Raw genomic sequence first — 57671 nt, 5'->3', positions numbered from 1 at the left:
CGCCGCTGTTTCCCGCAGCCGGTGCAGGTCTCCTGCGGTGCGCGGCGGGCGCGGCATGCCCGGCATTCGCCTCGGTCCAGGGAGTGGTTCCAGCGCAGGTTCTTCACCCGTCCGCAGCGGAAACAGGCGCCGTGGACGATCGTGCTCGCCATCCCGGCCGGTCAGTCCCCGGCAGGCTTGATCACAGCACGGGTCGGACGGCTCTTGCTCGGCTTCGGCGGCGTAGTGCCGGTGGTGCCCGTCTTGCGACCACGCCGCGAGCTGGTGGCGACGTAGGGCTCGATCAGGTCGTTCGGGGTGACATCGAAGATGTCGCAGAGCGCCGCGAGCAGCCGCATGTTCAACCGCTCGGGCTCACCGGTGACGATCCGGTAGACCTGAGTGGAGGTCATCACCACGCCCCGCTCGGCCAACAGCGGCACCAGGTCAGTGGTCGCGTTGATGCCGTGCTCGTTCATCACCTTGCGCAGGTGCCAGTGGTAGGCGACGGTCTTCGTCATCAGGATCAGCCTTCCTCGATAGCGGGCGGGACGAACGCCGCGTCCAGGGCGCGACGCAGGGTGCGGTTGCGGTAGTCACCGGACACGCCGGTGTAGAGGGCGGTGGTCGAGCCCCAGCGGTGCCCGACCTGCTGCTGGACGAACAGCGGGTCGAAGCCGTCCTCGATCAGATGCGTCACATACGAGTGCCGCAGACAGTGCGGGTGCAGCGCGGCGTCGAAGCCGAGGTCATCGCGGTACTCGGCGAACCGCATCCCGATGTAGCTGCCCGTGATCCGTGACTGCCGTTCGGTCGGCCAGAGCATCGCGGCATCAGCGACGTCGAACAGCGGCAGCACGTCGGTGACGTACTCCTCGATCACCGGCCGGGTCCAGTCGAACACCGCCAGAACCGCCCGCCGCCGAGGCTGGGAACCGCGACTGGCCTTGGCCCAGCGGACGTTGCAGACCCCGAACCGGCCGAACTCGGTCGCGGTCGGGTTGCGGGTGAAGTCGTGCAGGTCGAGCATCCCGACCTCGCGACGGCGCAACCCGAAGGCGGTGATCTTCTTGAACAGCGTCGCGTCACGGAACACCGACTTCCAGCCCTTCTTGCCCCGCGTGCGGGCCTGGTCGACGCGATCATCGGCATAGTCGAAGAAGGTCTGCACCTCACTCCGCGACAAGGGCCGCACCGCCGGGCGCGCCTCGTGATCACCGGTGTGGATCGCGGTGTTCCACTCATGGCAAACCTGCACCGGGTGCGTGCCGAACAGCTCCTCGCACCGCTCGATCCACCCGTAGCGGCGGTCGGTGAGGAAGTCGCAGAACAACGCCATCGCGTTCTGATAGGAGCGGATCGTGCCGTGCGCGCACGGCTTGTCGCCGGAGACAAGCTCGGTCGTCCACTCCTCGACGTCCGCCGGTGTCCACTCCCACGGCAGGCTCCCGCAGAACCCGGCGAACCGGCGCACCTGCGCCAACCGTGCCTGGATCGTCTTCGGGTTCAGCATCCGCGACGACTGCTGCGCCGACCACCCGGTGAGCATGTCATCGAAGACCTGCTCCGCTGGGCGCAGCAACGCCACGTTGCCCGGCCGCAGCGCTGTCACCGATCCAGGTCGGGTCCCGTCCTCGAAGTCCACGCCGACAGTCTTACATCTAATGTAAGAAAAGTACATCTAATGTAATCGGTGCCGCGTTCCCCTGGCCAGGAGCCGCTTCGGCGGCTCTGGTCGCGGTCCGCTGATACCCTTACCTGACCAGGGATCCGCGTGATCCCGGCCACCAACGCTTACATCTAATGCAATAATTGCTAGTTCTCCCGCACCGAGACGTGGACGTGGTCGTAGTGCCCGCCGGTGGCGTCGTCGGGGTCGTACGCCCCACCGCCGTCGTAGGGCGCCCAGCCGAGCTCCGGGTGTCCTGACTGCCAGATGCGGCCCTGCCAGATCACGTAGTGGACGTGCAGCGCGTCGGCGTTGACCCGCAGCCACTGCGCGGCGGTCCATCCGGCGAGGAGGTCCGGACCGGAGGCGAACTCGCCGGCGGTGCCGTAGAAGAGGTCGCAGCCACGGCCGTCCGGATGGTCGGAGTCGGGATTCCACGAGTGCTCGGACCAGCAGGTGATCGGGGCGTCGCCGAACGCGGGCCGGAGCTGCTCGATCAGCCACGCCGTCGCCGGGGTGACGCAGCCCTCGCTGCCCGTCGGGTCCGGCACCGTGCATCCCCCGCCGCCACCGGGCCATGGCTCCGGCGGCGGGGGAAGCTCCACCCAGGGGCCGACGTCGTGGGTGACCGTGTACGGCGGGGGACCGTTGAGCGCGTCCACGGTGGCCGCCGTCGCGACCAGCAGCAGAAGCACGACCGTGAGGCGCATGAGCCGGACCCGGCGGCGCACCGCGCGCCGCTGCGCGGGTGAACGCCCCCCTCCTCGCCCTGACGTGCCCACGCCGCTACTGAAGCACGACGACGGGCCTGCGTGCCGTCGTCGACGCCCGATGGACGGCTCGACGGCTCGGCGGCGCGGGACGGCATGCTGGATCGGTGCGTCACGCCTTCGCCCGTCGCGCGCCCGGTCTCGCGCTCACCGTCACCGTCGCCGTCGCGGCGCTGGTGGTGAACCGCGTGGTGCCGCTGGTCTCGGCACTCCTCGTGGCAATCGTCCTCGGCGCCCTGCTGCGGAACCTCGGGCTCGTCCCCCCGCGCGCCGAGGAAGGCCTGCGCTTCTCCGCCCGGTCGGTCCTGCGGCTGGGTGTCGTCCTCCTCGGCCTGCAGCTGTCCGTCGTCGAGGTCCTCGACCTCGGATGGGGCGCCATCGCCGTCATCGTGCTGACCGTGGCCGGAACCTGGATCCTCACGCTGCTGGTCGGCAGACTGATGCGGGTGCCGCGCACCCTCCGGCTGCTGCTCGCGACGGGCACCGCGGTGTGCGGCGCCTCCGCCGTCGCCGCCATGGCGGCCGTGGCCTCGGGGGAAGAGGGCCGCGACCGCGAGGATGTCCAGGCCGACGCCGCGACCGCCGTCGCCGCCGTGACCATCTTCGGGACGCTCGCCATGCTGGTGCTGCCTCCCCTCGCGGGGGCGCTTGCCCTTGACGCGCACGCGAGCGGGGTCTGGCTCGGTGCCGGTATCCACGAGGTGGGGCAGGTGGTAGCGGCGGGGGGACTGGTCGGGGAGGCAGCACTGGCGACGGCGGTGGTCACCAAGCTCGGCAGGGTCGTGCTGCTGGCACCGCTCGTGGCCGCGGTCGGGTACGCCGCGGCGCGGCGTGCTCGCCGGGAGCTGGACCGGCGGGCGGCCGTGGAGTCCGCCGACGCGGTGCTCGACGGCCAGGCCTCGTCCCCGAGGGTCGCCGGGCCTGCACTCGTGCCCGCGTTCGTGCTCGGGTTCCTCGCACTCGTCGTCGTCCGGTCGTTCGTGCCGCTCCCGGGCCCTGTGCTCGACGGCGCAGCGACCGCCTCGACGGTGCTGCTCACCGTCGCGATGGTCGGTCTGGGGTCCGGTGTGAACGTCGCGGCCCTGGTGCGCCGCGGCGGTCCGGCGCTGCTGCTCGGGCTGGTCGCGTCCGTGGTGGCGGCCGGGCTGGCCCTCGGTGGGGTCCTGCTGCTGGTGTGACGTCTGGTGGTGCCGGGAGCCCGTGCCACCGGTTGTGGGACCGGCGTGGAGCCATACGATCGGGCTATGGCAATGTCGCCGCAGCGCAGGCGGCTGCTCGAGCGCGTGGCGAGGGGGTTGGCCGAGCGCGCCGCTCAGGCTCAGATCCTGCGCGTCGCGATCGACGGGCCCGACGCCGCAGGCAAGACGAAGTTCTCCTGGGATCTCGACGGGCTGCTCCACCCGCTGCTGCGGGAAGGTGCCGAGCTGCGCCGGTTCAGTGCTGACGATCTGCTCCTTCCTCCGGTGCTGCGCCGCGCACCGGACCCGCGCTGGGTGTACGAGCACGCCTACCCGATCGGCCGACTCCGACAGATCATCGTCGGCGACCCGCAGCACGAGAGGCCGGGCACCGTGTTGCTGGTGGACGGCATGAGTCTGCTGCGTCCCGAGCTCGAAGAACTCTGGGACGTCACCGTCTACCTCTCGGTCTCCGAGTCCGTGACGATGGAGCGGGTGCTCGCCCGGGTCGACGAGGACGACGACCGCGACGAGGTCGAGGCACGCTACCGAGAGCGCTACCTGCCGGCACTCGAGCTTTACCGCAAGATCGCCGACCCGCTGGGCCGCGCCGACATCGTCATCGACATGACCGACGTCCTGGACCCACGCATCGAGCGCTGGAGCGGTCTGTAGCCCGCGCCGTTCAGATTCTCCTCACCTGGCGGACACCACGAGGCGTCACCCTTGCCACGTCACCGATCCTTGGAGCTGCTCCGCCGTGCCCAGACACACCTCCCGCCTCGCTCGTCCCGCCCTGCTGGCGCTGCTGGCCCCGAGCCTGCTCGCCGTACCGCTGCTGGTCCCGCCCGCCGCCGCGCAACCCGACACCCGCGACGACATGGACCTGGTGGCCGACGGTGTGTTCGCCAGCGCGGAGACGGACCGGGTGGCACCCGGGCTGGACGTCACGCGGTTCTCGCGCCTGGAGGACGAGGGCTGGACCGCGGGTGCGGTCCTGCACGCCGACCTCTCGGTCGGCAGCCTCGAGGCCGACGTCGTCAACTCGGGGACCGTCACCGAGCCGGTGCCGGTCTCCGAGCACGTGGCCCGCTCCGGCGCGGTCGTTGGAGTGAACGGTGACTTCTTCGACATCAACTACTCCAACGCCGCCCGCGGCACCGCGTTCGGCTCCGGCGGCGTCCTCAACGGCACCTCCACGCCCTACCCGGCGCTCGCCGTCTCGGAGGGCGTGGCGAGCATCGGCGAGCTGACGACCGAGGCGACCTTCACCGTCGACGGCGTCGAGCACGCGGTCGCCGGGGTCAACACGCCGCACCTGCCCGAGGACGGTGTCGGTCTGTACACCTCCGGATGGGGCAGCCACACGTTGACGCGTCCGGTCGGCGGGCCGGAGCAAGTTTCCGGGCAGATCGCGGTGGCCGTCGTGGACGACGGCGAGGTCAGCGAGGTCATCGAGGACCCGGGTGCCGGTGTGCTCGACGCGCCGGAGATCGCTGGCGGGCAGGAGCTGCTGCTCGGCCGTGAGGATGGCGCCGAGCTCCTGGCAGACCTGGAGGCCGGGGACCCGGTCGAGGTCGCCGTCGAGGCGTCGATGCCCGCGGACGTCGCCGTCACCGGCAGTGACGTGCTGCTCGCCGACGGCGCCGTCGTGGCCGACGACGGAGCGGTGCACCCGCGCACCGCGGTCGGCGTAGGACCGGACGGCACCGAGCTGTTCGTCGTCGCCCTGGACGGGCGGGCGCACTTCGGCCGCGGCATGTCGCTGGCCGAGCTGGCCCAGCTGCTGCTGGACATGGGTGCCACGGACGCCGTCAACCTCGACGGCGGCGGTTCGACGACGATGGTCGCCCGCAGGGCAGGCGCGACAGCCGCGGAGGTGATGAACCGACCCTCCGACGGTTCCGAGCGGCCCGTGCCGAACGCGCTGGTGTTCCGCAGCACCGCCGAGAGCGGCGCGCTGCAGGACGTGGCGGTCTCGCCGAGCAGCGACCGCGACGGGGCGGCCCACGTGGTGCCCGGTCTGCACCGCACGCTGCGTGGCACCGGCCTGGACGGGAACCTGGCGCCGGTGAGCGCGGACGGCGAGTTCACCGCGGCGTCGAGCGCCGTCAGCGTGGCCGAGTCCGACGGTGCGACCGCCGTCGTGCGCGGCGAGCACCGGGGCACGGCAAGCGTGCGGTACGCGGTCGGGGACCTGACTGCCAGCACGCAGCTGGAGGTGCTCGGCGAGCTGGATCACGTGGGCGCCTCGCAGAACGTGGTCGCGCTCGAGGCCGCCGGGAGCTCCGCCGTCGTCGAGGTGACCGGGTACGACGCCGACGGGCACGCCGCACCGATCGAGGTCCGTGACCTGGTGATCGACGCACCGGAGGGGTTCACGGTCGAGCCCGAAGGTCTGGACGCCCTTCGCATCACCGCACAGTCGGGCGACGGCGCCGGGACGGTGTGCCTCTCGGTCGCCGGTCATCAGATCGAGATCGCGGTGACCGCCGGGTCGGAGGAGCTCCAGGTGGCCGACATGTCGGCCGCGGCGGACTGGAGCTTCGCCTCCGCCAGAGCGACCGGAGAGGTCGCGCCGGCACCCGGGCCCGACGGCGCTGACGGCCTGCGCATGAGCTACGACTTCACCCGGGCCACTGCCACGCGCGGCGGTTACGCGGTCGCCCCCGAACCCCTGGAGCTGCCGGGTCAGCCCCGCGCGGTGACCATGTGGATGCACGGCTCCGGCAACGGCGAGTGGCCGCGGCTGCAGGTGAGCACGGGCGACGGCGTGGTCACGAACCTCGACGGACCGATGGTCACGTGGGAGGGGTGGCAGCAGGTCACGTTCCCGGTCCCGGCCGGGACGGCGTACCCGCTGACCCTGGAGCGGGTCCGCATGATGGAGACGCGTCCGCAGGCCCAGTATCAGGGCGAGGTCGTCATCGGTCCGATCTCCGTGATCGTGTCCGCCCAGGTCGACCCACCGGTGCAGGAGCCGGTGCACGACCCGGTGATCGTCACGGACGGCACCGTCGCCGACCGGCCGTTGCAGGTCGCCGTCATGTCGGACGCCCAGTTCGTCGCACGCAACCCGGACAGCGACCTCGTCCAGGCCGCGCGCCGCACGCTGCGGGAGATCGTCGCCGCCGAGCCGGATCTCCTCGTCATCAACGGCGATCTCGTGGACGAGGCCACCCCGGCGGACTTCGCGCTCGCGCGGACCGTGCTGACCGAAGAGGTGGGCGACGCCGTGCCCTGGGTCTACGTCCCCGGCAACCACGAGATCATGGGCGGCGCGATCGCGAACTTCGTCGAGGAGTTCGGGCCGACGCACCAGTCCCTGACTCTCGACCGGACCCGCGTCATCACGCTGGACTCGTCCACCGGCACCCTCAGCGGGGGTGGGATGGACCAGCTCCGGATGCTCGAGCAGGAGCTCGACTCGGCGGCGAACGACCCCGGCGTGTCGGGCGTCATGGTCTTCGCCCACCACCCGACCCAGGACCCGCTGCCCGACGACGCCAGCCAGCTCGGCGACCGGGTGGAGGCCGCGGCGCTGGAGGAGAAGCTCGCGGACTTCCGGGAGAACTCCGGCAAGTCGGCCGCCTACATCGCCGGCCACGTGGGCGTCTTCCACGCCAGCAGCTCCGAGGGCGTCAGCTACGTCATCTCCGGGAACTCCGGGAAGAACCCGAGCTCGACGCCCGACAACGGTGGCTTCACCGGCTGGATGATGCTGGGCGTCAACCCTGCCGCCGGGGACGTGGGTCGCGTGCCGGACGTCCCCGGCGCCCGGCTGGCGTGGATGCGCGCCCAGGTGAACGCGCACGTCGACGACCTCTGGATCACCGGACCGGAGGCCATGGAGGTCGGTGACCAGGCAGCCGTCGGTGCGACGATCCTGCAGGGTGGCCGTGAGGTCCCCGTCGGCTGGCCGGTCTCCGGCGACTGGACGGGCCAGGGCGTCACGATCGACGACGGTCACACGGCTCGGGCGGGTGACGCGATGGTCCTCGAGGCCTCGGGCGCTGCGCTTCGCTACAACCCCGCCACGGGCACCCTCACGGCGGTCAGCCCCGGGGAGGCCGTCCTGACGGTGGCGGTGAACGGGACGGTGGCCGAGCTGCCGGTCACGGTCGCCGCCGAGGACGGAACGCCTCCGGACCCGACGGATCCGCCCACCGAGGAGCCCACCACGCCGTCGCCCGAGGACCCGTCGGACGAACCGACCAGTGAGCCCACGGCCTCACCGGCCCCGGGGTCCGACGGAGACGACGACGGTATGGGCGGTCCCGACGGCACGGACGGTCAGGATGGCGCGGGCGCACCGGGCAGGGACCAGGGGGCGCCGGGCGACCGGGGCCAGCACGACGACGGCGGCGAGCTGCCATGGACCGGTGCCCAGGTGGCGATCCCGGCTCTACTCGCCGCTGTCCTGATCGTGCTCGGTGTGTGCGCCCTGGCCGCGCGAGGCCGGAGTGCCTGACGCCCCGGCTACCCTTCGAACGTGCGCACGCTCGGCCCCACCGACCCGGTCCGACCCGACGTCACTCGCATCCTCGTCGCCGGCACCGCCGGAGCGGGCAAGACGACCCTCGCGGGCCACATCGGCGAGACGCTGCAGATACCGCACACCGAGCTGGACAATCTGTACTGGGGCCCCGGTTGGACGACCCGCGAGTCGTTCCTGCCCGACGTCGAGGAGCTCGTGGCGTCGGAGGCCTGGGTGACGGAGTGGCAGTATCGGGCGGTCCGACCGCTGACCGGTGCACGTGCGCAGCTCATGGTGTGGCTGGACCTACCGGTGCGTGTGCGCATGCACCGGGTGACCCGCCGCACGCTGATCCGACGGCTGAAGCGCGAGGCGGTCTGGGACTCGAAGAACGTCGAGCCGCCCCTGCGGACCGTACTCAGCAAGGAGGACCACATCCTCCGGTGGGCGTGGGACCGCCGCCACAGCCTCGACGACCTGCCCGAACGCCTCGCCGCGGAGCTGCCGCACCTCGACCTCGTGCGTCTGAGCTCACCGGCCGACGTCCGGACCTGGCTGCGCACCCTGGCGAGCTCCCGCTGAGCCTCGCTAATCCTCCATCGCCTCGTTGCCCGCCTCCTGCGCCTGCTGCAGTGCCCTCGCCACGGGGATGTCCCCGAGGAACATGTCCTGCAGGATCGGTGCCACCGCGTTGAGCCCGGCGTTGACGTCGGGGCCCACCGGAGCTGGTGCGGTTGGCTCCTGTGCCGCGTCGATGAAGACCTGCACGTCGACGCCGCGTTCGGCCCAGTAGTCGACGAACGTCTCCTGGGCGGCTACAGCGGCCGGGAAGGCCACACCCTGGCTGGCAAGTGCCGACTGTCCGTCCGCCGAACCCAGCCAGCGCAGCACCTCGGTGGTGGCCTCGACGTTGTCACTGTTGGCGTTGCCGACGGCCGCCACGCCGTGGACCACGCTGATCCGACCCTCGGGCCCCTCGACCAACGGCGCGAGTCCCCACTCGAATTCGGCGCTGTCAGCGATGCGGCGCAGGTTGTACGGACCCGACTGGAACAGACCGAGCCGGCCCTGGAGGAAGAGGTCCCGGGTGACGTTCGGGTTGGTGTTCGTGTCGGCGGCCGACGGCGCCACGTGGTGGGTGTTGATGAGGTCCACGAGGTACTGGAAGGCCTCCTCGCCCTCGGGCGTGGCGAACGCGAACTCGTCGCCTTCCTGGAACTGGGCGCCGTTCTGCGCCAGGAAGTCCCGGTAGATCGCTTGCAGGTCGGCCTGGGCGTTGAAGCCGTAGACCGCCGTCGAGCCGCGGTCGAAACCCTCGTCCCCGGGATGGCGGCCCTCGGTGTCCGTGGTCAGTGCTCGCGACGCCGCGAGCAGCGTGTCGTTGGGGCCGACCGCCTGGCCCTCGTCCGCGGGCGGCTGCCACGTCAGCTCGGTCGGATCCACGCCGGCGTCCTCGACGAGCTGGGTGTTGTAGTACAGCGCGATGGAGTCCCACAGCTGGGGTACCCCCCAGAGGGAGCCGTTCCGCTCGTACAGGTCGGTCACCGACTCGACCCACTTGTCATGGTCGTCGCCGATCGCGTCGCTGATGTTGATGAGGTCCCCGCTGTCGGCGTACCGGCCGAAGTTCGAGGTGTTGGTCCAGAAGATGTCCGCCATCTCACCCGAGCTGATGTCCAGCGGCAGCCGCTCCCAGTAGTCAGCCCACGGCACCGTCTCGATCTCGACCTGGATGTCGGGGTTCTGGGCCGTGAACGCGTCGAAGGACTCCGCGTACGCGGGCGCTGCGACCTCGTCCCACAGGCGGAACGTCACGGTCGTGGCGCCGCTGGCGAGTGCGTCGTCGTCCTCCGCCGAGCTGTTGGTGGCACCGGGTGAGCAGGCGGCCAAGGCGAGGGCAGCCGCGGCGGCCGCCGTCGTGCCCTGGACGCGGCGGCGTCGGCGCGCGGTTCCCATCGGCCCTCCTTGGCGTTCCCCCTGAGCCCAGGCCATTGGACCCGGCTGTCAAGACCACTGGACTCGTTCGTCAACCTAGTGCCCCGCCCCGTGGCGGACCGGGCGCCACGGCGGACAGTGACCGAACGTGATCTCGGGCGAGGTTATCGCAGACCGATTCCGATCGAACGCGTGATCTGCCGCTGGAAGACGAGGAACAGCACGACCAGCGGCGCGAGGGCGATCGTCGTGGCCGCCATCACGAGCGTCCAGTTCCCCGCGTACTGACTCTGCAGCGACGCGGTCGCCACCGTGATGACGTTCCATTCGGGTGCCGGCGCGATGATCGACGGCCAGATGAAGCTGTTCCACTGGGTGACGACGGTGATGAGCAGCAGCGTGGCGAGGATCGGCCGATTCATCGGCAGCATGACGTACCAGAGCCGGCGCAGGACGCCGGCACCGTCGATGGTGGCGGCGTCGAGCAGCTCGGCCGGGGTGGACCGGAAGTTCTCACGCAGCAGGAAGATCGCGTAGGGGCTGCCGAGCAGGAACGGCACCACGAGCCCGGCGAAGGTGTTGCGCAGGCCGGCGGCCGTGAGCATGGAGTACAGCGGGATCATCGTCACCACGGCGGGGATCATCAGCGTGGCCAGGTAGGTCCAGAAGATGACCTCCCTGCCGGGGAAGCGCAGCGTGCCGAAGGCGTACGCGGCGAGCACGGAGGAGACCAGCTGACCGGCGACGAGCACGAGCACCATCTGGGCCGTCACCGCGATGGGCACGACGAAGTCGTAGGTGTCGGTGAACAGGGTCGTGAAGTTGCCGGCCGTCACCGGGTCCGGCAGCGACAGCGGGACCGTGGTGGTGAACTGCTCCGGCGCCTTCAGCGCCGTCATCACCGAGAACACGAACGGGCCGACCACCACCGCAGCGCCCGCGAGCAGCAGCAGGTACGTCAGGGCGTTCGCGAGCCGGCGCGCGGTGCGCGGCGACGTCGGCGGCCGGCTCCGCGGGGTGGCCGGCCGTGCCGTCGTCGGGGGCACCGTTGTCGGGGACGTCGTCGGTTGTCGGGTCATGTCATGTCATAGGTGATCCGGCGGCTGAAGTACCGCTGCTGGACAAGGGTGACGGTGACCAGCACCACGAGCAGCACCACCGCCATCGCCGATGCCCGGCCCAGGCGCAGCGCGACGAACGCCTCGTCGTAGATGTGCGCGGCGATGACGTCGGTCGATCCGGCGGGGTAGCCGCGGGCGGCGCCGGTGAGGCCGTAGACGAGGTCGAAGACCTGGAAGGAGGCGATGACCGAGGTGACGGACACGAAGAACGTCGTCGGTCGTAGCAGCGGCAGCGTCATCGAGTAGAACGTCCGCACCCGCCCCGCGCCGTCGATCGTGGCGGCCTCGTAGACCGACGGGGGGATCTGCTGCAGACCGGCCAGGAAGAACAACGAGATGTACCCGACCGTGGACCACACGTACACGAACGCCACCGCCGGAAGCGCCAGCGCCGGGTCCGACATCCACTCCACCCGCTGGCCGAGCAGCGCGTTGACCGCCCCGGTGCTGGGGTCGAACAGCCACCGCCAGACCACGCCGAGAGCCAGCGGGGCGCACACCCACGGCAGCACGTAGATCACCCGCAGCGCCGAGGTGCCCGGCAGGCCGCGGTTGATGGCCAGCGCGAGCAGTAGCGCCACCGCGATCGACGTCGGCAGGGCCATGAGCGTGAACTTCGCCGTCACCCAGAGCGAGTTCCAGAACGCCTCGGAGCCGGCCAGGTCCGCGTAGTTGTCCAGCCCCGCCCAGAGCGGCCGGGAGATCAGGTCCCACTCGGCGAGCGAGATCAGCAGGACGAGCACCACCGGGACGAGCAGGAACCCGCCGACGCCGATGAGGCTCGGGACGAGCAGCGCGTACCCGGTCAATGCCTCACGACGGCGGAGCGCGCTGCGCGCGGGTCGGTCACCTGCCACGGGTGCTCAGGCCGGCTCCAGGCCGGCCAGTCGGGTCGAGCCGCCGGCGGCGCCCAGCAGCCGCGCCAGCTCGCGCTCGTAGACCGGGCCGGGGGAGGCCTCCTGGCCGCGGTAGGTCCAGCTGAGCAGGAAGTCGATGTTGAAGCCTCGGGAGCAGCGGGCGCAGCTGGCCGGCCGGGAGGGGCGGCGGTGCCGGTCGTAGGTGTGGCCGCGCGGGCAGGTGCCGCGCCAGGGGGCGGGCGGCCGGGGGGCGTCGGCATCGACAAGCCGCTCCCCGCTGCAGCCGATCCGCCGCGCCTGTGCCCGCCAGACGGCGTCGTGAGCGTGCTCGGGACCGACGAGGGCGTGGGCGATCTCGTGCAGCACGGTGTCCCGGACGTGCTCCTCGGTGTAGAGCGCCATGAGGTGGCGGGAGAGTGAGACGACCCGTGCGTCGAACCGGCACGCGCCGGCGCGGCGCTTGGCGTTGTCGAACCGTAGCTGCCACCCGTCGAGCCCGTGCTCGGCGAGCAGCTGCTCGCCGAGGGCCCGCACCGCCGTCAGGTCCACCGGCACCTCCTGGAACGTCGCACCAACCGAGCGCCTCCCGGCGCACAACGGTGCTCAGCCTATGAGGGAGATCCGACACGTGCGTCCAGGCTTGTGGACACGGGATCGCGGGATCGTGGTCGGAAGCGCCCCGCCCCGCCGCCGGGTCCAGGACACCACCCGTCGCCGCGGTCGCAAGGGTGAGTTCTCCGCGGCATCGCGGAACAATTCCTTCGCCGCACGAGCGTCGCTCTACCGACGTAGTCTGCCGTGAGACCGTCAACGCGCACCCGGGGGGGAGCATTGTGGAGTCGTTACCGACCTTCATCGGGCGGCGCGAGGAACTGCAATCTATATCCGTCGCGGTTCGCGAGTGCGGTGCGCAGCGCGAGCCGCGCTACGTCCTCATCGAGGGCCCGCCGGGGATCGGTAAGACGACGTTGCTGAACCAAGCCGTCGCCATGATGTCGGAATCTCGGCGCGTCATTATCTATCTCGACGCTGACGATCGAGGGCGGGCCGGTTTCGCCGCACGCCAGCTGCTGCGCAAACCGCACCGGAATCGTGCCCGGCAGGACCGCGAAGGCCTGCAGGCGCGAGTTCAGGCCGCAGCAGACTCCATCGAAGCTCCGATCGTCGTGGCTGTGGAGGACTTCCATTGGGTCGACACGATGAGCGCCGACATCTTCTTCGACGTCATCCGTGACATGGAGCCGGTGCCGATGTTCAACCCGGTGACCATGCGCAGCAGTGATCGCGCCGACCTTCGGCGGTTCAGCCGGCTGGCAGATACGAAGGCCGAGGCAGTGCACTGCGTCCTGGCGCCGTTCACGGCGGAGGAGATACGCGGGATTCTGCGGGAGGCGACCGATCTGCCCGTCGGCATGGCTGTGGCCAGACGTGTACAGGAGGCGACCGATGGCTTTCCCCAGTTCGTCGCGGCTGTCGTGGCGTGGCTTCGGGCCGCACCACGGGGGAGGGCCGCAACATCGAGCAGGTGATCACCTCCATCCACGCCCCGCAGGGACCGGTCGAGGCGTACCAGCAGGTTGTTGCGAACGTGCTCGACGAGTACGGGCCGACGACGCGCCGTGTCATCGCCCTGCTGTCCCTCACAGTCGCACCCATGGCCTTCGCGCAGATCGCCCGGGCACTCGAGATCCCGCAGGTGGACGTCGATGAGCTGTTCGACACGGCCTTGGTCACCACCGTCTCGGGGCGAGCGAGACTGCGGTACGGCATCACGGCGCGGGCCGTTCAGAGCCTTCTCACTCCGGCCGAACGCGCCGATCTGCACCAGCGGCTCGTCGAGCGCGGAGGTAGTCGCCGGGATGTGCTGGTCCATCGGGCCGAGCTGACCCAACTCAGGGCGACATCGCCCGTGAGCGATGAACTGGTCACCGAGCTGAGCGCGGTATGTCGCGATGCTCTGGACAGGCAGGATCTGCCGACGGCGGTGACGTTCGCCCGGGCAGCCTTCCGCGTGCGTCAGGAGGAACCGACTGCGGCGCTGCTGACGCGTACTGCAGTCAGGGCCCGACGTACCGACCTGCTGGTCGACCACCACCATCTGCTCGAGCTGTTGCCGCACGGGATGGCGCGTAGCGCGGCTCTGGTACGGATCCACGTGGAGGCGGGACGGGCCGACGAGGCGTTCCGCGAGCTGGACTCCGCCGGCGCCATACGTCCTGGCGACACCGACGTGCTTCTCGTCTACGCGGAGGCGCTCGCCGACCTGAGCACCATCGCGGCTCTCCGGGGTCTCCTGGGGCGCGCCGTCGACCTCCTCAGTCGGACCGACGAGCTCCTGTGGGAGCACGAGACCATGTTGGACGGTGACGGTCGCGCGGCGGAGAGGCGACCTGCGGGCGCTAGCACCGCCGTCGATCTCACCAACGTTCGGGCGTTGCTACGAATGTGGCGCGCCATAGCCGAGGAGGGGCCGGGCATCCTGACCGACTCGGAGTCGTGGTTCAGCAAGGACCTGGCAACACTGGAGTCGATCCCCGGAACCACGTCCAGCCGTGCCGTGATGCTGGCTGCCCGCGGCCCCGAGCGGCGACGCACCGGATGCCGGCCCGGGGCCCTGGAAGATCTGGACTTTGTCGACAACCATGCCGAGTGGATCCATCCGGCGACCGCCGTGTACGGGCGTGCCCAGCTCGCTTATGCGCGCTTTGACGCGGGGCTGTGGGATGCGGCGTTCAGCGTCGGCAACCGCGCCGCCAGCGAGGCATTGCTCAGCTCCGAAGGAGCGCCCGCCACGGTCGCCTATGCGGCCGCGGCACTCGTTCCCCACGCCCGGGGCGAAGCCGGGTCGTACCGCGCGGTGATGGACGTCGTGCACGCCGTGCCAGAGTCACACTCTCCTACGGGCCGAGCCTGCCGCGATCGTGTTGCACGTGCGCGAATCCCGGAAGTAGCACGTGGTTCCACACCGTGGTCCTCCACGCTCCAGCCCTTGGGCCTGGGGCAGCCCGCTCGGACGAACGCGTCACGCTCCTCGGCACCGCGCCGGCGCGGGCAGCAGCGACCCGTAGACGTCGAGGGTGCGCGCCGCGGTGCGTCCCCAGGTGTGCAGGAGCGCTCGCTCGCGCCCAGCGGCACCCAGCCGTTCGCAACGGGCGGTGTCGCTCAGCAGCGCCCTTAGCTCGGCGGCCCAGCGATCGGGGTCCCACCCCGGCACGAGGACACCGGTGACACCGTCGGCGACCGCGTCCCGCAGGCCGCCGGAGTCGGCGGCGACCACGGGGGTGGCGCAGGCCTGGGCCTCCAGCGCGACCAGCCCGAACGTCTCGGAGTGCGACGGCACGAGCAGTAGCCGGGCCCCCGCCATGAGGTCAGCGAGCGCGGTGCGGCTCTGCGGACCGGCGAGCTCTACGTCCTCCGCTACGCCGAGGCGTGCCGCCAGGTCGAGCAGCCTGCCCGGGTAGTCCCTGAAGCCGGAGGTGGCGCCGCCCGAGACGACCAGCCGTGGCCGCTCCGCGGGGTCGAGCGCGGCGAGGGTCTCGATCGCCAGGTCCAGACCCTTCAGCGGCTCGAGGCGCGCCGCCGCGAGGATGTAGTCGCCGCGCCCGTGGGCGGCGGGGCGGAACTGGCGGGAGTCGACGCCCGGCGTCACCTGGACCACTCGGGCCGGGTCGGCGCCGAGCCGGTCGACCACGGTGGTCCGCTCGGCTCGGCTGGCGACGACGATTGCGTCCGACGTCGCGGCCAGGTGTGCCTCGCCGCCGAGCCGCCCGGGTGACTCCGGCCGCTCGCCCGATGACAGCGGGGTGCCTGCCGGAGCAGCGATGCTGTTGAAGCTCTGCACGTGTGGTGTGCCGGCCAGGTGTGCCTGCTCGAGAGCGGCAATCCCGCTGAACCAGTGGTGCGAGTGGACGACGTCGTAGGGCTCGAGCGTGGCCAGCGCGTCGGCGAACTCGGCGACGTACTGCTCGTGGTCGCCCTTGTCTCGAGGCTCCGGTGGTCCGACCCGCAGCTGCCGCAGGAGCACGCCGGGGGCGAGCTCCATCTCGGCAGGCGCCTGCGGGGACGTCCAGCGCGTGAGGATCTCGACCAGATGCCCCCGGGCGGCCATCTCCGCGGCGGTGTGCCGGACAGCCACGTTCATCCCGCCGACATCTCCCGCCCCGGGGTCGTCCCCCGGCGACGTGTGCAGACTGACGTGAGCGACGCGCAAAGGCATGAGCTCACCGTATGGCCCCGAGCCCGTACGCGGCGCCGCCGGTCCAGGTCTGCCGCGCCCGACGACCGACACGGCTCTCGGGCGCAGTCGGGCGGTTCCCCGCTCGTACCGTCCGGGGACCGCCTCAGCGGACCTTGGGCTTCGGCAACGGTGGCGGCGTGGCAGCCGGCCGCTTCCTCAGCAGCACGAACGACTCCTTGATCGCCCGGTCGAGCTGCGGGTCGTCGTCGGCGAAGATCTGGCCGGGCGGGTGGACCACCTCGATGTCCGGGTCCACGCCGTGGTTCTCCACGCCCCAGCCCTTGCCCTCGAGCCAGAACGCGTACCGCGGCTGCGTCACGACGGTGCCGTCCACGAGGTCGAAGCGACCGTCGATCCCGACGACGCCGCCCCACGTGCGCACACCCACCACCGGGCCGACGCCGAGCGCTTGGGAGGCGGCGTTGACGATGTCGCCGTCGGAGCCGGAGAACTCGTTGGCGACCAGCACGACGGGTCCGCGGGGCGCCCGGTTCGGGTAGGTGCCGGGATCGTCCTCGTGCCGGGCGGTGCCCCAGGCGACCACCCGCGCGGCGAGGCGCGCCACCACGAGCTCGCTGGTGTGGCCCCCGCGGTTGTACCGCACGTCGGCGACGATGCCCTCGGCCCGGCTGGCGAGGCGGAGGTCGCGGTGCAGCTGTGCCCAGCCGTAGCTCATCATGTCCGGCACGTGGAGGTAGCCCAGGCGGCCACCGCTGCGCTCGCGGACGTATTCGCGCCGTGAGCGGACCCAGTCCTGGTACCGGATGATCTCCTCGTCGGCCAGCGGCACGACCACCACGCGGCGCTCGCCCCCGTCGCGCCGCAGGGTCAGCTCGACCGGCTTGCCCGCCGCACCGACCAGGTTCGCCGCCGGGCCGACTGCCGGGTCCACCGGGACGCCGTCGACGGCGGTGAGGAGGTCGCCGTCGCGCGCGTCCACTCCGGCCGCGCGCAGGGGCGAGCGGGCGTCCGGCTCGCTGGACTCACCGGGCAGGATCCGGTCGATCCGCCACCCGTCGTCGGCCGGGGACAGGTCCGCCCCGAGCAGGCCCAGGCGGCGGTCCTCGTTCCCGAGCGGCCGGGAGGGCATCACGTAGGCGTGGGAGGTGTTCAGCTCGCCGACGGTCTCCCAGAGCACGTCCACCAGGTCGTCGTGGCTGCGGACCTGGTCGACGACCGGGCGCCACCGCGCCACGACTCCGTCCCAGTCCACGCCATCCATGTCCGCGCGCCAGAAGTGGTCGCGCATGAGGCGGGCGTTCTCGTCGAACATCTGGCGCCACTCGGCGGACGGGTCGAGCTCGAACCGGAGCCGGCCGAGGTCCACGGACACGACCTCGTCGTCGTCCTCGCCCGGCTTTCGGGTGGCCGGGGTGACGGTCACGGAGTCCTGGTGCTTGACCACCAGGCGCTCGCCGTCACCGGAGACGGCGTAGCCGCCGACCTTCTCGACGATGGTGGTGACCTTCCGCTCCGGGAACGACCAGCGCTCCAGGGAGTCGGGAGCCGGATCGCCGCTCACGCCCGCGCGGCGCGTCCCGAGGTCACCCTCCTCCTCGGCGACCCGGATCCACAGGACGCCGTCCTTGGCTGCCCGCAGGTCGCGGTACTCGGCCGAGGGGACCGGGAAGGGGACGATCCGCTCCTCGGCGCGGTCGGCGTCGAGGTCCGGGCAGACGACGGCGGACTCGTCCTTGTCGCCGGCCGTGTCCTTCGACTTGTCCTTCTTCTTGTCGGACGCGTCGGCTGCGCCCTCTGTGCCGTCGGCCTGGTCCTCCGGCTTGGACAGCCGCCAGCCGTCCGCGCTCGGACCGAACGGGGCCGGCTCGGTGGCGGAGATCGGGATGAGCCACGGCCGGGTCGCTCCGGAGAAGGACAGCGCGAAGGCGTGCTTGTCGTAGTGCGGGTCGAAGGTCCGGTCGGAGAGGAACACGATGTACTTGCCGTCGAGCGTCACCGCGGGGGAGTGGTCGTGGAACTGGCCGGACGTCAGCGCGACCGGGGCGGCGCCGGTGGAGGTGTCGAGCACCACGACCCGGTGCAGCTCGCCCTCGACGTCGGTGGGCTCGGACCAGACCAGGTAGCGCCCGTCGGGGGAGAAGCTCGGCGTCAGGGCCTCGCCGTTCCCGGAACGGGCGACGTCCCGGACCGTCGGCCGGGGCGCGCTGCGGCCCCGCCGGCCCGATCCGCCGGCCAGTGTGACCAGCCGGATCCAGCCGTCGTGGGAGATGACCGCGAGGCGCTCACCGGCGGGGTCGGAGTCCAGGTGGAGAACCCGGCCGAGCTGCCCGCCGAGCACGCGCCGGGGGTGCTCGCTTCCGTCGAGCGAGTGGATCTCGATGGCGTCCTCGCCGTCGGCGTCCGTGACGACGGCGGCCCGGCCGGTCCTGCCGAGGACGACCGGCTCGCGGACCCGGACGCCGGAGTCCGCGACGACGGCGTGCGCCGGGCCCTCCCGGTGCGCGAGCCAGAACGCGTTGCCGCGCCAGCCGACGAGGCTGTGGTCGCCGCCGTGGTCGGGGGCGAGCGCGTCGAGGTTCTCGGTCGGGGCGACGGCGGTGCGGGTCGGCGCCGTGCCGGGCAGCGTCACGTCGAGGGTTCGGGGTTCGGCGTCGAGGTCCTCGAGGGCGTCGAGCAGCCATATCCGACCGCGGCTGTGCCAGGCGATCGTCTCACCGTCGGTGGTGGCGTCGCGGACGTACCCGGTCTCCGGGTCCTGGTGCGTCAGCTGGCGCGGCGCCCGCTTGCCGGGGGTGTCCCAGATCCACAGGTTCGCCTGCTCGTCCGTGCGGTCGGGGAAGGTGGCGGCGCGGTCGGAGACGAAGAGCAGCGCATCGCCGATCCACATCGGGTCGACCAGGGAGGCGTCGTCGTCGGCCAGCAGGCGTTCCCACCGGCCCTTGCCGGACTTGTCCAGCCAGAGCCGCGGTGCGGTCCCGCCTCGGTAGCGCTTCCAGTGCGCCGGGGGCCGGCTCCACGGTGTGGTCAGGGCGACGGCGCCGCCCGGGTGGAGCGCGAGGCCGGACGCCATGCCGTGGGCGAGGCGTTCGGTCGAGCCGTCCAGCCCGACGGCCTTGACCACCGCGTGCCGCATGTTGGCCTCACCGGCGTTCGACGCGACGAGGATCCGCTCGCCGCCGTCCCAGCCGAGCATGGTCGTGACCGACCCGGCCCACCACGTCAGCCTCCGCACCTCGCCGGAGTCGATGTCGGTGACCATCACCTCGGGGTGGCCGTCGCGGTAGGACACGAAGGCGACGCGGGTCCCGTCCGGCGACAGTCGCGGCTGGCGGACGGGGACGCCGTCGTGGGTCAGGCGCCAGGCGCGGCCACCGTCGGTGGTGGCCAGCCAGAGGTCGTCCGCGGCGACGAAGGTGACGAGGTCACCCTGGACGTGGGGGAAGCGCAGGTAGGCGGGGGTCGCGTGAGTCACCCGTCCAACCTACTGAGCACACCGGCGCGCGCCTACATCTTTCGCCGGCCCGGCCACGAGCGGCCCCGGCGCCGTCGCCAACAGCCCTCCGGGCAGGAGAAAAGTGCACCAGTTGCTGCTGGGAACCGCACAGACAGCACATTTTCGACGTCGGGCGGCCGCCTCAGCTCAGGTCTCGACCGCGACCGATGCGTCCGTGCGGCGTACGGGCGGGCGGACGAGCAGGGCCAGCACGATGACCGAGGCGGGGATCACCGCGAGCAGCTGGGCGGCGCCGCCGTAGCTGCCGACGAACCCGTGGCCGAGGGACAGGACGAGCGGGCCGAGCGCCGTCGAGGCGACCGAGATGGTCGTGGCGATGCCGCGGATCGCTCCGATGTGCGCGGTGCCGAAGTAGTGGCTGTAGGCGGCCGCCTCGGTCGCCATCATGGTGCCGCCGGCCGCGCCGAGCAGCGCGCCGTACAGCAGGGCCGTCCAGCCGGAGTCGAGCACCGACAGGGTGCTCAACGCCCCGCCGAGGAACAGCATCGCCAGCACGAGCCCGTACTTCGGCGCGACCCGGTCCGCCAGCGCACCGACGCCGAGGGTCACACCCATCGTCGCGGCGGCCTGCGGCAGGAAGTTCAGCGCCGCGCGCGTCGGGTCCAGGCCCTGCTCTCCGAGCGCGGCGATCTGGTGGAAGTTCAGGGCCGTCGTCAGCAGCCCCGAGGTGGCGAGCCCGGCGGCGATCACCCAGAACATCAGCGTCCGGACGGCCTCGCGGGAGGTCCACGACGCTTCCGCGGGAGCGGTGCGCGCGGCGGTGTCCTCCGCCTCGTCCGCCGCTTCGGCGCCCTCCTCTGCCGGTCCGACGGCGACCGTGCGGCGCCCTCGACCGAAGATCAGCAGCGCGATCGGGATGACGACGGCCCAGACGGCCACCGCCTCGATCCGCCAAGTGGTGGACATGCCGTACTGGCTGATGAGCCGCTCCAGCAGCACGGGCGCGAGGGAGATGCAGGTGGACCCGACGGCGGTCTTGATGCCGAGGGCGAACCCGCGTCTGCGGGTCACGTGCACGGCGACGGCGGTGGTCGCGGCCAGCCCGAGCGCACCCTGACCGGCCATCCGGATGCCGACGAACCCGGCCGTGAGGCCGACGATGTCGGTCACGAAGCTCAGCCCCATGAGGACCGAGCCGAAGACCGCGCCGATCACGGCCATGACACGCCCGACGCCGAACCGGTCCAGCGCCCGGCCCACGAACGGCAGCGCCACCGCACCGGCGAGCGTGCCGACGAGGTAGCTGGCGGACAGCATGCTGCGGGAGATGCCGAGCTCCTCGACCAGCGGCCCGGTGAAGACGGAGATCGCCGCGGTCTGGCCGGGCGCCGTCATGATCGTCGCCAAGCTGCCGGCGACGATGACGGTGGCGCGCCGTGGCGGGGCGTGCGGCTCGGTGCGAGCGGCGGATCGCGTGGTCGTGGTGATCCCTGTCGGTCGTGGTCGGTCCTGGGAGTGTCCGGCCGAACGTTCGGCCGGGCCCGTCGGCGTGGGCGGGCGGCGTCGCGGTCGACGCTAGCCCGACGGCGGAGGCATCGCCCGCGGTGTCCGGGTGGCTGACAGCACGGCAGGACCCGGAAGTGCCGCCGCCTCCGGGTGGTTGCACCGGACATGACCGTGACCTCGCCCCAGGACCGCCGGCGGGTCGACGTCGTCGTCATCGGCGCCGGCCAGGCCGGCTTGTCCGCCGGATATCACCTGCGGCGCCGCGGGTTCGTGCCGGCGTTCGGCGGGCACGACGGGGGCGTGGCTCGGGTCGGCGGGTCCGCGAACGGCACCGCACCGGCCGAGGTCACCGGCACCTATGTGATCCTCGATGCCGAGCCGGGTCCCGGCGGCGCGTGGCGGCACCGCTGGCGCTCGCTGCGCATGGCTACGGTGAACGGCATCCACGACCTTCCCGGCATGGAAAGGCCCGACGTCGACCCCGGCGAGCCGAGCGCCGAGGCTTTGCCCCGGTACTTCGCGGACTACGAGGCGGAGCTCGAGCTGGCTGTGCTGCGGCCGGTCCGGGTCTCCGCCGTCCGCCGCGCCGACGACGACCCAGACGGTGAGCTGCTGGTCGAGGCGGAAGGTGCTGGCCTCTCCGAGGGCGAGGGCGACGGTGCGGTCAGCGGGACGATCCCCACCCGTGCCGTCATCAACGCCACGGGCACGTGGACGAAGCCGTTCTGGCCGCGTTACCCGGGCCAGCTGGACTTCCGGGGCCGCCAGCTGCACGTCGCCGACTACGTCAGCGCGCAGGAGTTTGCCGGTCAGCACGTCGTCGTGGTGGGCGGCGGAATCTCCGCCGTCCAGCTGCTCGACGAGATCTCCCAGGTCACGACCACCACGTGGGTCACCCGGCGCGAGCCGGTCTGGCGCGACGGCGACTTCGACGCCGAGGCGGGACGCCGTGCCGTCGCCATGGTCGAGGAACGGGTGCGCCGGGGCCTGCCGCCGCGCAGCGTCGTGTCGGTGACCGGCCTGGTCCGCACGCCGGCGCTGCGGGCTGCCGAGTCTCGCGGCGCCCTCGAGCGCCACCCGATGTTCACGCGCATCGAGCCCGACGGCGTCCGGATGGCGGACGGGTCCTTCCAGCCTGCCGACGTCATCCTGTGGGCGACGGGCTTCCGTGCGGCCCTGGATCATCTCCGGCCGCTGCAGCTGCGCGGCCATGGCGGCGGGATCGCCATGGACGGCACCCAGGTGGCCGACGAGCCGCGGGTGCACCTGATCGGGTACGGCCCGTCGTCGTCCACGGTCGGAGCCAACCGCGCCGGTCGGGAGGCAGTGACCGAGCTGCTCCGGCTGCTGGAGGCGCCTGTCCTGACCTGACCGAACTGGGGCACCTGTCCCAGAACCGGCAATGTGACCGGCGTCACACCAAGAACCGCGTCATCGAATGCCGCTTCGTGCGTCACGGGGCGTCATCTCGTCGACAACGGCGCGACCGTTCTCGGTGACCGGTCGCGGAAAAGTCCGATCGGGGAATGGCGGACAGCGGACTGCGCGGCGTGCAAAGATTCACCAGCGGGCACCGACAAGGCCGTCGTCCCGCATCGCACGTCGTCCCTGGCCGGTCGACGCATTTTGCCCGTGACCAGGATTGAGATCGACATGCATCTACGTGTTCTGCCCGTCCGCGCTCGGCTTCGCGCCTTCATCGCCACGCTGCTCACGATCGTCCTCGCCGGCGCGGCAGCGTTGTCCGGCGCGGTGTCGGCGTCGGCCGCGCCGGGTGACCCCGAGTACCTGACCGTCACGAAGTCCGTGAGCGCGAGCACGATCTCGGTGGACGAGCCGTTCACCTACACGATCACGGTCAACTGCTCGGAGGCGTCCTGCCTCGATGCCAACCTGCACGACGCGTTCCCGGCGGAGCTGGCCGGCTACGCGGTGCAGAACGTGACGATGCAGCCGTCCGAGTCTTCTGTCCCGCGGGACGTCACCTGGACCGTCGGAGGACAGCCGAGCGACGCGGCCCCGGACGTGCTGACCGCCGACACGGTGCTCGACGTCGACTTCACGGGCGCGGTCACCTCACCCGCCGGTACCGGCCTGCAGAACGGGTCCACCTTCACCGTCCTCGTCACCCTGCAGGCACCGGACGACGCACCGCCGGGCGAGCACACGGCCGTCAACGTCGCAGAGACGACCGCCACGAACTCCGCCCCCGACACCGCCGAGGCGACCGTCACCCTCGTGGTGCCCTCGATCCTCGACGTCGAGGTGAGCAAGGTCTGGTCGCCCACCCCGCAGACCTTCGCGCCCGGCACGCCGTCGAGCGTCACGCTCGGTGCCACGAACGCCTCCAACGGTCCCGTCGAGACCCTCGTCCTGCAGGAGCCCGCGGCAGCACCGGACGGCGCCACGGATCTCGACCCGAGCAACCCGTTCACCATCACCGACCTCAGCGGCCTGTCCGGTGCCACCATGCCTGCGGGCGCCACCGCCGTGCAGGTCGACGTGTACGTGCAGCAGTCGGACGGCTCCTGGGCCTGGGCGACCGGCCCGCCCGCCGCCACGCCCACCCTGCCCGACGGTGTCGCACCCGGTGACGTGGCCGGAGTCCGCCTGACCTACACCGGCGAGGCGATCGCCGAGGGCACCGGTGCCGGCATCTCGCTCGATCTGGTCCAGCGCGCCACCCACCGCGGCACCGACGCCGACCTGTCCACCGAGGCGCACGCCGTCACCAACGTCGTCGCCGGCAGCGCCGCCGTCGAGCACATCGACGAGCCCGCCACGGACACCGCCACCGCGACGTACACGGTGAACCCCGTCGCGATGAGCGTCGCCGTCGAGAAGTCGATCGACCCGGCCCGCATCGCGGCCGGGGACCGGGCCGACGCGAGCCTGACCGCCACGAACACCTCGGACGGCGGGATGGACTCGCTCCGGATCGCCGACCTCGACTACTTCACCGAGGACGTCACCTTCGGTGGCTTCACCGCGGCACCCACCTGGCCGGCCGGGGCGACCTCCGCCGTCGTGCTCTACCACCCGCTCGACGGCGGCGAGCCGGTCGAGGTGCCGTTCGCCGACGAGGAGACGCCCGCCGCGCCCACCGCGCCCATCTCCGGCTTCGAGCTGGTCTTCACCGCCCCCGACGGTGGCATCGAGCCGGCCGCGACGACCGCCGCCCCGTTCACGATCGTCACGAGCGAGAACGCCGTGGCCGTCGGTGAGTCGATGCAGACCACCAACACCGCGGCGGCGACGGTCACCGCGCCGAACGGCCGCACCGCCGAGGACACCGCGGAAGCGCCCCTCGAGGTGGTCGCCCCCGCCGTCGACGTCGAGCTGGCGAAGACGATCCGCCCCTCGAGCGCTGTCGCGCCGGGCGAGACCGTCGTCACCCAGCTCGCCGCCAACCTGACCACCACCTCCGACTACGTGACCGCCGACCGCATCGTGGTCGAGGACGCCTGGACCGGTGACGGCGGGTTCTGGGACGCGTTCGACCTCACCTCCGTCGCACCCACCCAGGTCCCGAGCGGCGCGGCGCTGACCGTGGAGGCGCGCCTCCCGGACGGCACCTGGACCACCCTGCAGGTGTTCGACGCGCAGCCGGGGCCGTTCCTGGCCTCCCTCTCCGCCGCGGAGATCGACGACGCGCTCCCCGCGGGTGTGGCCCGGACGGACCTCACCGGGATCCGGTTCACGTTCGACGCCGAGGACGCGGCCGGCTTCCCCTCCGACACCACGGTCACGCCGTACGTCGTCTCCACCGCCCGCGGTGACCTCCGCTCCGGCGGCGACATCCCCCAGACGGAGACGACCTACCAGAACGTCGCCACCACGACCGGCACCGGCACCACGCCGCTCGGCACCGACCTGGTCGACGAGGCCGACGACACTGGCGAGGCGGTCGTCGACCCCGGGGCGGGCATCGGCGAGGTCGGCATCGACAAGCGCTGGAACCAGCCCACCGTGGTCGCGCAGTCGGACCAGCAGCGCACCACCACACTCTCCTGGAGCGTCGCGCCCGGCTACGGCGGCGTGGTGCTCTCGGACCCCGCCGCCCCGGCGGCGCCCCAGGACACCGTGTTCGAGGCGTTCGACCTGGTCCGGGTGAATCCCATCGGTGCCAGCGACACCCCGTTCAACAACGGCTGGTACCTCAAGTACGACAAGATCACCGGCGTCGAGCTCTTCCGCGACGGCGCCTGGCAGCCGGTCGCCCCGCCGGCCGGCGGATGGCAGTCCGCGGACGGTTCGTTCGTCGGCTACCTGCTCACCGCAGAGGAGCGGGCGCAGAGCACAGGCGTGCGCGTGACGCTCGCGGAGAACGTCCGCGCCCGGGAGGCCGCCGCGACCACGGGCGAGGCGTACGACCCGTACGCCCCGGCGCCCGGCACAGGCGTGGCCACGAGCAGCTCCGCGCGAACGCTCGACCTCACGTGGCAGATCCGCGACACCATGCGCCCCAGCGGCGACTGGGTCACCGACGTGGCCACCTACAACACGGCCGACGCCGGCACGGTGGACAACACGGCGGGCATTCTGGCGATCCCCGTCGGGGGCGGCACCCCCGTCACCGACGAGGGCAGCGACGAGATCGTCATCACCAACGCCCCGCCCGGCGTGACCGTAGCCAAGGCGGTCGACCCGACCACCGACCTGTACGTCCCGATGGCCGGCACCGACGCGAGCCGGTACCCGACTGCGACGTTCACGCTCACTGCCCAGAACGACTCGGTCTCGAAGGCCTCCTACGTCCGGGTCACCGACCCGCCGGCCTGCACCGACGCCGCTGACATCGAGCTCTGCCAGAGCGCCGGCACCGCCGCGGGCGCGACGGCGGACCCGTTCACTGCCGACATCGATTGGCTCACCGCCGCCGGCCTCGGCAACCCGTTCGACCGGTTCGACCTCACCGGCATCCGGATCGGCGCGAGCATCGCGGACCAGGTGGACCTCGCGGCGACGACCGTGTGGCTGCTGCGCTACGCCGACGGCGGATACACCACCGAGCAGACCACCGCGGCCGCCGCGGTCGCGATGGACGCCGCCCAGCTCGCCGACGTGGTGGGCATCAGCGTCACGTTCCAGGACGCCGACCCCGCGGTCGACGGCGGCTCCATCACCGCCGACAACCGCCTCACGGTGGAGCTCGACACGGTGCTGCGGACCACCATCCGCAGCACCGGCGAGCCGCAGACGGTCGCGGCGAACGACCGGGTGAGCGTGCCGAACCGCGTATTCGCCCAGTCCTACGACCCGATCCTCAACGACGGCGCGGTCAACGGCGCACAGGCTTCCGCCACCCCCCGGCTCACCGGCGGCGACGTCAACGTGGCGCCGACGAAGTCCGTCGCCCCCGACGCGCTCACCGAGCCCACCCGGGACACCCCAGTCACGGTGACCCTCGGTGCCAACCAGGGCAGCGACCCGCGCAGTACCCTGCCACCGGCCGAGGTCCACCTCACCGACGACGTGTCCACGTCACCGGACTTCTGGAACACGTTCGACCTCACCGGCCTGGGTGCCCTTGACGCCCCCGCCGGCGCCGACCGGGTGGAGGTCTCCGTCTACGGACCGTTCGGCCCGGACGGCGAGCTGACCTGGGTGGAGTCCGCGAAGACCCCCGTCGGCGAGGCGACCATCCCGGTCACCGCGGAGGAGTACGACAACGTGCAGGGCATCGCCTTCACGTTCTCCCGGGCCGACGGCGGCTTCTTCTCGGACGTGTTCCCGGCACCGAGCTGGAGCACCACCGCCGCGTTCACCGTGCAGCTGCGCGAGACGTACCGCGACTCCGGCGCGGAGGTCGCCCTGAACGGCGAGGTGGAGAACACCGTCACCGTGGTCAGCGACCGCCTCAACGGCGAGAGCTCGGAGGCGAAGGCCACCTCCGCCGTCATCGACCTGAGCCTCGGCACGTTCGCGCTCGAGGTGAACAAGCTCGCGAACAACGGCAACCACACCGCGTCACCGGGCCAGAGCGTGCCGTGGGACCTGACGTTCCGCAACGCCGGCACGGGCTACCTCACCATCACCGAGCTGCGCGACTCCCTCCCCGCGCACCTGGAGTACCTGGGCGAGGACCCGGTTCACACCGGCGACGACGACGGCCTGCTCGGCACCGACGTCGCCGTGGCCCAGGACGGCCGTGACCTGGTTTTCACCTGGCCCGAGGGCGAGCGTCGGATGGCGCCGGGCGAGACGTTCACCGTGCGGATCATGCTCGAGCTACAGCCGGGCCTGGCAACCGGTGAGCACGCGACGAACACCATGACGGTGCGCACCGCGGAGGAGCTCGCCGGCTGCGGCAACATCGAGGGCGGCGGTTCGACGACGGACGCCTGGACGCTCGACCCGAGCACGTGCGGCACCACGGACTACGTCACGCCGAGCGTCGGGCCGAACCTCTTCACCGTCAAGGGCGTGCGTGGGGCCCTGGCGGGCGCGACCAACCCGAACAACCCGGCACAGGTGTGCGCGCCGAGCCTGACCGCCACCGGCGGGGAGTACTACCGGACGCCCTGCGCCGCGAACAGCGTGATCGGCGGCACCGACGACTGGGTGCTGCGCAGCCTGAACGCGGGCACCGTCCCCGTCGAGGAGATGGTGCTGTTCGACCAGCTGCCCGTGACGGGTGACCAGATGCTGCTCTCCGGGAGCGCCCGGGGGTCGGTCTTCCGCCCGCAGCTGCTCGACGGCCTGGACGTCACCGCACCCGAGGGCACCACGGTGGTCGTCGAGGTGACCACCAGGGCCGGGGTGTGCGTCGGCACCTGGTCCGGTCTGACCACGAACGAGCCCTGCGCCCAGAACGGCGAGGTGTGGGTGCCGCTCGAGGACGACACCGACCTGTCCGTGGTGACCGGTCTGCGGGTGTCGCTCGACTTCGGCAGCACGCAGGCGGGCGCCCTCACGCCCGGCCAGTTCGTCGACGTCACCTACAGCACCGAGAACGTGCCGGCGTCGGACGCCAACCCCTCAGGCGCACCGTCTGCCGTGCCCGCCACGGACAGCTACGCCTGGAACCAGTTCGGGGTGAAGTACCGCAACGCCGGCGCGGACGAGTTCAACAAGATCGCGCCGTCGGCGGTCGGGGTGCACCTGCTCTTCGGCTCCATCGAGGTGCACAAGGAGATCACCGGACCCGCGGCCGGGTACGCGCCGGCGGAGTTCCTCGCCGACGTCACCTGCACCGTCGAGGGCGTCGAGCTCTCCATGGGTGACGACGCGGTGGTGGAACTCACCGACGACAACGGGTACAGCCACCGGATCGGCGGCATCCCGCTGGGAGCCGAGTGCGTCGTCGACGAGCAGGGCGAGCAGGGCAGCTTCGGGGAGTCCACCCGGAGCGGCCCGGTGACGCTGTCGGTGGCCGCCGAGGACAACGCCGACGAGGAGGTGCCGGCCGCCCAGGTCGCGACCATCACGAACGACTACGCCTTCTCCGGTCTGAATGTCACCAAGCAGGTGCAGACCGAGGCCACGGCCGGCGAGCTCGGTCCGTTCGACTTCACCCTGACCTGCGAGACCGCGCTCGGTGAGCCGGTGACGTTCGGTGACGCCGACACGCTCGAGTTCACCCTCGCGGACGGCGAGACGTTCACCGCACCGGCGGACACCGTGCCGGTCGGGGCCACCTGCGTGGTCACCGAGGTGGACGCGTCCGCGGCCGACGAGATCGTGGTCGTGGGCACGAACGTCACCGACAACGGCGACGGCAGCGCCACGGTCGAGGTGGGGGCCACGCCCGGCGAGGTGACCGTGACCAACGGCTACGACGCAGGCATCCTCACCGTCACCAAGGTGGCCGACGGCGCCGGCGCGGACCTGTACGGCGCCGGTCCGTTCACCTTCACCGCCGAGTGCACCTACGGCGAGCAGGTGCTGCTCGGGGAGACGTTCAGCCTCGGCGCCGGGGAGACCCGCACGTTCGGCACGTACCCCGCGAGCACCGAGTGCGCGGTCACCGAGACCGCGACCGGCGGCGCGAACGCCACGGTGCTCGAGCCGACCGACGGGACCGTGACCATCCTCGGGCCCGAGGACCAGGACGAGACGGTCGGGTCGGCCGAGGTGATCGCCACGAACACGTTCCTCCTCGGGGACCTCGTGATCGACAAGGTCGTCGACGGCCCCGGCGCCGCCCTCTACGGGTCCGGACCGTTCACCGCCCAGGTGGTGTGCACCTGGGACCGTGACGGCGAGGCCGTCGAGGTGGCGCTGCCCGGCGACGGGCTCGTCACGCTCAACGCGGCGAACGGCTACACGGCGGTGCTCAGCGACCTCCTGGTCGGCACCGACTGCACCGTGGCCGAGGTGGGCACCGGCGGCGCCACCAGCACCGCGATCAGCCCCGCCGACGGCGTGGTGACGATCGTGGAGGCGAGCGCCACCGACGGGCCGGGCGAGGGTGAGGAGCCCGGAGACGGTGAGCAGCCGGGTGACGGTGACGCCGTCGCCACCGTGGTGCTCACCAACACCTTCGAGGTCACCTCGTTGGAGGTGACCAAGGTGGTCGAGGGCGACCTCGACGCCGAGGGCGCCCAGGGGCCGTTCATGGTGGAGCTGCAGTGCACGTGGGACGCCGGCGGCGAGCAGCGCGAGGTGAGCATCCCCGGTGGTGCCACCCGCGAGCTGCGCGCCCCCGAGGCGCTGACCGCCACGTTCGACGACCTGCCGCTCGGTGCCGACTGCACCGCGCAGGAGACGGCGACCGGCGGCGCCGACAGCACCGCCATCTCGGTCGAGACGGCCGGGTCGGACCCCATGCGCACGGACGGGACGACGGCGGAGGTGACGCTCGCCGCGTCGGCCGACGGGCCGCCGTCGGCCGTCACCGTGACGAACACGTTCGACGCGCCGCCGGCGGGTGGCGGCTCGGACGGCGGCGGCTCGGACGGCGGCTCGGACGGCGGCGGTTCGGACGACCCCAACGGGTGGCTGCCGGACACCGGCGCCCAGGTCGCCTGGCTCGCGGGCGTGGCCGCACTGCTCGTGCTGGCCGGCATGATGCTCGTGGTGGCCCGACGCCGGACTGACGCGACCGAGTAGCGGCACGTGCCCGGTCGGCCGTGAGGCCGGCCGGGCAGCGTGCAGCCCGCAGGCCGGGTCGAGCGCTACGACGTCGGTGCCGATGCACCACGTGCTCCGCGGTTCCTGCGCGGGCTCCCTGCCCTCAGGAAAACAGGGCTGCGTACGCGGTCAGGCACTCGGGGTTCGCCAGCGACGCGTGGTTCTTGACCGGTTGGCCCGCGGCGGCGGACTTGGCCGCCCCCTCGGCCTTCTTGCCGTTGTGGGTCACCGGGACGCCCGGGACGGCGTACACGTGAGCCGGCACATGCCTGGGCGAGGCCTGCGTGCGGATGTCGGCACGCAGGCTCTTGATGAGCTCGGCGCTCAGGTCGTGCCCGTCGGTGAGGACGACGCAGAGCACGACCTCCTCGTCGGTGGGCGTGGCGTGCCCGAACACCACCGACTCGGCGATCTCGGGCCGGGCGTCGAGGACCCGGTAGATCTCCGCCGTGCCGATCCGCACGCCTTGCGGCTTGAGCGTGGTGTCGCTGCGGCCGTAGATGATGACGGAGCGGCGTGGGGTGATCTCGGCGAGGTCGCCGTGGGTCCAGATGTCCGGCCGCTCGGCGAAGTAGGCGTCGTGGTAGCGGCGTGTCCCGCCGTCACCGAGGAAAGTCAGCGGCATGGACGGGAACGGCTCGGTGCAGGCTAGCTCGCCCTTGACGCCGATGACCGGGGCGCCGCGCTCGTCCAGGACCGACATGGCGTGCCCGAGCGCGACGCAGGTGATCTCGCCGCGTCGGACCGGGTGGACGGGGGAACCGAGCTGGAAGCAGCCGTGGATCTCCGTGCCGCCGCTGATGGAGGCGAAGACCATGTCCTCCTTGACGCGTGCGTACAGCCAGTCGTACTGCTCCGGGCTCACGGGCGCGCCGGCGGACAGGACGAACCGCAGGGCGCGCAGGTCGTGGTGCTCGCCCGGGTGGTAGCCGGCGTTGATGAGCACGGAGAGATAGGCGGGGCTGGTCCCGAAGTGGGTGACGCCGGCGTCGTCGGCGATGCGCCACAGGTGCCCGCAGTCCGGGTTCCCGTCGTCGCGGCGCGGCGAGGGGTTGCCGTCGATCAGCACGACCGCCGCCTCGGCGGCCAAGGCCGAGACCACCCAGCCGTACATCATCCAGCCGGTCGAGGTGAACCAGGAGTGCACGTCGCCGGGCCGGACGTCACCGTGCAGCACGTGCTCCTTGAGGTGCTGGAGCAGGACCCCGCCGGCGCTGTGCACGATGGCCTTCGGCAGGCCCGTGGTGCCGGACGTGAACATGATCAGGCCCGGCGTGTTGAACGGGTGGCGCTCGAGCACGAGCTCCGCCGTCGTGTCGGCGAAGTCCGACTGCCACTCCGGTGAGCCGGTGACGACCAGGTCGGCTGTGGTGTCGATCTGGCCGAGGACCTGCTCTGCCTTGGCCCGCACGTCGAACGTCTTGCCGTTGTAGACGTAGCTTTCGGCCGAGACGACGACGGCGGGCGCGACCTGCCCGATGCGGTCCTGCAACCCCGGCACGCCGAAGTCGGGCGAGCACCCGGCCCAGGCCGCACCGAGCGAGAGGGTGGCGAGCATCGTCACGAGGTTGTCGACGTCGTTGGGCATGATCCCGGCGACGACGGAGCCCTCGGTGACACCGTGGCGGCGCAGCCCGGCCTGGACCGCTGCCACGCGGCCGCGCAGCTCGTCGAGGGTCAGCCGGGTGTGGACGCCGGACTCGTCGGCCGCGACCACGGCGAGCCGTCCGCCGTCGCCCCGGAGCAGGTTCTCGGCGACGTTGAGCCGACCCTGCGGGAAGTACCGGGTGCCGAACATGTGGCCGTGCTCGAGGGAGGGGAGGCCCGCGGTGGTGCCGAGGTCTGCGTGGTGGGGCGGCTGCTCGACGACGTCGCCCTGCTCGCCGAGGACACCGGTGAAGTCCCACAGGGCCGACCAGAACGCGTCGCGCTCGGAGATCGACCAGGCGTGCAGCTCGTCGTAACGGCGGGCATCGAGTCCTTGCTCGCGGGCGAACCTCGCCATCGCCGAGTCGGTGAACGCGGACGCGGGCGGTGTCCACAACGTCGTGGGGCCGGGCATGGACCTACCTCTCGGTCTGGCGCACGTGGGCAGCCCGCACCAAAGTGTGCTGTATTTGCGGCTACGCACCCCACATTGTGCAAAATTTCGATCAAGTCTGACGCCCCAACGCCATTCGGATCTGGTCCACGACCTCTCCCGGCCGGCCAGTCACCTGCTTCCAAGTGAAGCGCAACACCGTGTACCCGGCCAGCGAGAGTCGGTTCAGACGCTCCCGCTCATGTTCGAAGTCATCGTGGTAGGCCCGGCCGTCAGCCTCGACGACCAGTTTCTCGGCCTGGAAGAGAACATCGGCGCGCGCGATGACCGAACCGTCGACGACGATCTGACGGTTCGCCGTCCAGCCGGTGATCCCTGCCTCGTGCAGGAGCTGGTGCAGGCGTCGTTCCAGCTCGCTCAGCGCTCCGTGCGCCGTCGCCGCGACCAGCGAACGGAGCTGAGGGACTCCCCAGGTGTTCGCACGTTCCTCGATCGCCGCCTGCAGCTGCGTGTCGGTCAGGAGGTCGCGCGTGCGTACCCATGCCATCAGGCGCTCGGCCTCGTCGTACGGCAGCCGGCTCAGGCAGTCGAGCAGGGTCCGGCGCGGCGCCGTGAGGCAGAAGCCTGCCGTGCGGCGGACGTCGCGTGGGGGAATCTCGAAGCTGTATCCGGCTACGCCACGCGGCGCTCGCCGGCCCGGTCCGACGCTGAGATGAACCAGATCGTCGTCCGGGACGGGGAGCTCGTGGAGCAATGCGGCTGTCCGCAGACACACGATGGCGGTCGGCCAGAGCATCGTCGCCCCGACGGCGCGCTGCAGCACCGGCGTGACCCACCGCGGCACGGACCGGCCGGTGTCGACATAGGCGCGCCCGGCGACGGGTCGCCAGCGTCCGGAATCGATCCGGTGTCGGATGGCGGCCGGTGTCAGGCCGGCCTCGATCGCCATGGCCCACGTCACTACGCCGAATGGCGACGCCTGCCGTAGGCGATGCTCGGCAGCAGCACGGTCGGTCGGGTCCATGGACGCACGGTCCCGAAGGCGCCCGTTCGGCCGGGCGCGACCTGTGGACAACAACGGGCCCCGGCCGTGGTGTGGACAGATCCACGCGGCCAAAGTTTGCTGTTCTTGTCGTTCTCAGCCGCACATAGTGCACATTTTCCCGGTCCGGTCCGGTCCGGTCCGGGCGGCGGGCGAGGGCGTCAGAGAATGCCGAGGGCTTTGCGGATGCGCTTCTCCGAGACCTTGACCGGCGTACCCAGCTGCTGGGCGAAGAAGCTGACCCGGAGCTCTTCGATCATCCAGCGGACCTCGTCGACCGTCGCGTCACGCGCCGGGTCGGGACCCAGCCGCTCCGTCGCCGCCTCGGCGTTCTCGAGCGCGTCCTCCAGCTCCCCGACGATCCAGGCCAGGTTGGCGTCCTGGTGCACGTTCTGCTGGGCGCGTTCGATCCGGCGCTGCGCCGCGCGCAGGTACCGCGGCAGATGCACGAGCTTGTCGGGCGGGGTCCGGGCCACGAAGCCCCGGTAGACCAGCCGGGCGACCTGGTCGCGCACGTCCGTGAGCGTGTTGAGCAGGTGCATCGACGTCGCACCCTTGATGGTGGCGTCCAGCTCGCGCTGCGCCTCGAGGGTGGCCACCACCTGGCGGATGACCTGGTGGACGCGCTCCTCGAGCTGGCTGCGGACGTGGGCGACCAGCTCCCGATACGCCTCGGCGTCCCAGACCTGCCCGCGGGACCGCATCCACTCGTCCACCAGGGCCGTCACGGCGGCGAGCTGCACATCGGCGACGAGCGCGTCGGTGCTCGGGTACGGACTCGTCGCCAGGGTCAGCGCCTCGGCACCGGTCCAGCGGGTCGTGATGCGCTGCGTCGCGAGTGCCGTCTCGGTCACCACCAGGCGGCGCAGGCCGAGCCGGTGCGCGCGGACCTGCTCGGCGACCTCGGCCAGCACCCGCAGCGAGACGCTCGCACTGCCACCCTGGCCCGGCACCTCCACGAGCGCCGGGTAGCCGCGCACGATCAGCCCGTGCGCGCCGGTGGACTCCACCTGCCGGGGGATCACCCCGTCCGGCACGTCCGGCCAGCTGGAGAGGGCATCTTGCTCGGGCAGGCCGGGTGCTCCGGGCGGGGAGGGGGCGTCGCGACGCGTCTGCTTGCTCCTCGTTCCTCGTCGCTCCTGCCAGTCCCAACCAGCGTCACGAGCACCCCCTCCCCGCCCGCCACCGCCAGCTGCCTCGGCATCGGCCATCGCCGCGGCGACAGCCCCACGCACGGCCGACGACACCGCCTGCTGGGTCTGCGGAGCCAGCTCACGCTGCAGCGCCAGGAGGTTCTTGCTCTCGGACAGCACGGCACCTCGTTCGGAGAGCACGCGGAACGTCACGCGGAGGTGGTCGGGCAGGCGCTCAGGGTCCCAGTCCTCGTCCGGGATCTCCACGCCGCGCAGGTCCCGCACCGCAGCGCTGAACGCCTCCCGGTACGACGGCGCACCCTCCGGTGCCGGCGCGACCTCCGGCCACGGGGGCAGCCGCCGGACCACCTCACGGGCGACGTCGGGCGCCGGGACGAGCTGCCGACGGGTCGGCTTCGGGAACGCGCGGATTGTCGCCGTCGCCAGCTCGAGCGCCAGGCCGGGCACCATCCAGTCGAAGCCGTCCGGGCGCAGCCGGCCGAGGACCTCCACCGGGACGTGGACGGTGACGCCGTCGGCGTGGGTGCCCGGTTCGAACTGGTAGGTCAGCGGCAGCGTGAGGTCGCCCTGACGCCAGGTGTCTGGGAAGTCGTGCGTGCTGACCTCGTCGGCACCAGGTACCAGGAGATCCATGGTGAACGTCAGCAGGTCCGGGTCCTCGCGGCGGGCCTTCTTCCACCACGAGTCGAAGTGCCGGGCGGAGGTGACGTGCTCGGGGATCCGCTCGTCGTAGAACGCGAACAGCCCGTCCTCGTCGAGGACCAAGCCGCGACGCCGGGCGCGGTTCTCGTACTCCTCGGCCTCGGCGAGCAGCTCCTGGTTGCGCTCGTAGAACTTGTGGTGCGTGCGCCACCCGCCGCCGACCAAGGCCTCCCGGATGAACATCTCGCGCGCGAGCTCGCGGGCCGTGAGATCGCCGAGCATCAGGTCACCGAGCCGGCCCAGCGGCACCGGCCGGTCGGCCACCAGGGTCATGCCGTACAGCAGGACCTTCTCCTTGACCATGGCGGTGGCCTGCTTGGTGGACCAGTAGGGCTCGGAGTAATTCTTCTTCACCAGGTGCGCAGCGACGGGCTCGACCCACTCGGGCTGGATCCGCGCCACGGTGCGCGCGAACAGCCGCGAGGTTTCGACCAGCTCGGAGGCCATGACCCAGGCGGGGGTCTTCCTGGCCAGCCCGGAGCCGGGCCAGATGACGAACCGGGTGCCGCGTGCCCCGGCGTACTCCCGGCGCCGCTCGTCGTAAGAGCCGAGGTTGGACAGCAGTCCGACCAGCAGGGACTGGTGCAAGGCATCCGCGCTCGCGGCGTCCGCAGACTTCCCGACGGCGACCGCCGCCCGGGCCGGATCGGGCCGGCCGTCCTGGGTCTGCTCCGCCGTCGTCGCGATGTCGGACTCGTGGGGCAGGGCGATGGGCTTCATCGACAGACCGAGCGGCTTCGCCAGCTGGCGCAGCTGGGCGACGACGTCCTGCCACTCGCGCACGCGCAGGTAGTTGAGGAACTCGGCGCGGCAGAGCCGACGGAACGCCGAGCCGGACAGGTCGCGCTGCTGGGTGCGCAGGTACCGCCAGAGGTTGAGGTAGGCGAGGAAGTCCGAGGTCGGGTCGGTGAAGCGCCGGTGCGTGGCGTCGGCCGCCTGCTGGTGCTCGGACGGGCGTTCGCGGACGTCCTGGGTGGACAGGCCGGCGACGATGACCATGACCTCGGCGGCGCAGCCGTTCTTCTGGGCCTCGAGGAGCATCCGGCCCAGCCGCGGGTCGATGGGCAGCTGCGCGAGCTGGCGGCCCACGTCGGTCAGGCGCTTGCGTGGATCGGTGGCGGAGGGGTCGAGGGCGCCGATCTCGTGGAGGAGCTGGACGCCGTCGCGGATCGCACGGGTGTCCGGCGGGTCGACGAACGGGAAGTTCGCGACGTCGCCCAGGCCGAGCGCGGCCATCTGCAGGATCACCGAGGCCAGCGACGTGCGCAGGATCTCCGGCTGGGTGAACTCGGGCCGGCCGGCGAAGTCCGACTCCGAGTACAGCCGGATCGCGATGCCGTCGGCCACACGGCCGCAGCGGCCCGAGCGTTGGTTGGCGCTGGCCTGGGAGATGGGCTCGATAGGCAGCCGCTGGACCTTGGTGCGGTTGGAGTACCGCGAGATGCGCGCGGTACCCGGGTCGATCACGTACCGGATGCCCGGCACCGTCAGCGACGTCTCCGCGACGTTCGTGGCGAGCACGACCCGGCGGGTGGTGTGCCGCTCGAAGACCCGGTGCTGCTCGGCCGAGGACAGCCGCGCGTACAGCGGCACGACCTCGACGGCGTCCGGTGCGTGGGAGGAGCGCGGATCGGCGACGTACCGGGGGCCGAGGTGCTCGATGAGCGCGACGTGGGTGTCGCGGATCTCGCGCTCACCGGAGAGGAAGACGAGGATGTCGCCCGGCCCCTCGGCGAGGAGCTCGTCGGCCGCCATCGTGATGCCGGTGGTCTGGTCGATCGCGTCCTCGCGGGCTCTCGACGCCGACCGACCGTTCGACGCCCTGCCGCCACCCTTCGCGTCCCCGCCGACCAAGCCCTTGGTGCCCTTCCGCGGTGACTTTTGCTCACCCAGGGCTTGTTCGGCGGTGGCGTCGCCGTCCTCGTCGGTGTCGGGCACGAGGGGCCGGTAGCGGATCTCGACCGGGTACGTCCGGCCGGTGACCTCGACGACCGGTGCCGGTCTGACGAGTTCGCCGTCGGGCCGGCCGCCCTCGTGCTCGCCGAAGTGGGCAGCGAACCGCTCGGAGTCGATGGTTGCCGAGGTGATGATGACCTTGAGGTCCGGCCGCTGCGGAAGCAGACGGGCGAGGTAGCCCAGGATGAAATCGATGTTGAGGCTCCGCTCGTGGGCCTCGTCGACGATGATCGTGTCGTAGCGGCGCAGCTGCGGGTCCCGCTGGATCTCCGCGAGCAGGATGCCGTCGGTCATGAGCTTGACCAGCGACGTGTCGGAGACCTGATCGGTGAAGCGCACCTGATACCCGACGGCGCCGCCGAGCTCGACGCCGAGCTCCTCGGCGATGCGCTCGGCCACGGTGCGGGCGGCGATGCGGCGGGGCTGCGTGTGCCCGATGATGCCGGTGATGCCGCGCCCCAGATCGAGGCAGATCTTCGGGATCTGGGTGGTCTTCCCGGAGCCGGTCTCTCCCGCGACGATGACGACCTGGTGATCGCGCACCGCGTCGGCGATCTCGTCGCGGCGCGCGGAGACCGGCAGCTGCTCGGGATAGGTGATGTGCGGCAGCGCCGCTCGACGGGCGGCGAGCTGCTCGTCCGTGTACGGCCGGAAACCGCTGCGGCGTCCGCCGTCGCGCTGGCGTCGGTTCCGACCACCGCGCCGCCGCTCGGTGCTGGGGCTCGACGGCGCCGCCGTCCTTGCCTCGCTCCGGTCCGTACTCACGATCCTCCATTCTCACTGATGAACCCGCCGGGGTTGAGTCGTTATCTCTCTCGGCGGACCGCGGGCCGCTCGCACGCCATTGACGAATCGACACGCAGATGACGACTGGGGCGTGGGTGGGGAGCCGCGCCTGGCCGGCCGGCGGACCCGGTCCGGTCGCGAGTCAGGATCCGGTCCGGTCGCGAGTCAGGATCCGGTCCGGTCACGAGTCAGGATCCGGTCCGGTCCGGTCAGACGGCGGCGGGCTCCGGTGCCGTGCGGAACCGGCGCCGGTACTGCTGCGGGCTCAGCCCACGGGCACGGGCGAAGTGGTGGCGCAGCGTCGCCGCGTTGCCGAACCCGACGTCGGCGGCGATCCGGTCGACGGTGCGGTCGGTCTCCTCCAGGAGCTGCTCGGCACGGCGGACCCGCTGGGCCGTGATCCAGGCGTGCGGCGTCGTCCCCGTCTCGGAGCGGAAGCGGCGGGCGAAGGTGCGCGGCGACATCGCGGACCGGGCGGCGAGCTGCTCGACCGACATCGCCTCCTCCAGGTGCTCGACGATCCACGTCAGCACCGGACCGAGCGTCTCGCTGGTGCACTCCGGCACCGGCTTCGCGATGAACTGCGCCTGACCGCCGTCACGCTGCGGCGGGACCACCATGCGGCGTGCGACGAGGCTCGCCGCGGCCGACCCGAACTCCTCGCGCCAGAGATACAGGCTCGCGTCGAGGCCCGCCGCGGTGCCGGCGCTGGTCAGGACCCGGGCGTCGTCGACGTACAGCACGTCGGGCTCGACCTTCGCGAGCGGGTACCGCTCCGCCAGCTCGTCGGTGTACATCCAGTGCGTCGTGCACCGTCTCCCGTCCAGCAGGCCGGCCGCACCCAGCACGAACGCCCCGGAGCAGACGGACATCACCCAGGCACCCCGGGCGTGTGCCGACCGGAGCACCTCGAGGATGCCCGTCGGGACCGGGCGATTCCGCGGAAGCGCCGGGACGACGACGAGGTCCGCCTCCTCGGCACGCTCCGGCCCGTGGCGCACACCGATGTCGAAGCCCGAGGAGGTGGCGACCAGCCCGGGCTCCGGCGCGCAGACGGCGAAGTCGAAGACCGGCAGGCCCAGGTCTGACCGGTCGACGCCCCAGGACTCGCAGACCACACCGAGCTCGAAGGGCGCGACACCGTCGTAGGCGAGCACGACCACGTTTCCGATCATCCGCGTCATTGTCCCACAGAGTTGGCAGTAAATCGACGTAAGGCGGCACGACTGCCACTCGTGGCAGGAGATGTCCGGACGCACGATATCTGCCATGAACATCGAACTGCTCACCCTCGTCGTTCTCGGACTGGTCCTGGCGGCCTACACGGTTCATCTCGTGCGCGTGGTGCGTGAGCGCGAGGCGCCCGGCCCCGCCACGGACCCGGCGGCCGACGCGGAACCGTTGTGGGTCGACATCGGGATCTCCAGCTGGCCGCCGCGCAGCCTCTGAGTCCCGTGACCGACCTCGAGGTGAGGACCACGACGCCGCGGCCGTAGTCTCGTGAGGTGACCGACGACCAGCGACGAACCTCCGGCGCACTGGTCGTCCTCCTCGGCGCGTTCACCGCCATCGGACCCCTGACGATCAACCTGTACCTCCCCGCCTTCCCGGTCATCACCGACGACCTCGGTACCACCGAGGGGCAGGTCCAGCTCACGATGACGGCAGCACTCGTCGGCATCGCCGTCGGTCAGCTGGTGCTCGGCTCGTTGTCCGACGTCGTCGGGCGCCGGCTCCCGCTGCTCGTCGCGTTCGGCGGCTACGCCGTCGTCTCGCTGGGCATCGCCGCCTCGGGGGACATCGTCGTCATGCTGGTGCTGCGGGTGCTCCAAGGGTTCCTCGGTTCCGCCGGCATGGTGATCGCGCTCGCCGTCGCACGGGACACCTCCAGCGGGCTCGCCGTCGGCAAGACGCTCTCGCGCATCATGCTCGTCGTGGGTATCGCCCCTCTCGTCGCACCCGCCCTCGGCTCGCAGCTCCTGCTCGTCGGGTCCTGGCGGTTGCTGTTCGTGGTCCTCGGTGTGCTTGCCGCCGTGCTCTTCGTCATCGTGCTCACTGTGCTGCCGGAGACGCTGCCCACAGACGGCCGGCGCTCGGGCGGGCTACGGGTCGCGATCACCAGCTACGGCTCCCTGCTGCGCGATCGGGCGTTCCGCGGCCTCGTCATCGTGGCGGGCCTGACCATGGCCGGACAGTTCACCTACATCACAGCCTCCGCCTTCGTCTTCCAAGGGACGTACGGCCTCAGCGCGCAGCAGTACGGACTGCTGTTCGGCGCCGGCGCGTTGACCGTGACGACCGGGACCCAGGTGGCCGGCTTCCTGATGGGCCGGGTCTCGCCGTTGCGCATCGCGGGCGGTGCGGTGGCGTTCGCCCTGACCGGTGCCACGGCCATCGCGGTCATCGCGCTGACCGTCGGGACCGGGCCGGACCACCTGTGGCCGATGCTCGTGGTGCTGCTGCCCACCATCGGGTCGATCGGCATCCTGCTCCCCACCATCCCCGGCATCGCCCTTTCACGGCAGACGCACGACGCCGGAAGCGCCTCGGCGCTCATCGGCGCCTCCCAGTTCGGCCTGGCCGCCGTCGGGGCGCCGCTGGCGGGGCTGCTCGGCGGCTCCGTCGTCGCCATGGCGGGGGTCATGATGGTCTGCTACGCGGCCGCCGGGATCGCGCTGGCCCGGGCCGTTCGGACGAGGTGAGCCCGCCGGCGATGTTTCAATGACCGCGTGCGCATCGTCGGTTGGGTCCTCGTCGTCCTCGTCGCCGTCGCCGCCGCCCTCACTCTCAAGCCCGACCTGGCCGGCGCGGTCGTGCCGAGCTGGGGAGACCTCAGCGTCACCTTCCCGTTCAGCCAGGCCATCGCGGTACGCATCCTGCCCGCCGCCGTCTTCGGGATCATCGCCGTCATCGTCCTCGTCGTGGGCCTGGTCCGGAAGTTCGGGTTCCGGGCCGGGAACCACTCGCTCGTGCTCGCGCTCGTGCTGGCGCTGGTCGCCGTCGGGCACTTCTGGTTCCTGTGGGACCGCGGTCTGCAGAACCCGGAAGAGCTGCGCCCGGACCGTGGGGTGCGGCCCGCCGGCGAGGGCGACGGCACGATCACCGTCGTCTCCTACAACACGCAGGTCGGCCGCACCGGCGCCGACGGCATCGCCGGCGTCGCGGAGGACACCGGCGCCGACGTCATCGCTCTCACGGAGACCGGTCCGGAGCTCGCCGAGCAGATCGCCTCCTTCCTCGAAGGTGGCGGCGAGAGCTTCCAGGTCTTCACCTCCGGCGAGGGCGACGGCGAAGGCGGCCAGGGCGACCCCGAAGGTGACGAGCAGGACGCCGAGCAGGCCTCCGTCGGCGCGACGGCCTTGCTGGTGTCCTCAACCCTGGGTGAGTACGCCCAGGCCGAGAGCCCGGCCACGGAGTTCGGCTCCGTGCGGGCCGAGCCGGCCTCCGGCGTCGGGCCGGTGCTGGTCGTCGTGCACGCGGTACCCCCGCTGCGCGAGCAGCACGAGCGGTGGCGCGCCGACCTCGAGACGATCCTCGAGCTGTGCTCGGACAGCGGCCCGGGCGGCCTGGTCCTGGCGGGAGACTTCAACGCGACGCTCGACCACGCACCGATGCAGGACCTCGGGCGGTGCGCCGACGCCGGCGTGGCCGCCGAGGTCGGCGGTGTCTCCACCTGGCCGACCCGGCTGCCCGAGCTGGTCGGCTCACCGATCGACCACGTCCTCGTCGACACCGAGGCCTACGAGACCACGCAGGGCCGCGTGGTGGAACGCGGCGAGAGCGACCACCGCGGACTGGTCATGCGGATCCGTCCGCTCGAACCGCGGACCGACTGACCGGACCCGCCCGGCCGCCTGAAGCTGAACGAACCGACCGCCTGAAGCGGCCGAAAAAGAGGTGCCGCGGCGGGGCGCCGGTGCCACTCTCGAGCCATGTCCACAACACCGCGGTTCCGCATCATCGAGGTGTCCGTCCCCCCGTCGCTCGACGCCGAGCCGTCGGCCGCGATCATCGCGCGGAGCGAGATCGAGACCGAGGCGCTGCGGGAGGTCCTCGGCCACGACGACCTCGCCGACCCGCCGTCCACGATCGTCGCCGGGCTCGCCGACCAGCGGCACTCGAAGAAGCTCATGCTGGCCGCCGTCGAGGACGACGGCGACACCGGCCAGCCGCGCGACCCTGCCCAGATCCTGGGTTACGCGGGGTTCATGCTGCCGACCGACGACAACGTGCACCTGGCCGTCGGCGACGTGATGGTGCGCTCGTCCGCACGCCGTCGGGGCGTCGGGACGGCGCTGTGGGAAGCGGCGCAGGACCGGCTCCGCGCGGAGGGGCGCACGACGGTGAGCGCGTGGACGGCGCACGCCCCCACGGTGCGCGACGGCGTAGAGACGCTCGAGGCGGCCACCGGCGTCGGAACGATCGCCGCCACCGACGCTGCCGCCCGGTTCGCGGTTCGGCACGGGTTCGCGCTGGAGCAGACGGAGCGGCAGTCGACCCTGCGGGTGCCGGTCGACCCGAGCCAGGTGGCCGCCTGGCGCGCCGAGGCGCAGGGCAAGGCCGGCGAGGACTACCGCGTGGTCCAGTGGCAGGAAGGCACGCCCGCGCAGTGGCTCGAGCCCATGGCGGAGCTGAACCGCCGCATGAGCACCGACGCCCCGACCGGTGGCATCGACTTCCAGGAGGAGACCTGGGACGCCGAACGGGTCCGGCACAACGACGAGCACATCGCGGCGCGCGGGCACCGGTACGTGCTCTCCGCCGTCGAGCATGTGCCCGGCGGGACCCTGGTGGCCTACACCATGCTCGTGATGCCGCGGGCCAAGCCGGAGGTCGCCTACCAGGAGACCACCATCGTGCACGGCGAGCACCGTGGGAAGCGCCTCGGTCTGCTCGTCAAGGCCGCCAACCTCGAGCTGCTCGCCGACGCCTACCCCGCCGTGCGGCGGATCCACACGTGGAATGCGGGCGAGAACGACCACATGCTCGCGATCAACATCCGAATGGGGTTCGAGCTCGCGAGCGTCGAGGGGGCCTGGCAGGTTCGGCTCGACGCGAGCGGCACGGCGGACGCGGCGGTGGGTCCCGGGAAGGAATCGGTCGCGAGCCAGCCCGCGCCGGCCGGCTGAAGCTCCGCCGGGCCGGTCTCAAGCCGCCCGGTCTCAAGCCGCCCGGGTCAGGTGCTCGGCCGCCCAGCTGAGCGCCACCTCCGCGGCGGCATCGAGCCGGTGGTTGCCGTCGGCGTCGACGATCTCGAGGCGTGAGCCCTCCGGCAGCAGCGGCAGAGCCTCGCGCGACAGCTCGACGAGCTCGTCGCCGTCCTCGTCGTCGGCGCCGTGGAGCAGCAGCACCGGTACCTCCACGTGCTCGAGGAGCTCGGCCGGGTCGATGAGGCTGTAGTCCGCCAGCGTCTGCTTCGAGATCACGGAGTACTCGCGTGCCGCCGCCTCGTTGTCGTCCGGGATCCGGGCGTAGCCGTGCCGCTCGAGGTCCTCGAGCTGCTCGGCCGAGAAGATCTCCTCCCAGGGGTACGACATCGGGCCCATGATCGGTCCGGTGAGCACCATCGCGGCGACGTCGCGCGGCCGGGACCGCAGGGCGGCGAGCGTGCCGAACGAATGGGCGTGGACGATCTGGTCGGGGTAGTCGTGCTCGGCGAGCCAGGCCGAGGCTGACCGCAGGTCTTCGACCTCGCCCGCGACCGTGACGACGTCCTCGCCCGACGCACCGCATCCCGAGAAGTCGATCTGCAGCGTGGCGTGACCGGCCGTCCGGTAGGCCGAGGCGAGGATGTCGAACCGCAGGGACGAGTGCCGGTCGGCCAGGAACCCGTGCGCGAACAGCACCGCGGAGTTGCCGTCCCCAGGCTCGAAGGTGCCCGCCAGCGTGACGCCACGCGGCGTCATGATCTCCACCTCGGCCATGCCTCCACCGTAGGCGGTGAGCCCGTCCGTCACTGGGGGCGAGCGGGCTGTCTCGCGATTCGGCGCCGCGCCCTCTCCTCAGGTGTTGATGATCTCCGCCAGGTCGGCGAGGCTGTCTCGCCAGAACTTCTTGGTCTCCGTCACCGCGCCGCCGTCGGCCAGGCGAGCGTGCTGCACGGCCAGCCGCACCTTGGTGCGCCCGTCGGCGCCGGGCGGGAGATCATCGACGAGCATCGTGATGCGAGAGCCGTCGTCGGCCACGAGCCGCAGCGAGCGCGGCTCGGTCACCCCGACCATCGGCCAGTCGACGTCGAGCCAGTCGCGGCGCAGGTCTTCATCGGCCAGGTGAGGCCACAGCCGCTCACGGGTGGTGTACAGCGTCTTGGTGGCGTTCGCCTCCCAGGTCCCGTCGCTGCGCTGGCCCGGCTCGCGCATGCCACGGGACTGCTCGTACCCCACGGTGACGCTCTGCGCCCACCAGCCGTCGACGTCGTGCTCACCGCCCAGCCAACGCGCGATCCGGGTGTGGTCCCACTGCCGCGCCCCGGCCTCGTCGAGGAGGGCGTACCACTCCGCGCGCGATCGGCCGGTGGCCTCGCGGAGGCGCGCATCGCTGACGACCGCCTCGCTGCTGCGCGTGCTCACGGATGCGACGTTACGCGCCCGGCGGGTTGCCGTGCAGGCGGTTGCCCCTGACTCGGTCGGGAATGCACATAACCTGGTCCGGTGATCGAGCTCAAGACCCCCGCCGAGATCGAGGCGATGCGCCCTGCCGGCGCCTTCGTCGCCGAGGTCCTGACCGCCCTGAAGGAGCACGCGGCGATCGGGGTGACGCTGCTGGAGCTGGACAAGCTTGCCCACGAGATGATCCGCGAGCGCGGCGCGACCTCCTGCTACATCGACTACCACCCGTCCTTCGGCGCGAGCCCGTTCGGTCACGTGCTGTGCACGTCGGTCAACGACGCGGTCCTGCACGGGCTGCCGAACGGTTACGCGCTGCGCGACGGCGACCTGCTCTCGGTCGACTTCGCCGTCAGCGTGGACGGCTGGGTGGCGGACTCGGCGCTGAGCGTCGTCGTCGGCACGCCGCGTGCGGCGGACCTGCGAGTCATCCAGGCCACGGAGAAGGCGCTCGACGTGGCCATCGAGGCCGCCGTCGTCGGCAACCGGCTAGGCGACATCTCCGCCGCGATCGGCGAGGTGGCCCGGAGCTACGGGTACCCGGTCAACACCCAGTTCGGCGGGCACGGCGTCGGGCGTGACATGCACGGCGACCCGCACGTGCCCAACGCCGGCCGGCCGGGTCGCGGGCTGCCGCTGCGGCCCGGGCTGGTGATCGCGCTCGAACCGTGGTTCATGACCGGCACCGACGAGATCTACACGGATCCCGACGGCTGGACGTTGCGCAGCCACGACGGCTCCCGCGGCGCGCACTCCGAGCACACGATCGCCATCACGGAGGGCGGGCCGGTGGTCCTCACAGCCCGCTCCGTGTGACGCCGCGGGGGGTCAGGCGATGGAGGCGAGAAGCTCGGTGCAGGCCTCCTGGCAGGCGCGGCACTGCTCCGCACAGATGCGGCAGTGCTCGTGCATCTCCGCGTGCCGGGCGCACTCGTCACCGCAGGAACGGCAGGCCTGGATGCAGGCCTCGAGCTGTGCACGGGTGATGTTGGCGTCGTAGCCGGTGTGCCGGGACAGGACCCGGGACGTGGTGGCGCAGATGTCGGCGCAGTCCAGGTTCGACCGGATGCACTTGCGCAGCTCGGCCACCATCTCCTCGCTCAGACAGGCGTCGGCGCAGGCGGTACAGGTCTGTGCGCACTCGACCAGGACGTCGATCGTGCCGGCGAGCAGATCGCGGTCGAGGTTGATCGTAGCGGGGTAGGTCTCCATCATCGCGTGGCTCTTCATCGCACTTCTCCCAGGTCGGTGAGGCGCCCTTCGGGGCGCGTGCGGACGTTCCCGACCGTAGTGAGGGACTCGGTCACCCGCATGGCGGGACGGGGCATCGCGAGCCGGTGCCCTCAAGGCGGTGGCACGAACGGGAAGAGAACTCGACGTCGCGGTGTTGCGGCGCATACCCCCCAGAGGTATTCAGGGGTTGTCGCCGGAGGAGGGAGAGCCCGTGCCTGATCAGCCGCACGACCACCACGAGGGTCACGACGAGCGCGCCAGCAGCGAACCGTCACCGCGGGTCGACCGCCACGGTGGTGTCGACGCGGATGCCGCGCCCGTGGTGGGTGCGCACCACCAGCAGGAGCAAGGTGACGCGCACGCCGAGCACGCGAACCACGAGAGCCACGGCGGCCACGGGGACCACGTGGCCCAGTTCCGCCGGCTGTTCTGGATCATGCTGGTCCTGGCCGTGCCGACGGTCGGCCTGAGCCCGCTGTTCGCGGACCTCCTCGGCTACCGGATCCCCGACGTCGCCGCCCTGCGCTGGGTGCCACCCGTGCTGGGTACCGTCATCTACGCATGGGGCGGCCGGCCCTTCCTCACCGGCGCCGTCAGCGAGATCCGTGCCCGGCAGCCGGGGATGATGCTGTTGATCGGCACGGCGATCACGGTCGCCCTGGTGGCGTCCTGGGGCGCGACGCTGAACCTGCTCCCCGGGGGCGTCGAGTTCTGGTGGGAGCTCGCGCTGCTCGTCGTCGTCATGCTCCTGGGCCACTGGGTCGAGATGCGCTCCCTGGCGCAGACCACCTCCGCGCTGGAGTCGCTGGCCGCGCTGCTGCCGGACGAGGCGGAGCGCGTCGACGGCGACAAGATCGTCACCGTCAACCCGCAGGACCTGCGTGCGGGGGACGTCGTCGTGGTCCGGCCGGGTGGGCGCGTGCCGGCGGACGGTGAGGTCGTCGACGGCGGAGCAGCCGTCGACGAGTCGATGATCACCGGCGAGTCCAAGCCGGTGCGGCGCGAGGTCGGTCACCAGGTCGTGGCCGGCACGGTGGCGACCGACGACGCCATACGGGTGCGGGTCACCGCCGTCGGGGACGAGACCGCGCTGGCAGGCATCCAGCGCCTGGTCGCCGAGGCGCAGAGCTCGTCCAGCCGGGCACAGCGCCTGGCCGACCGCGCGGCCGGCTGGCTGTTCTGGTTCGCCCTCGGGGCGGCGACCGTGACCGCCGTCGTCTGGATCCTCGTCGGTGAGCCGGAGCAGGCGTGGCAGCGGGTCATCACGGTGCTGGTGATCTCCTGCCCCCACGCGCTGGGCCTGGCCATCCCGCTGGTCGTGGCCATCGCCACCGAGCGGGCCGCCCGTGGCGGGGTGCTCGTCACCGACCGGCTGGCGCTCGAGCGGATGCGCACGGTCGGCACCGTCGTGTTCGACAAGACCGGCACCCTCACGCGCGGGCGGCCCGGCGTCACCGACGCCGTGGGGACGCAGCGTTACGACCGGGACCAGCTGCTGGCGCTCGCGGCCGCCGCCGAGGGCGACAGCGAGCACCCGCTGGCCCGGGCGATCCGGGACGCCGCCGCCTCCCGCGACCTCGACGTCCCGCCGGCGTCGGACTTCTCCTCGTCGACCGGCATCGGCGTGGGCGCCACCGTCGACGGCGAGGAGGTCGCGGTCGGCGGGCCGGGCCTGCTGCGCGAGCACGGAACCGAACCGCTGCCGGACGCCGAGCCGTGGTCGGCGGGGGGCGCGACCGTCCTCCACGTGCTCGTCGACGGCACGGTCGCCGGCGCGATCGCGGTGGCCGACGAGGTCCGCGACACGGCCCGGGAGGCCGTCGAGGCCCTGCACGCGCGGGGCGTCCGCGTCGCCATGATCACCGGCGACGCCGAGCCGGTCGCCAGGAGCGTCGCTGAGCAGCTCGGGATCGACGACGTGCTGGCCGAGGTGCGGCCCGAGGACAAGAGCGCGCGGATCGCCGAGCTGCAGCGTGGCGGGCGGACCGTGGCGATGGTCGGTGACGGCGTGAACGACGCCCCGGCATTGGCGAGGGCGGACGTCGGTCTCGCGATCGGCGCGGGGACCGACGTCGCCATCGCCTCCGCCGGGGTGGTGCTCGCCTCGGACGATCCGCGGTCCGTGCTGTCGGTGATCCGGCTGGCGGAGGCGGCCTACGCGAAGATGCGGCAGAACCTGTGGTGGGCGGCGGGTTACAACATCGTCGCCGTCCCGCTCGCCGCCGGTGTGCTGGCGCCCGTCGGCTTCGTCATGCCGATGGCCGCGGGCGCGGTGCTCATGTCGCTGTCCACCGTGGTGGTGGCGCTCAACGCCCAGCTGCTGCGGCGCATCGACCTGCGGCCCGACACGGCGGGCGCGGCGGGCCCGGGTACGCCGGCCGGCACCGGCACGCCCGCACCGGCGGGCGTGCAGCGCTGACCTCGGGCCTGACGGGCTCCAGCCCTACTCCGGTGGCTCGACGGGCTCGGCACCACGCTGGATCTTCACGCCGGTCAGCTCGACCTCGACCGGCTCTGCGAAGCGGCGCCCGTTGATCTCGTCGTGGCGCATGAAGCTCGGCGGATCGATGTGGACCCGGACGGTGTACTCGCCGTCCTCCGGCACGGTCCAGTTCTTCCCGTAGTGGTACATCATCGGGTGCCACACCAGCTCTTGCCGTTCCGGCCCCAGCCGCTCACCGGACGGGGAGACGAGCTCGACCCGCACGTCGAGGCAGGGCACGAACCGGCCGTCGGCAGCGTCCCGGACGACGATCTCCAGATGGGTGTTCTCCTGCTGGGGGTTGTGCCAGACGAGCTCGCCGTCCTCGAGGTGATACATCCCCTCGGCGTCCTCGACCGCGTAGCCGACCTCGTACGGTCCCACCTGCTCGCTGCCGCCGTCGTGCGCGACCCGCGTCACCATGTGCTCGACGGCGTCGCCGTAGGCACGGCCCTGCACGAGGGCGAGGTCGAGCTGGTCCTTGGTGGCCTCGGAGCTGGACGGATCCATGGGCGGGCTGGTGCCGGTCATCGGCGAACTCCTCTCGACGGCTGCCAGTACCCGACCAGCCTGCAGCGCATCACCCGCGCTCGCCTCTCGGGCACGAAGCGGTTCCGAGCGGACCGGCCGATTCGGTGTGCGTCGAGCGGGTCGGCGGCGCCCGGCGCACCGCACGAGGCCGTCAGGTCCGGCCGGCACCGACCTCCGGCAGCCGCCGGGCCATGACGACGCCCCCGAACCCAAGCAGCGCCAGCAGCCCGAGCGCGGCCTCCGGCCCCCAGACCGCCAGCCCGCCGGTGACGGCGCCCGCCACGAGCAGCAGCACACCCATCGCCGAGTTCGCGACGGCGACGTACTCGGTGCGTCGCTCGCCCTCGGCCATGTCCACCACGTACGTCTTGCGGCCCACACGCGCACCCGTGTGCGCGAGCGCGAGCAGCAGGTAGGCGGCGGGAGGCAGCAGGCTCCAGTCACCCGCGCCGGGGAGCGCCAGGAGCAGCAGCAGGACGACGATCATCCCCGAGCCGGCCGCGGCCATCGAGGACATCAGGCCGCGGCTGGACCGGTCCGCCCAGCGCCCGAACAGCCGTCCGCCCACCAGGCTCGCCAGCCCCGAGGCGATCACGAACGCCCCGAGGCCACTCAGCCCGGCGCCTCGCTCGGCGGCGAGCGCGACCACGAACGGCGGGCTCAGCGCGGTCACCAGCAGCAGCGCCCGCACGGTGACGAACCGCCGGAACGCAGCGTCCGCGCGCAGCAGGGCGACCGCTCGCGCGGCCCATCTCGCACCGGCCGCGTCGGGATCCGGCTCGGCGTCCGGCTCCTTCACCCGCGTGTAGACCACCAGTGCCGCGACCCAGGTGAGCGCCCCCGCGGCGATCAGCACGGCCAGGTGGGTGGCGCCGTCGTCCCCGAGGAGCCGGATACCGACGCCCACGGTGACCGCGACGAGCCCGGCCAGGACGGTGGCCAGCCCGTTGATCTGCCCGCGCTGCCCGGCCGGCACGGTGCGGCCCAGCACGTCCTTGCCGGCGAGCGACGTCAGGGACCGGGACACGGAGAAGGCCGTGAGGGCGAGCAGCACGACCGTGCCCGCCACCGCACCGGTCGCCATCGCGGCAGCGACCGCCATCGCGGCCGCGGACAGGGCCTGACCGGCCGCACCGACGACCCAGACCCACCGGCGACGACGGCGGCGGCGCACCCACGGCAGCAGCGCGGCCTGCGGCAGCAGCGACCCGGACTCACGGACCGGCACCAGCAGGCCCACCATGGCTGCCGGCACCCCGAGCGCGGAGAAGAGCCACGGCAGCACGGTCCTGGGGTTGACCACCTGGTCACCGGTGCTCTGCAGCGCCTCGGCGGCGATCTGGCGCAGCCCGTTCGCCGGCACCCGGCGCGCGACGGCGGGGGAGAGCTTCCCGTCGGCCGCGTCCGCCGGGGAGCGGACGAGCCGCGCGTAGAGCTCCGCCGTGGTCATGCCCGCGGTTGTATCCCGGGACGGTGCCGGGCGCCAGCGGCGGGAGCGGTCAGGCGCGTGCGACCGCCGTCGCGACGATGAACGCGGCCGAGGCCAGCGCGATGACCACGCACATGCCGCTCAGCGCCGCCAGCATGGCGCCACCGGGCATCACCGGCTCCTCCGCAGACTCCCCGACGGCGCGCAGGTCCTCGTTGAGGCGGCGGAATCGCACCGATCCGGCGTAGAGCAGAACCAGACCCCCGAGCACCGCGAGCAGCGGCAGGGTCAGGCCCAGCATCAGGTTGCTCGCGCCGAGGTAGCGGGCGGCGAGGACCGTGCCGGTGGTGGTCGCCAGGACGGTGCGGCGCCACGCCAGCTCGGTCCGCTCCGGCTGCAGGCCCGCGTCCCAGGGGCGCATCAGGAGGGCCCCAGCAGCAGGGCGACACCTACCAGCACCGCCACGATCACGAGCCCGATGACGGCCGGCAGCGCCGAGATCGGCGACGGGAGGGGCTCGTGCCGGCGCAGAGCCCGCTCCGTGCGGACCCACCCGAACCAGGCCTGGAGCACCAACGCGAGCCCGGAGGCGACCAGGATCAGCGACGCGATCAGCCGGAGCGTGGGGTTCAGCGGGGTGGCGAGCGCCTCCAGCGCGACGGCTCCCGCGAGGAAGGCCAACGAGGTGCGGATCCACGCCAGGAAGGTGCGCTCGTTGGCGAGCGAGAAACGCACGTCCGGCTCCTTGCCTGTCCCGTAGACGCTGCGCGGTAGCCGGGTGCCGCTCATCCTGGGGTCTTCCCCTTCCCTCGACGTTCCTCGGTCCTCGGTGATCCAGACCTGCGGGTCACACGATAGAGGTCCGGCAGCCGCGTGCGATGGGCAGAAGCTGGGATCGCGGATACGCTCGCCTCCACGCACACAAGGCACACGGAGGTTCCGCAGATGGGCAAGATGACATTCATCGTCGGCGCGGGTATCGGGTACGTCCTCGGGGCGCGCGCGGGTCGTGGCCGGTACGAGGCGATCAAGGGTGCGGGCACGAAGGTGTGGGAGAACCCGAAGGTCCAGCGGAACGTCAACAAGGTGGAGTCTCGGGTGTCCGACATCGCCCGGGAGCGTGGCAGCGCCGTCACCGACAAGGTCGCCGGCGTGGTGAAGTCCAAGCTGCGGAGCGACCAGACCCCGCCGGCGACGCCTCCGCAGCCGCAGCCCTGACCGTCGTATCTCGACACCTGTCCGTCGGCGCGGGGGAGCCGTTCGTCCTGCGAAGATGAGGGCGTGAGCGCTCCACCTCGTTCCGGTGACGGCGGCACGGGCCCGACCCGTGAGCAGATCCGGCGTTGGCGGCGCTACCTCGCGGACGAGCGCGCCGAGGGTGCCGTCTACCGCCACCTCGCGGCCCGTCGCGACGGGGAGGAACGCGAGATCCTCCTCGGCCTGGCCGAGGCCGAGCTGCGCCACGAGCAGCACTGGCGCGAACTGCTCGGCGAGCACGCCGCCGACCCTGGCAAGGGAGAGCTCGGCACCCGGCTCCTCGGCTGGTTCGCCCGCAGGTTCGGCTGGGTGTTCGTCCTCGCCCTCGCCCAGCACGCCGAGGCCCGCTCCGGGTACGAGGCGGAGGCGGACGCCACCGACGCGATGGCTGCGGACGAACGCGTCCATGGCGAGGTGGTGCGGGCGCTCGCGGCCCGCGGGCGTGCCCGCATGTCCGGCACCTTCCGCGCCGCCGTCTTCGGGATGAACGACGGCCTCGTCTCCAACCTCGCCCTCGTGCTGGGCGTCGGTGCCTCCGGCGTCGGGTCCGCTGCGGTGCTCGTCGCAGGGGTCGCCGGCCTGCTGGCGGGCGCGCTGTCGATGGGCGCGGGGGAGTACGTCTCCGTACGCTCCCAGCGCGAGCTGCTGGCCGCCTCGGTCCCCGACGAGCACGCGCACGAGAGCCTCCCGGCGCTCGACGTCGACGCCAACGAGCTCGCCCTGGTCTACCGCGCCCGGGGCATGGACGCCGACGAGGCCACGGAGCACGCCGCCGCCGTCATCGCCCAGGTGCGGGCCGGGCAGGCCGTCCCGCGTCCGGATGCGGCCCGCTCGTACGAGGAGGTCGGTTCCGGGTGGGCGGCCGGGCTGTCGAGCTTCTGCTTCTTCGCGTCCGGGGCCGTCATACCGATCCTGCCGTTCCTGCTCGGCATGACCGGCAACGCCGCGATCCTTCTGGCCGCAGGCCTGGTGGGCATCGCGCTGCTGAGCACGGGCGCGATCGTCGGCGTGCTCTCGGGCGGCCCCGCGCTGCGCCGCGCGCTGCGTCAGCTGGGCATCGGGTACGGGGCGGCCGCGATCACCTACGCCCTGGGCCTGCTGTTCGGCACGACCGTGGTCTGAGCGGGGAAATTCCGCGTCGGCGCCCATTCGGGCCGGATCCGTCGTACCGTGATGTCAAGCATTCGCGCGTGAGCGCCGATCGAGGGAGGGGATCGCGTTGGGTGACGAACCGCTCGACGCCGAGGTGGGCGAGTTCCTCCTGGGCGTGCTCCTCGTCGGAGGTGGGATCGCCGTCGTCCTCGGGCTCGTCGGCATCGCCGGGCTCTGGTACGTCGTGCGCCGGATCCGGCGCTCCCGGCGCTCCGACCAGCTCCGCCGCGGCATCCACCGCGGCCGTCTGACGATCCGGTCCGTGACCGCCGACGACGTCGGACGCCAGCTCGCCCGCCTGCGTCTGCAGGTCCGGCGCGCCTCCGAGGCCACCGAACGGGCTCTGGCCGCCGCCGAGGTCCGCAAGGCTCCCGTCGCCGCCGTGACCCCCGTCGTCGACGGGCTCCGCGGGGTCGGCGAGCAGCTCGACCACGAGCTGCGGCTGGCCGAGGCAGAGCCGGACCCCGAGCTGCGCCGCATGTGGACCGGGATCCTCGCGGACAAGGTCGACGAGCACCAGGGTCTGTGCGCCGATCTGCGCCGCTCGCTGGTCGACGTGGCCGTCAACGCCGGCCCCGACCAGCTCGACCGCACGGCCGGTCTGGCGATGCTGGAGGTCGAGGCGCTCAACACCTGGGGCCGCACGTACCGCTCCCGCCGCGCGGCCTGAGGCCCGCGGTGTTCGACCGGATCCGCCGTCTGGTGCGGGCCAACCGCGCCGCCACGCAGCAGCCCACCGATCCGCTCGTGGCTCTCGAGCAGGTCCACGCGCACCGAACGGACCGGCTCGAGGGGGCCCGCCGCGCCGTGGCGGACCTGGCCGCCAGCAGACGCCGCGTCGAGGTTCTCGCCCAACGCACCCGGGCCGAGATCGAGGACCACGACCGGAGGGCCGAGTCCGCCGTCGCCGCCGGGAACGACGACGCCGCGCGCGAGCACCTGCGCCGGTCGCTCACGGCCGGGCAGCGGCTCGAGGATCTCGCCGGGCAGCACCGCAGGCTGAGCGAGCAGGTCCGACGCCTCGAGGACGACCTGGGACGCCTCGAGGCCCAGGTCGAGGACTCGTACTTCCGCGTCCAGTCTCTCCGTGCCGACCACGACGCCGCCCGGGCCGCCCTGGGCAGGCGCACGGACGCCGTCGCCCAGGGGCAGGTGGAGGCCGGCGGCGTCGAGCGTGAGGCCGAGAGAGAGGTGCGGCGGCTGCAGGCGAAGGCCGACGCCTACCAGGAGGTCGCCGGGACCGACCCCGGCTCCGACCGCGTCCGGGCGGCCTTCGACGAGCTGGCCGGCGAGGACGACGTGAGCCGCCGGCTGGAGTCGCTCCACAAGAGGGTCGACCCACCGGCGAGCTGAACCGGCAGGGCTGCGCCTACTGCTCCGTCGACATGTGGATCGCGTTGGCGAGGTCTTCCGCGCGGCTGAGCATCGGCCAGTGCCCGGTGGGCAGGTCCGCCAGGGTCACGTCCCGGTCCGCCAGCTCGGCCGTGAACGGGTCGCCGGCCTGGATGGCGTCGTTCAGCTCGCCCGCCGGCATCGAGCAGGAGATGACCGTGACCGGCACGTCCTTGCGGCGCGGGTTCTCGAGGTGTGCGGCTGAGCGAAGAACACCCGCGGGCTCGGGCCGCGCACGTTCACGGAACTCCGCCCGCTGGTCGGCCCCGAGGCCCTCGGAGCTCAGACCCAGCCGCGCCAGCTCGTCCCAGCTCGGCAGCGGGAGAGAGGTCGATCCCTCGGGCGCATCGAGCGGGAACGTCTGGCCGTCGGCCAGGGGAGCGTCGTCGACGTAGACGACCCGTGCGAAGCGGTCCGGCTCCGCATCCAGCACGCCGTTGACGACGCTCGCGCCGGCGCTGTGCCCCACGAGGACCACCGAGCCCTCCAGATCCGCGACGACGATCCGGACGTCGGTGATCTGCTGGGCGAGGTTGACCCCTGCGGGACGGTCGCCGGGGCGCAGGCCGGGCGGCGTGACGGGATACGGGCGGATGCCTTTCTGCTCGAGCACGATGGCGACGCTCTCCCACGCCCAGCCACCGAGCCAGAATCCAGGCACCAGGACCACGTTGACGGTTTTGCTCATGCGCCCAGCGTCCCTGGGAGCGCCCGCCGCCGCCAGTGGGTACCGCTCCGTGGTACCCACCGGCGATCAGCTCACAGGATCGACCCGTGCGGCGCGGTGTACTGCTTCGGGAGCCGCAGGTCGCACTCGTCCATGACGTCGCGGAGCCGGTCCGGTCGGTCGGTGATGAGGCCGTCGATCCCGGTCTCGATCAGCCGCCGCATGGTGTCCGGGTCGTCGACCGTCCACGGGATCACCTCGATGCCGGCGGCGTGGGCGTCGTCGACCATCTTGGCGGTGACGTAGGGCGTGTAGTCGTCGTCGGCGACCGTGCCGTCCTGCGGGAAGCCGTGCACCGGGGAGATCGCCTCGACGCCGAGCTGCTCCGCCATCGCGACGAGGTCGCCGCCGAAGTCGTCCGCGTCCAGGCCGCCCAGCCACACCGAGGCTCCGGGCTGCCCCACCTCGAGGAAGTCGTAGTTCGTCAGCGCCACCCTCGGCAGGCGCGGGTTCAGCTCCCCCACGAGCTCGAGCGCCCCCCAGTCGAAGCTCTGGATGGTCACCTGGCGCTCCATCTTGTGCGCCTCGACCTCGTCGACGACGGCGCGGACGAACTCCTCGCGCGGCGCCGTCTCCTCCGGCGCGGCGGCCTCGACCTTCGTCTCGATGTTCAGCGTCACCTGGTTCGCCCGGTAGTAGCGCACGAGGTCGAAGACGTCGCCGAGCTCGAGCATCGGGCCGGGAGCGATCTGCTGCTCCGGGTGCTGAGGGAGCGGCTGGTACCCGCACTCGACGGTCTGGACCTGGGCGAGCGTGAGGTCGGTGATGTACTTACCGACGTAGGGGTACTCCAGGTCGCCCGCGAACGCGGGCGCCGTGTCGCGGCACTTGTCGCCGTTGATCTGACGGTCGTGCGTGACGACGACGGCGCCGTCCTCAGTGACCTGGGTGTCGAGCTCCAGCGTGGTCACGCCGAGCTCGAGCGCGTTGGCGAAGGACTCCCGAGTGCTCTCGGTGTACAGGCCCGTGCCGCCGCGATGAGCCTGCAGGTCGAAGCGGTCGTCCGGTCGCTCGGCGGCGGCCGGAGCCGCCAGGCCGACGACGACGACGGCGGACAGGGCGGCCCCGAGGGTCGCGCTACGACGGGTGGGCATCATGGTGCTCCTCTGCTGTGTTCTGACGACGGGCTCGGTGTGTGCTCGGGTCAACGGTGCGGTGGGTGGGGGCAGTCAGGGCAGGACGGTGATGCGGCCCTCGAGGACCACGTCGATGACGCCCAGCTGGCGCGCGTGGGCGGCGATGGTCTCGGCGTCGCTCGGCGCCTCCGATGCGGGCACGAGCGCGTCGGCGTCGGAGAAGCCGGTGATGCCGTCGCCGCCGTCGACGACGTAGTTCGGCACCGCGACCGTGTACGTCGCCGCCGGGTCGAGCGGCCGGCCGCCGACGCGCACGTCGCTCACCCGTGAGCCGGCGGACGCCGTCGGCGAGTACGCGTAGGACATGCCGGACACCTGCGGGAACCCGCCACCGAGGTCTGCTACCTGCGCGACGCCGTCCTCCAGCGCCTGCGCCAGATCGGCCCCGGTGACCTCGACGTGCATCACCTTGTTGTCGAACGGAGCGATCGCGTAGGCGTCCCGGACGGTGAAGTCCGGTCCCGGGGCCTCGGCCCGGAGGCCGCCGCCGTTGGCCCACCCGACGTCGGCGCCGTGGTGGGCGCGGAAGGCATCAGCGACGAAGTTGCCCAGCGCCGTCTCCCGGCCGCGGCTCGCGTGATCCGGGTTGAGCAGCGGGGTCGCGACGCTCGCCAGGACCTCCGAGAGGTTCTCCGCCATCTCGGCCGCGTAGTGCTCCTCGAGCTCGAGCAGCTCCGGGTCGGGCGTGACCGTGTGGTCCACCTCGACGACGGACGGCGGTGCGACGACGTAGTCGCCACGTTCCTTGCTGATGTCGAGGCGGACGAGCGAGCCCAGGTTGCCCTCGGAGGCCATGAGCGGCACGTCGCCCTCGTACTCGATCACCGAGGAGTACTCGGCCATCTCCTCACCGAACACCGCGTCGATCGCCGGCACCGCCCGTACCAGCTCACGGTTCACGTCCATCGGGTGCTGGGTGACGGCGACGACGACGTCGACCCGGCCGTGGGAGGTCATGTCCTCGATCGCCGCGCGGGCGGAGTCGACGGCGTCCTCCTCGACGAGCTGGTCACCGGCGGAGGTGGTCTCGATGGCGTCCGTGAGGCCGATAAACCCGATCCGGACCTGTCCGACGCGCTGGACGGTCCAGGTGCCGTCGTCCACGAAGGGCCGGCCCGCGGCGTCGAGCAGGTTGGACGTGATCCACGGGAACTCGGAGGCCCCGACGAGCTCGCGGGCGTTGTCGACACCGAAATCGAAGTCGTGCTGGCCGAAGTTCGCCAGGTCGACGCCGATCTCGTTGAACGCCTCGACCATCGGGAAGCCCTTGTACAGGCCGCCGAACAACGACCCGCCGGCGAGATCGCCTCCGAAGACCACGGAGGTCGCCGGGTTCTCGTCCCGCACGGTCTCGATCGCCGTCGCGAGCCGCGCGACCCCGCCGCGGTCCTGGCCGCCGGTCAGGACCGGACCGATCTCGTGCGCGTCGTGGAAGTACAGCAGCGTCGCCGTCTTCGAGGTCCGCGGGTTCCCGGAGCGGTCGGTGCCGGCTCCATCGGGCGGCGCGGCGGTCACCGGGGCGGCGAGCGCGACGAGGGTGGCACCGACGGCCACCGCAACGGCGGTGCGGTGTGCGACGGACGCGGACGGGGTCTGGCGGCGTGCGGTCACGGCGGTCCTTCCGTGCGGGATGCGGGTGCCTGAACCGTAGGGCGGCCGCGTGAACGACTCGTGACCGTCCGGTGGCGCGCCTCGCCGAGCTGTCCCGAGAAGAGTGCGGCACATGTCGCCGGCAGCGACCGATCGTGCACATCGCTCGGCGGTCTGGGAGCCTCGTCGCCACGGAGGAGAAGCGATGACGCACGTACTGACCATCACCAACGCCCT

At 72.0% G+C, this 57671-nt stretch carries 43 protein-coding genes (2 of these 43 cut by a window edge); 18 read left to right on the top strand and 25 right to left on the bottom strand.

Annotated elements, in window-relative coordinates:
* The 4 genes from ABD907_RS15670 to ABD907_RS15655 all read right to left on the bottom strand — a co-directional run.
* Window positions 1–152, bottom strand: the beginning of a protein-coding gene (locus ABD907_RS15670) for a hypothetical protein (protein ID WP_345217204.1). Its footprint begins 1513 nt before the window's first position; only the first 152 of its 1665 coding nucleotides appear in the window; its start codon is at window positions 150–152; its stop codon lies beyond the left edge, outside the window.
* Window positions 153–161: 9 nt separating this feature from the next.
* Window positions 162–500, bottom strand: coding sequence for a helix-turn-helix domain-containing protein (locus ABD907_RS15665; protein ID WP_345217203.1), 339 nt, complete (start codon window positions 498–500; stop codon window positions 162–164).
* Window positions 501–505: 5 nt separating this feature from the next.
* A complete protein-coding gene (locus ABD907_RS15660) occupies window positions 506–1624 on the bottom strand; it encodes a tyrosine-type recombinase/integrase (protein ID WP_345217202.1) in 1119 nt (372 codons plus the stop codon).
* A gap of 170 nt (window positions 1625–1794) precedes the next feature.
* Window positions 1795–2358 carry a VldE C-terminal domain-containing protein gene (locus ABD907_RS15655; RefSeq protein ID WP_345217201.1) on the bottom strand — a complete coding sequence of 188 codons (564 nt, stop codon included), beginning with the start codon at window positions 2356–2358 and terminating at the stop codon, window positions 1795–1797.
* 167 nt (window positions 2359–2525) lie between these two features.
* Between ABD907_RS15655 and ABD907_RS15650 the strand changes: the two genes are divergently transcribed.
* The 4 genes from ABD907_RS15650 to ABD907_RS15635 all read left to right on the top strand — a co-directional run bounded on the left by ABD907_RS15650 (window position 2526) and on the right by ABD907_RS15635 (window position 8655).
* Window positions 2526–3596, top strand: coding sequence for a YeiH family protein (locus ABD907_RS15650; protein ID WP_345217200.1), 1071 nt, complete (start codon window positions 2526–2528; stop codon window positions 3594–3596).
* Between the two features lie 66 nt (window positions 3597–3662).
* Window positions 3663–4271: a nucleoside/nucleotide kinase family protein gene (locus ABD907_RS15645; RefSeq protein WP_345217199.1), complete on the top strand. Its 609-nt coding sequence runs from the start codon at window positions 3663–3665 to the stop codon at window positions 4269–4271.
* Between the two features lie 85 nt (window positions 4272–4356).
* Window positions 4357–8067: a phosphodiester glycosidase family protein gene (locus tag ABD907_RS15640; protein ID WP_345217198.1), complete on the top strand. Its 3711-nt coding sequence runs from the start codon at window positions 4357–4359 to the stop codon at window positions 8065–8067.
* 21 nt (window positions 8068–8088) lie between these two features.
* The gene (locus ABD907_RS15635) at window positions 8089–8655 is read left to right on the top strand and encodes a P-loop NTPase family protein (RefSeq protein ID WP_345217197.1); all 567 of its coding nucleotides are present in this window, start codon (window positions 8089–8091) and stop codon (window positions 8653–8655) included.
* A 6-nt stretch (window positions 8656–8661) separates the two neighbouring features.
* Here the strand turns inward: ABD907_RS15635 and ABD907_RS15630 are convergent, their stop codons facing one another.
* The 4 genes from ABD907_RS15630 to ABD907_RS15615 form a co-directional block, all read right to left on the bottom strand.
* On the bottom strand, window positions 8662–10029 hold the full coding sequence (locus ABD907_RS15630; protein ID WP_345217196.1) for an ABC transporter substrate-binding protein: 1368 nt from the start codon (window positions 10027–10029) through the stop codon (window positions 8662–8664).
* Window positions 10030–10172: 143 nt separating this feature from the next.
* On the bottom strand, window positions 10173–11087 hold the full coding sequence (locus ABD907_RS15625) for a carbohydrate ABC transporter permease (RefSeq protein WP_345217195.1): 915 nt from the start codon (window positions 11085–11087) through the stop codon (window positions 10173–10175).
* On the bottom strand, window positions 11084–11986 hold the full coding sequence (locus tag ABD907_RS15620; RefSeq protein WP_345217194.1) for a carbohydrate ABC transporter permease: 903 nt from the start codon (window positions 11984–11986) through the stop codon (window positions 11084–11086). Before ABD907_RS15620 ends, ABD907_RS15625 begins: the two co-directional genes overlap by 4 nt.
* 6 nt (window positions 11987–11992) lie before the next feature.
* Entirely contained in the window at window positions 11993–12535 is a 543-nt protein-coding gene (locus tag ABD907_RS15615) for a SprT-like domain-containing protein (protein ID WP_345217193.1), read from the bottom strand.
* Window positions 12536–12819: 284 nt separating this feature from the next.
* Here ABD907_RS15615 and ABD907_RS15610 point away from each other — a divergent pair, with 284 nt between their 5' ends.
* A complete protein-coding gene (locus ABD907_RS15610) occupies window positions 12820–13515 on the top strand; it encodes an ATP-binding protein (RefSeq protein ID WP_345217192.1) in 696 nt (231 codons plus the stop codon).
* A 1493-nt stretch (window positions 13516–15008) separates the two neighbouring features.
* Here the strand turns inward: ABD907_RS15610 and ABD907_RS15605 are convergent.
* From ABD907_RS15605 to ABD907_RS15595, 3 genes are all read right to left on the bottom strand, one after another.
* Window positions 15009–16202: a glycosyltransferase gene (locus ABD907_RS15605; protein ID WP_345217191.1), complete on the bottom strand. Its 1194-nt coding sequence runs from the start codon at window positions 16200–16202 to the stop codon at window positions 15009–15011.
* 124 nt (window positions 16203–16326) lie between these two features.
* Window positions 16327–19656, bottom strand: coding sequence for a S41 family peptidase (locus ABD907_RS15600; RefSeq protein WP_345217190.1), 3330 nt, complete (start codon window positions 19654–19656; stop codon window positions 16327–16329).
* A gap of 168 nt (window positions 19657–19824) precedes the next feature.
* Window positions 19825–21045, bottom strand: coding sequence for an MFS transporter (locus ABD907_RS15595; protein ID WP_345217189.1), 1221 nt, complete (start codon window positions 21043–21045; stop codon window positions 19825–19827).
* Between the two features lie 264 nt (window positions 21046–21309).
* Here ABD907_RS15595 and ABD907_RS15590 point away from each other — a divergent pair, with 264 nt between their 5' ends.
* Window positions 21310–22515 carry an FAD-dependent oxidoreductase gene (locus ABD907_RS15590; protein WP_345217188.1) on the top strand — a complete coding sequence of 402 codons (1206 nt, stop codon included), beginning with the start codon at window positions 21310–21312 and terminating at the stop codon, window positions 22513–22515.
* Window positions 22516–22797: 282 nt separating this feature from the next.
* Window positions 22798–30198 carry a DUF5979 domain-containing protein gene (locus ABD907_RS15585; protein ID WP_345217187.1) on the top strand — a complete coding sequence of 2467 codons (7401 nt, stop codon included), beginning with the start codon at window positions 22798–22800 and terminating at the stop codon, window positions 30196–30198.
* A gap of 124 nt (window positions 30199–30322) precedes the next feature.
* Here the strand turns inward: ABD907_RS15585 and ABD907_RS15580 are convergent, their stop codons facing one another.
* The 4 genes from ABD907_RS15580 to ABD907_RS15565 form a co-directional block, all read right to left on the bottom strand.
* Window positions 30323–32281 carry an acetoacetate--CoA ligase gene (locus ABD907_RS15580; RefSeq protein ID WP_345217186.1) on the bottom strand — a complete coding sequence of 653 codons (1959 nt, stop codon included), beginning with the start codon at window positions 32279–32281 and terminating at the stop codon, window positions 30323–30325.
* A gap of 91 nt (window positions 32282–32372) precedes the next feature.
* The gene (locus ABD907_RS15575) at window positions 32373–33284 is read right to left on the bottom strand and encodes a DUF559 domain-containing protein (RefSeq protein ID WP_345217185.1); all 912 of its coding nucleotides are present in this window, start codon (window positions 33282–33284) and stop codon (window positions 32373–32375) included.
* Between the two features lie 179 nt (window positions 33285–33463).
* Window positions 33464–37879 (bottom strand): DUF3418 domain-containing protein, encoded by a 4416-nt coding sequence (locus ABD907_RS15570; protein WP_345217184.1) that lies wholly within the window; start codon window positions 37877–37879, stop codon window positions 33464–33466.
* A gap of 230 nt (window positions 37880–38109) precedes the next feature.
* A complete protein-coding gene (locus tag ABD907_RS15565) occupies window positions 38110–39075 on the bottom strand; it encodes a helix-turn-helix domain-containing protein (RefSeq protein ID WP_345217183.1) in 966 nt (321 codons plus the stop codon).
* A 94-nt stretch (window positions 39076–39169) separates the two neighbouring features.
* Between ABD907_RS15565 and ABD907_RS15560 the strand changes: the two genes are divergently transcribed.
* The 4 genes from ABD907_RS15560 to ABD907_RS15545 all read left to right on the top strand — a co-directional run bounded on the left by ABD907_RS15560 (window position 39170) and on the right by ABD907_RS15545 (window position 43029).
* Complete coding sequence (locus tag ABD907_RS15560; RefSeq protein ID WP_345217182.1) at window positions 39170–39349, top strand: hypothetical protein; 180 nt, start codon at window positions 39170–39172, stop codon at window positions 39347–39349.
* A gap of 56 nt (window positions 39350–39405) precedes the next feature.
* The gene (locus ABD907_RS15555; RefSeq protein ID WP_345217181.1) at window positions 39406–40602 is read left to right on the top strand and encodes a multidrug effflux MFS transporter; all 1197 of its coding nucleotides are present in this window, start codon (window positions 39406–39408) and stop codon (window positions 40600–40602) included.
* 27 nt (window positions 40603–40629) lie between these two features.
* The gene (locus tag ABD907_RS15550; protein WP_345217180.1) at window positions 40630–41736 is read left to right on the top strand and encodes an endonuclease/exonuclease/phosphatase family protein; all 1107 of its coding nucleotides are present in this window, start codon (window positions 40630–40632) and stop codon (window positions 41734–41736) included.
* Between the two features lie 96 nt (window positions 41737–41832).
* Window positions 41833–43029, top strand: coding sequence for a GNAT family N-acetyltransferase (locus ABD907_RS15545; protein ID WP_345217179.1), 1197 nt, complete (start codon window positions 41833–41835; stop codon window positions 43027–43029).
* 33 nt (window positions 43030–43062) lie between these two features.
* Here ABD907_RS15545 and ABD907_RS15540 read toward each other — a convergent pair whose 3' ends face one another.
* Window positions 43063–43824, bottom strand: a complete 762-nt coding sequence (locus tag ABD907_RS15540; RefSeq protein ID WP_345217178.1) for an alpha/beta hydrolase family protein — start codon at window positions 43822–43824, stop codon at window positions 43063–43065.
* A 78-nt stretch (window positions 43825–43902) separates the two neighbouring features.
* Entirely contained in the window at window positions 43903–44469 is a 567-nt protein-coding gene (locus tag ABD907_RS15535) for a hypothetical protein (protein ID WP_345217177.1), read from the bottom strand.
* A gap of 81 nt (window positions 44470–44550) precedes the next feature.
* Here ABD907_RS15535 and map point away from each other — a divergent pair, with 81 nt between their 5' ends.
* Complete coding sequence (gene map, locus ABD907_RS15530) at window positions 44551–45321, top strand: type I methionyl aminopeptidase (RefSeq protein WP_345217176.1); 771 nt, start codon at window positions 44551–44553, stop codon at window positions 45319–45321.
* Window positions 45322–45333: 12 nt separating this feature from the next.
* Here the strand turns inward: map and ABD907_RS15525 are convergent, their stop codons facing one another.
* Window positions 45334–45735, bottom strand: a complete 402-nt coding sequence (locus ABD907_RS15525; protein WP_345217175.1) for a four-helix bundle copper-binding protein — start codon at window positions 45733–45735, stop codon at window positions 45334–45336.
* A gap of 214 nt (window positions 45736–45949) precedes the next feature.
* Between ABD907_RS15525 and ABD907_RS15520 the strand changes: the two genes are divergently transcribed.
* On the top strand, window positions 45950–48157 hold the full coding sequence (locus ABD907_RS15520) for a heavy metal translocating P-type ATPase (RefSeq protein WP_425555776.1): 2208 nt from the start codon (window positions 45950–45952) through the stop codon (window positions 48155–48157).
* A gap of 24 nt (window positions 48158–48181) precedes the next feature.
* Here the strand turns inward: ABD907_RS15520 and ABD907_RS15515 are convergent, their stop codons facing one another.
* The 4 genes from ABD907_RS15515 to ABD907_RS15500 form a co-directional block, all read right to left on the bottom strand.
* Complete coding sequence (locus ABD907_RS15515) at window positions 48182–48751, bottom strand: iron transporter (RefSeq protein ID WP_345217174.1); 570 nt, start codon at window positions 48749–48751, stop codon at window positions 48182–48184.
* Between the two features lie 151 nt (window positions 48752–48902).
* On the bottom strand, window positions 48903–50201 hold the full coding sequence (locus tag ABD907_RS15510; protein WP_345217173.1) for an MFS transporter: 1299 nt from the start codon (window positions 50199–50201) through the stop codon (window positions 48903–48905).
* Between the two features lie 49 nt (window positions 50202–50250).
* Window positions 50251–50601, bottom strand: coding sequence for a DUF202 domain-containing protein (locus ABD907_RS15505; RefSeq protein WP_345217172.1), 351 nt, complete (start codon window positions 50599–50601; stop codon window positions 50251–50253).
* Complete coding sequence (locus tag ABD907_RS15500; protein ID WP_345217171.1) at window positions 50601–50969, bottom strand: YidH family protein; 369 nt, start codon at window positions 50967–50969, stop codon at window positions 50601–50603. Before ABD907_RS15500 ends, ABD907_RS15505 begins: the two co-directional genes overlap by 1 nt.
* A gap of 156 nt (window positions 50970–51125) precedes the next feature.
* On the opposite strand from ABD907_RS15500, the gene ABD907_RS15495 reads away from it, so the two are divergent.
* The 4 genes from ABD907_RS15495 (at window position 51126) to ABD907_RS15480 (ending at window position 53942) form a co-directional block, all read left to right on the top strand.
* Complete coding sequence (locus tag ABD907_RS15495; RefSeq protein WP_345217170.1) at window positions 51126–51398, top strand: YtxH domain-containing protein; 273 nt, start codon at window positions 51126–51128, stop codon at window positions 51396–51398.
* Window positions 51399–51461: 63 nt separating this feature from the next.
* Complete coding sequence (locus ABD907_RS15490) at window positions 51462–52559, top strand: VIT1/CCC1 transporter family protein (protein ID WP_345217169.1); 1098 nt, start codon at window positions 51462–51464, stop codon at window positions 52557–52559.
* A gap of 97 nt (window positions 52560–52656) precedes the next feature.
* The gene (locus ABD907_RS15485) at window positions 52657–53259 is read left to right on the top strand and encodes a hypothetical protein (RefSeq protein ID WP_345217168.1); all 603 of its coding nucleotides are present in this window, start codon (window positions 52657–52659) and stop codon (window positions 53257–53259) included.
* 8 nt (window positions 53260–53267) lie between these two features.
* Entirely contained in the window at window positions 53268–53942 is a 675-nt protein-coding gene (locus ABD907_RS15480; protein WP_345217167.1) for a PspA/IM30 family protein, read from the top strand.
* A gap of 16 nt (window positions 53943–53958) precedes the next feature.
* Here ABD907_RS15480 and ABD907_RS15475 read toward each other — a convergent pair whose 3' ends face one another.
* The 3 genes from ABD907_RS15475 to ABD907_RS15465 form a co-directional block, all read right to left on the bottom strand.
* Window positions 53959–54669: an alpha/beta fold hydrolase gene (locus tag ABD907_RS15475; protein WP_345217166.1), complete on the bottom strand. Its 711-nt coding sequence runs from the start codon at window positions 54667–54669 to the stop codon at window positions 53959–53961.
* Window positions 54670–54740: 71 nt separating this feature from the next.
* On the bottom strand, window positions 54741–55805 hold the full coding sequence (locus ABD907_RS15470; protein WP_486334107.1) for a glycerophosphodiester phosphodiesterase family protein: 1065 nt from the start codon (window positions 55803–55805) through the stop codon (window positions 54741–54743).
* A 72-nt stretch (window positions 55806–55877) separates the two neighbouring features.
* Window positions 55878–57455 (bottom strand): bifunctional metallophosphatase/5'-nucleotidase, encoded by a 1578-nt coding sequence (locus ABD907_RS15465; RefSeq protein WP_345217164.1) that lies wholly within the window; start codon window positions 57453–57455, stop codon window positions 55878–55880.
* Window positions 57456–57639: 184 nt separating this feature from the next.
* Here ABD907_RS15465 and ABD907_RS15460 point away from each other — a divergent pair, with 184 nt between their 5' ends.
* A protein-coding gene (locus tag ABD907_RS15460) for a metal-dependent hydrolase family protein (protein ID WP_345217163.1) crosses the window boundary here: on the top strand, window positions 57640–57671 show its 5' portion. It continues 1162 nt past the right edge of the window; only the first 32 of its 1194 coding nucleotides appear in the window; its start codon is at window positions 57640–57642; its stop codon lies off the right edge, out of view.

The sequence above is a fragment of the Georgenia halophila genome (assembly GCF_039541595.1).
This window is presented reverse-complemented; position numbering and strand designations above follow the sequence as displayed.

What these genes read in the sequence shown, in the direction of transcription:
- ABD907_RS15665 (WP_345217203.1), bottom strand. Translation starts at nt 500, where the DNA reads ATGACGAAGACCGTCGCCTACCACTGGCACCTGCGCAAGGTGATGAAC.
- ABD907_RS15655 (WP_345217201.1), bottom strand. Translation starts at nt 2,358, where the DNA reads ATGCGCCTCACGGTCGTGCTTCTGCTGCTGGTCGCGACGGCGGCCACC.
- ABD907_RS15645 (WP_345217199.1), top strand. Translation starts at nt 3,663, where the DNA reads ATGGCAATGTCGCCGCAGCGCAGGCGGCTGCTCGAGCGCGTGGCGAGG.
- ABD907_RS15630 (WP_345217196.1), bottom strand. Translation starts at nt 10,029, where the DNA reads ATGGGAACCGCGCGCCGACGCCGCCGCGTCCAGGGCACGACGGCGGCC.
- ABD907_RS15625 (WP_345217195.1), bottom strand. Translation starts at nt 11,087, where the DNA reads ATGACCCGACAACCGACGACGTCCCCGACAACGGTGCCCCCGACGACG.
- ABD907_RS15605 (WP_345217191.1), bottom strand. Translation starts at nt 16,202, where the DNA reads ATGCCTTTGCGCGTCGCTCACGTCAGTCTGCACACGTCGCCGGGGGAC.
- ABD907_RS15590 (WP_345217188.1), top strand. Translation starts at nt 21,310, where the DNA reads ATGACCGTGACCTCGCCCCAGGACCGCCGGCGGGTCGACGTCGTCGTC.
- ABD907_RS15585 (WP_345217187.1), top strand. Translation starts at nt 22,798, where the DNA reads ATGCATCTACGTGTTCTGCCCGTCCGCGCTCGGCTTCGCGCCTTCATC.
- ABD907_RS15580 (WP_345217186.1), bottom strand. Translation starts at nt 32,281, where the DNA reads ATGCCCGGCCCCACGACGTTGTGGACACCGCCCGCGTCCGCGTTCACC.
- ABD907_RS15575 (WP_345217185.1), bottom strand. Translation starts at nt 33,284, where the DNA reads ATGGACCCGACCGACCGTGCTGCTGCCGAGCATCGCCTACGGCAGGCG.
- ABD907_RS15565 (WP_345217183.1), bottom strand. Translation starts at nt 39,075, where the DNA reads ATGATCGGAAACGTGGTCGTGCTCGCCTACGACGGTGTCGCGCCCTTC.
- ABD907_RS15560 (WP_345217182.1), top strand. Translation starts at nt 39,170, where the DNA reads ATGAACATCGAACTGCTCACCCTCGTCGTTCTCGGACTGGTCCTGGCG.
- ABD907_RS15545 (WP_345217179.1), top strand. Translation starts at nt 41,833, where the DNA reads ATGTCCACAACACCGCGGTTCCGCATCATCGAGGTGTCCGTCCCCCCG.
- ABD907_RS15540 (WP_345217178.1), bottom strand. Translation starts at nt 43,824, where the DNA reads ATGGCCGAGGTGGAGATCATGACGCCGCGTGGCGTCACGCTGGCGGGC.
- ABD907_RS15525 (WP_345217175.1), bottom strand. Translation starts at nt 45,735, where the DNA reads ATGAAGAGCCACGCGATGATGGAGACCTACCCCGCTACGATCAACCTC.
- ABD907_RS15515 (WP_345217174.1), bottom strand. Translation starts at nt 48,751, where the DNA reads ATGACCGGCACCAGCCCGCCCATGGATCCGTCCAGCTCCGAGGCCACC.
- ABD907_RS15510 (WP_345217173.1), bottom strand. Translation starts at nt 50,201, where the DNA reads ATGACCACGGCGGAGCTCTACGCGCGGCTCGTCCGCTCCCCGGCGGAC.
- ABD907_RS15505 (WP_345217172.1), bottom strand. Translation starts at nt 50,601, where the DNA reads ATGCGCCCCTGGGACGCGGGCCTGCAGCCGGAGCGGACCGAGCTGGCG.
- ABD907_RS15500 (WP_345217171.1), bottom strand. Translation starts at nt 50,969, where the DNA reads ATGAGCGGCACCCGGCTACCGCGCAGCGTCTACGGGACAGGCAAGGAG.
- ABD907_RS15495 (WP_345217170.1), top strand. Translation starts at nt 51,126, where the DNA reads ATGGGCAAGATGACATTCATCGTCGGCGCGGGTATCGGGTACGTCCTC.
- ABD907_RS15475 (WP_345217166.1), bottom strand. Translation starts at nt 54,669, where the DNA reads ATGAGCAAAACCGTCAACGTGGTCCTGGTGCCTGGATTCTGGCTCGGT.
- ABD907_RS15470 (WP_486334107.1), bottom strand. Translation starts at nt 55,805, where the DNA reads ATGATGCCCACCCGTCGTAGCGCGACCCTCGGGGCCGCCCTGTCCGCC.